The sequence below is a fragment of the Halomonas profundus genome, assembly GCF_020865425.1.
GTDB classification, from domain to species: Bacteria; Pseudomonadota; Gammaproteobacteria; order Pseudomonadales; family Halomonadaceae; genus Vreelandella; species Vreelandella titanicae.
In genome coordinates this window covers 2588265-2644935 of the sequence record NZ_CP086344.1, presented here as the reverse complement: position 1 = coordinate 2644935, position 56671 = coordinate 2588265, and the positions used below count along the sequence as shown (strand labels likewise).

The 56671-nt window shown below is 55.2% G+C and carries 56 protein-coding genes, 1 tRNA gene and 2 pseudogenes (2 of these 59 only partly in view); 28 read left to right on the top strand and 31 right to left on the bottom strand.

Annotated features, from left to right (window positions below):
* From LMS44_RS11965 to LMS44_RS11940, 6 genes are all read left to right on the top strand, one after another.
* A protein-coding gene (locus LMS44_RS11965) for a class I adenylate-forming enzyme family protein (protein ID WP_476488219.1) crosses the window boundary here: on the top strand, positions 1-1140 show its 3' portion. It extends 462 nt beyond the left edge of the window; only the last 1140 of its 1602 coding nucleotides appear in the window; the start codon falls outside the window, past its left edge; the stop codon is at positions 1138-1140.
* Positions 1137-1583, top strand: coding sequence for a PaaI family thioesterase (locus LMS44_RS11960; RefSeq protein ID WP_211596500.1), 447 nt, complete (start codon positions 1137-1139; stop codon positions 1581-1583). Before LMS44_RS11965 ends, LMS44_RS11960 begins: the two co-directional genes overlap by 4 nt.
* On the top strand, positions 1584-2972 hold the full coding sequence (locus LMS44_RS11955; protein WP_414123400.1) for a hypothetical protein: 1389 nt from the start codon (positions 1584-1586) through the stop codon (positions 2970-2972).
* Between the two features lie 132 nt (positions 2973-3104).
* Complete coding sequence (locus LMS44_RS11950) at positions 3105-3854, top strand: electron transfer flavoprotein subunit beta/FixA family protein (protein ID WP_039858181.1); 750 nt, start codon at positions 3105-3107, stop codon at positions 3852-3854.
* A gap of 70 nt (positions 3855-3924) precedes the next feature.
* Complete coding sequence (locus LMS44_RS11945) at positions 3925-4851, top strand: electron transfer flavoprotein subunit alpha/FixB family protein (RefSeq protein WP_141441253.1); 927 nt, start codon at positions 3925-3927, stop codon at positions 4849-4851.
* Between the two features lie 256 nt (positions 4852-5107).
* Positions 5108-6067, top strand: a complete 960-nt coding sequence (locus tag LMS44_RS11940) for an NAD(P)H-dependent flavin oxidoreductase (RefSeq protein WP_027959565.1) — start codon at positions 5108-5110, stop codon at positions 6065-6067.
* On the opposite strand, the gene LMS44_RS11935 is transcribed toward LMS44_RS11940, so the two are convergent.
* The 7 genes from LMS44_RS11935 to LMS44_RS11905 all read right to left on the bottom strand — a co-directional run bounded on the left by LMS44_RS11935 (position 6049) and on the right by LMS44_RS11905 (position 15809).
* A complete protein-coding gene (locus LMS44_RS11935; RefSeq protein WP_414123686.1) occupies positions 6049-6828 on the bottom strand; it encodes an enoyl-CoA hydratase/isomerase family protein in 780 nt (259 codons plus the stop codon). The genes LMS44_RS11940 and LMS44_RS11935 overlap by 19 nt on opposite strands.
* A 35-nt stretch (positions 6829-6863) precedes the next feature.
* Positions 6864-7982: an acyl-CoA dehydrogenase family protein gene (locus tag LMS44_RS11930; RefSeq protein ID WP_414123685.1), complete on the bottom strand. Its 1119-nt coding sequence runs from the start codon at positions 7980-7982 to the stop codon at positions 6864-6866.
* A gap of 7 nt (positions 7983-7989) precedes the next feature.
* Positions 7990-9183 (bottom strand): acyl-CoA dehydrogenase family protein, encoded by a 1194-nt coding sequence (locus tag LMS44_RS11925; protein ID WP_138801548.1) that lies wholly within the window; start codon positions 9181-9183, stop codon positions 7990-7992.
* A 3-nt stretch (positions 9184-9186) separates the two neighbouring features.
* Positions 9187-10599 carry an enoyl-CoA hydratase/isomerase family protein gene (locus LMS44_RS11920; protein WP_414123684.1) on the bottom strand — a complete coding sequence of 471 codons (1413 nt, stop codon included), beginning with the start codon at positions 10597-10599 and terminating at the stop codon, positions 9187-9189.
* A gap of 62 nt (positions 10600-10661) precedes the next feature.
* Positions 10662-12671 carry a TRAP transporter permease gene (locus LMS44_RS11915; protein ID WP_414123683.1) on the bottom strand — a complete coding sequence of 670 codons (2010 nt, stop codon included), beginning with the start codon at positions 12669-12671 and terminating at the stop codon, positions 10662-10664.
* 52 nt (positions 12672-12723) lie between these two features.
* A complete protein-coding gene (locus LMS44_RS11910; protein WP_138801551.1) occupies positions 12724-13884 on the bottom strand; it encodes a TAXI family TRAP transporter solute-binding subunit in 1161 nt (386 codons plus the stop codon).
* 224 nt (positions 13885-14108) lie between these two features.
* On the bottom strand, positions 14109-15809 hold the full coding sequence (locus tag LMS44_RS11905; RefSeq protein WP_138801552.1) for a SulP family inorganic anion transporter: 1701 nt from the start codon (positions 15807-15809) through the stop codon (positions 14109-14111).
* A 265-nt stretch (positions 15810-16074) separates the two neighbouring features.
* Between LMS44_RS11905 and LMS44_RS11900 the strand changes: the two genes are divergently transcribed.
* On the top strand, positions 16075-17736 hold the full coding sequence (locus LMS44_RS11900) for a methyl-accepting chemotaxis protein (RefSeq protein ID WP_414123682.1): 1662 nt from the start codon (positions 16075-16077) through the stop codon (positions 17734-17736).
* Here LMS44_RS11900 and rarD read toward each other — a convergent pair.
* Positions 17707-18615 carry an EamA family transporter RarD gene (gene rarD / locus LMS44_RS11895; RefSeq protein WP_278370541.1) on the bottom strand — a complete coding sequence of 303 codons (909 nt, stop codon included), beginning with the start codon at positions 18613-18615 and terminating at the stop codon, positions 17707-17709. The two genes, LMS44_RS11900 and rarD, sit on opposite strands and share 30 nt — an antisense overlap.
* A gap of 72 nt (positions 18616-18687) precedes the next feature.
* Here rarD and LMS44_RS11890 point away from each other — a divergent pair, with 72 nt between their 5' ends.
* Together LMS44_RS11890 and LMS44_RS11885 are read left to right on the top strand one after the other, a co-directional pair.
* Complete coding sequence (locus LMS44_RS11890) at positions 18688-19500, top strand: amidohydrolase (protein WP_278370542.1); 813 nt, start codon at positions 18688-18690, stop codon at positions 19498-19500.
* A gap of 2 nt (positions 19501-19502) precedes the next feature.
* Entirely contained in the window at positions 19503-20207 is a 705-nt protein-coding gene (locus tag LMS44_RS11885; protein ID WP_278370554.1) for a pseudouridine synthase, read from the top strand.
* Positions 20208-20348: 141 nt separating this feature from the next.
* On the opposite strand, the gene LMS44_RS11880 is transcribed toward LMS44_RS11885, so the two are convergent.
* The 6 genes from LMS44_RS11880 to gloB form a co-directional block, all read right to left on the bottom strand.
* A complete protein-coding gene (locus LMS44_RS11880) occupies positions 20349-21932 on the bottom strand; it encodes an ABC transporter ATP-binding protein (protein WP_278370543.1) in 1584 nt (527 codons plus the stop codon).
* Complete coding sequence (locus tag LMS44_RS11875) at positions 21925-23001, bottom strand: ABC transporter permease (RefSeq protein ID WP_278370544.1); 1077 nt, start codon at positions 22999-23001, stop codon at positions 21925-21927. Before LMS44_RS11875 ends, LMS44_RS11880 begins: the two co-directional genes overlap by 8 nt.
* 2 nt (positions 23002-23003) lie before the next feature.
* Entirely contained in the window at positions 23004-24077 is a 1074-nt protein-coding gene (locus LMS44_RS11870) for a microcin C ABC transporter permease YejB (RefSeq protein WP_007114307.1), read from the bottom strand.
* A gap of 77 nt (positions 24078-24154) precedes the next feature.
* The gene (locus tag LMS44_RS11865; protein WP_278370545.1) at positions 24155-26095 is read right to left on the bottom strand and encodes an extracellular solute-binding protein; all 1941 of its coding nucleotides are present in this window, start codon (positions 26093-26095) and stop codon (positions 24155-24157) included.
* A 42-nt stretch (positions 26096-26137) separates the two neighbouring features.
* Positions 26138-27361, bottom strand: a complete 1224-nt coding sequence (locus LMS44_RS11860; protein WP_027959550.1) for a transglycosylase SLT domain-containing protein — start codon at positions 27359-27361, stop codon at positions 26138-26140.
* A 30-nt stretch (positions 27362-27391) separates the two neighbouring features.
* Positions 27392-28159, bottom strand: a complete 768-nt coding sequence (gene gloB / locus LMS44_RS11855) for a hydroxyacylglutathione hydrolase (protein WP_009287828.1) — start codon at positions 28157-28159, stop codon at positions 27392-27394.
* Between the two features lie 111 nt (positions 28160-28270).
* On the opposite strand from gloB, the gene LMS44_RS11850 reads away from it, so the two are divergent.
* From LMS44_RS11850 to nudC, 4 genes are read left to right on the top strand one after another with little or no spacing between them, the layout of a single operon-like run.
* Entirely contained in the window at positions 28271-29164 is an 894-nt protein-coding gene (locus LMS44_RS11850; RefSeq protein ID WP_159176821.1) for a class I SAM-dependent methyltransferase, read from the top strand.
* Positions 29157-29627, top strand: coding sequence for a ribonuclease HI (gene rnhA, locus LMS44_RS11845; RefSeq protein ID WP_022523349.1), 471 nt, complete (start codon positions 29157-29159; stop codon positions 29625-29627). The genes LMS44_RS11850 and rnhA overlap by 8 nt, the downstream gene beginning before the upstream one ends.
* Positions 29627-30367 (top strand): DNA polymerase III subunit epsilon, encoded by a 741-nt coding sequence (gene dnaQ / locus LMS44_RS11840; protein WP_039859897.1) that lies wholly within the window; start codon positions 29627-29629, stop codon positions 30365-30367. Before rnhA ends, dnaQ begins: the two co-directional genes overlap by 1 nt.
* Entirely contained in the window at positions 30360-31145 is a 786-nt protein-coding gene (gene nudC / locus LMS44_RS11835; protein WP_022523351.1) for an NAD(+) diphosphatase, read from the top strand. The genes dnaQ and nudC overlap by 8 nt, the downstream gene beginning before the upstream one ends.
* Positions 31146-31170: 25 nt before the next feature.
* Here nudC and LMS44_RS11830 read toward each other — a convergent pair whose 3' ends face one another.
* The gene (locus LMS44_RS11830; protein WP_022523352.1) at positions 31171-31482 is read right to left on the bottom strand and encodes an SCP2 sterol-binding domain-containing protein; all 312 of its coding nucleotides are present in this window, start codon (positions 31480-31482) and stop codon (positions 31171-31173) included.
* Positions 31483-31663: 181 nt separating this feature from the next.
* Here LMS44_RS11830 and sohB point away from each other — a divergent pair, with 181 nt between their 5' ends.
* Entirely contained in the window at positions 31664-32707 is a 1044-nt protein-coding gene (sohB, locus tag LMS44_RS11825) for a protease SohB (protein WP_022523353.1), read from the top strand.
* A gap of 17 nt (positions 32708-32724) precedes the next feature.
* Here sohB and LMS44_RS11820 read toward each other — a convergent pair whose 3' ends face one another.
* Positions 32725-33045 (bottom strand): ArsR/SmtB family transcription factor, encoded by a 321-nt coding sequence (locus LMS44_RS11820; RefSeq protein ID WP_022523354.1) that lies wholly within the window; start codon positions 33043-33045, stop codon positions 32725-32727.
* A 278-nt stretch (positions 33046-33323) separates the two neighbouring features.
* On the opposite strand from LMS44_RS11820, the gene LMS44_RS11815 reads away from it, so the two are divergent.
* The 3 genes from LMS44_RS11815 to LMS44_RS11805 all read left to right on the top strand — a co-directional run bounded on the left by LMS44_RS11815 (position 33324) and on the right by LMS44_RS11805 (position 37016).
* Complete coding sequence (locus tag LMS44_RS11815) at positions 33324-35297, top strand: propionyl-CoA synthetase (protein ID WP_278370546.1); 1974 nt, start codon at positions 33324-33326, stop codon at positions 35295-35297.
* A 206-nt stretch (positions 35298-35503) separates the two neighbouring features.
* Positions 35504-36172, top strand: coding sequence for a 7-cyano-7-deazaguanine/7-aminomethyl-7-deazaguanine transporter (locus tag LMS44_RS11810; RefSeq protein WP_009287831.1), 669 nt, complete (start codon positions 35504-35506; stop codon positions 36170-36172).
* A 40-nt stretch (positions 36173-36212) separates the two neighbouring features.
* The gene (locus tag LMS44_RS11805) at positions 36213-37016 is read left to right on the top strand and encodes an alpha/beta fold hydrolase (protein WP_278370547.1); all 804 of its coding nucleotides are present in this window, start codon (positions 36213-36215) and stop codon (positions 37014-37016) included.
* Between the two features lie 34 nt (positions 37017-37050).
* Here the strand turns inward: LMS44_RS11805 and LMS44_RS11800 are convergent, their stop codons facing one another.
* Together LMS44_RS11800 and LMS44_RS11795 are read right to left on the bottom strand one after the other, a co-directional pair.
* Entirely contained in the window at positions 37051-37287 is a 237-nt protein-coding gene (locus LMS44_RS11800; RefSeq protein WP_278370548.1) for a hypothetical protein, read from the bottom strand.
* Between the two features lie 105 nt (positions 37288-37392).
* Positions 37393-38529: an ABC transporter substrate-binding protein gene (locus LMS44_RS11795; protein ID WP_027959544.1), complete on the bottom strand. Its 1137-nt coding sequence runs from the start codon at positions 38527-38529 to the stop codon at positions 37393-37395.
* Positions 38530-38681: 152 nt separating this feature from the next.
* Between LMS44_RS11795 and LMS44_RS11790 the strand changes: the two genes are divergently transcribed.
* On the top strand, positions 38682-40388 hold the full coding sequence (locus tag LMS44_RS11790) for a potassium/proton antiporter (protein WP_009287833.1): 1707 nt from the start codon (positions 38682-38684) through the stop codon (positions 40386-40388).
* A gap of 49 nt (positions 40389-40437) precedes the next feature.
* A tRNA-Ser gene (locus LMS44_RS11785) sits at positions 40438-40528 on the top strand.
* 133 nt (positions 40529-40661) lie between these two features.
* Here LMS44_RS11785 and LMS44_RS11780 read toward each other — a convergent pair.
* Positions 40662-41156: a tyrosine-type recombinase/integrase gene (locus LMS44_RS11780; RefSeq protein ID WP_236557300.1), complete on the bottom strand. Its 495-nt coding sequence runs from the start codon at positions 41154-41156 to the stop codon at positions 40662-40664.
* Here LMS44_RS11780 and LMS44_RS11775 point away from each other — a divergent pair.
* From LMS44_RS11775 to LMS44_RS11745, 7 genes and pseudogenes are all read left to right on the top strand, one after another.
* A complete protein-coding gene (locus tag LMS44_RS11775; RefSeq protein ID WP_278370555.1) occupies positions 41138-41431 on the top strand; it encodes a hypothetical protein in 294 nt (97 codons plus the stop codon). The genes LMS44_RS11780 and LMS44_RS11775 overlap by 19 nt on opposite strands.
* A 341-nt stretch (positions 41432-41772) precedes the next feature.
* Positions 41773-42723, top strand: coding sequence for a DUF2971 domain-containing protein (locus LMS44_RS11770; protein ID WP_138801522.1), 951 nt, complete (start codon positions 41773-41775; stop codon positions 42721-42723).
* Between the two features lie 169 nt (positions 42724-42892).
* Positions 42893-43024, top strand: a complete 132-nt coding sequence (locus tag LMS44_RS11765) for a zinc ribbon-containing protein (RefSeq protein ID WP_138801521.1) — start codon at positions 42893-42895, stop codon at positions 43022-43024.
* A 271-nt stretch (positions 43025-43295) separates the two neighbouring features.
* Positions 43296-43508: a hypothetical protein gene (locus LMS44_RS11760; RefSeq protein ID WP_138801520.1), complete on the top strand. Its 213-nt coding sequence runs from the start codon at positions 43296-43298 to the stop codon at positions 43506-43508.
* Positions 43505-43861 (top strand): IS66 family insertion sequence element accessory protein TnpB, encoded by a 357-nt coding sequence (tnpB, locus tag LMS44_RS11755; protein WP_138801519.1) that lies wholly within the window; start codon positions 43505-43507, stop codon positions 43859-43861. The genes LMS44_RS11760 and tnpB overlap by 4 nt, the downstream gene beginning before the upstream one ends.
* A gap of 35 nt (positions 43862-43896) precedes the next feature.
* Positions 43897-45365 (top strand): annotated as a pseudogene (gene tnpC, locus LMS44_RS11750) (IS66 family transposase); the annotation flags it as partial.
* Positions 45351-45497: a transposase domain-containing protein gene (locus LMS44_RS11745; protein ID WP_476489429.1), complete on the top strand. Its 147-nt coding sequence runs from the start codon at positions 45351-45353 to the stop codon at positions 45495-45497. The pseudogene tnpC and the gene LMS44_RS11745, both read left to right, overlap by 15 nt.
* A 33-nt stretch (positions 45498-45530) precedes the next feature.
* Here the strand turns inward: LMS44_RS11745 and LMS44_RS11740 are convergent, their stop codons facing one another.
* From LMS44_RS11740 to LMS44_RS11725, 4 genes are all read right to left on the bottom strand, one after another.
* Entirely contained in the window at positions 45531-46298 is a 768-nt protein-coding gene (locus LMS44_RS11740) for a DUF2303 family protein (RefSeq protein WP_498947289.1), read from the bottom strand.
* Entirely contained in the window at positions 46298-46657 is a 360-nt protein-coding gene (locus LMS44_RS11735; protein ID WP_498947288.1) for a YfdP family phage-associated protein, read from the bottom strand. Before LMS44_RS11735 ends, LMS44_RS11740 begins: the two co-directional genes overlap by 1 nt.
* Positions 46658-46756: 99 nt before the next feature.
* On the bottom strand, positions 46757-47167 hold the full coding sequence (locus tag LMS44_RS11730) for a DUF3617 domain-containing protein (protein ID WP_190373180.1): 411 nt from the start codon (positions 47165-47167) through the stop codon (positions 46757-46759).
* A gap of 100 nt (positions 47168-47267) precedes the next feature.
* Positions 47268-47504 carry a hypothetical protein gene (locus tag LMS44_RS11725; protein ID WP_498947287.1) on the bottom strand — a complete coding sequence of 79 codons (237 nt, stop codon included), beginning with the start codon at positions 47502-47504 and terminating at the stop codon, positions 47268-47270.
* Positions 47505-47534: 30 nt separating this feature from the next.
* Between LMS44_RS11725 and LMS44_RS11720 the strand changes: the two are divergent.
* Both LMS44_RS11720 and LMS44_RS11715 read left to right on the top strand, forming a co-directional pair.
* Positions 47535-47729 (top strand): annotated as a pseudogene (locus tag LMS44_RS11720) (IS4 family transposase); the annotation flags it as partial.
* Positions 47730-48004: 275 nt separating this feature from the next.
* Positions 48005-49015 (top strand): LacI family DNA-binding transcriptional regulator, encoded by a 1011-nt coding sequence (locus LMS44_RS11715; RefSeq protein WP_498947286.1) that lies wholly within the window; start codon positions 48005-48007, stop codon positions 49013-49015.
* Between the two features lie 121 nt (positions 49016-49136).
* Here LMS44_RS11715 and tal read toward each other — a convergent pair whose 3' ends face one another.
* The 8 genes from tal to LMS44_RS11675 all read right to left on the bottom strand — a co-directional run.
* Positions 49137-50090, bottom strand: a complete 954-nt coding sequence (gene tal, locus LMS44_RS11710; protein ID WP_498947285.1) for a transaldolase — start codon at positions 50088-50090, stop codon at positions 49137-49139.
* A gap of 193 nt (positions 50091-50283) precedes the next feature.
* A complete protein-coding gene (locus LMS44_RS11705; RefSeq protein ID WP_022523411.1) occupies positions 50284-51015 on the bottom strand; it encodes an SDR family oxidoreductase in 732 nt (243 codons plus the stop codon).
* 67 nt (positions 51016-51082) lie between these two features.
* Positions 51083-52063, bottom strand: coding sequence for an ABC transporter permease (locus LMS44_RS11700; RefSeq protein WP_027959478.1), 981 nt, complete (start codon positions 52061-52063; stop codon positions 51083-51085).
* Positions 52060-53562 carry a sugar ABC transporter ATP-binding protein gene (locus tag LMS44_RS11695; protein ID WP_278369099.1) on the bottom strand — a complete coding sequence of 501 codons (1503 nt, stop codon included), beginning with the start codon at positions 53560-53562 and terminating at the stop codon, positions 52060-52062. Before LMS44_RS11695 ends, LMS44_RS11700 begins: the two co-directional genes overlap by 4 nt.
* A gap of 62 nt (positions 53563-53624) precedes the next feature.
* Complete coding sequence (locus LMS44_RS11690; RefSeq protein ID WP_022523414.1) at positions 53625-54563, bottom strand: ABC transporter substrate-binding protein; 939 nt, start codon at positions 54561-54563, stop codon at positions 53625-53627.
* A gap of 262 nt (positions 54564-54825) precedes the next feature.
* Positions 54826-55554: an SDR family oxidoreductase gene (locus tag LMS44_RS11685; RefSeq protein ID WP_022523415.1), complete on the bottom strand. Its 729-nt coding sequence runs from the start codon at positions 55552-55554 to the stop codon at positions 54826-54828.
* Positions 55555-55960: 406 nt separating this feature from the next.
* Positions 55961-56371: a hypothetical protein gene (locus tag LMS44_RS11680; protein ID WP_027959475.1), complete on the bottom strand. Its 411-nt coding sequence runs from the start codon at positions 56369-56371 to the stop codon at positions 55961-55963.
* A 201-nt stretch (positions 56372-56572) separates the two neighbouring features.
* Positions 56573-56671 carry the 3' end of a hypothetical protein gene (locus LMS44_RS11675; RefSeq protein ID WP_141441081.1) on the bottom strand. It continues 405 nt past the right edge of the window, so the window shows 99 of its 504 coding nt (coding positions 406-504); its start codon lies off the right edge, out of view; its stop codon occupies positions 56573-56575.

Genomic DNA, 56671 nt, shown 5'->3' with positions numbered 1-56671 from the left:
CAGTTGGGTGGGCTGGCCATTTCGAAGCTGTATGACAGCGAGCCCGAGCCGGTCTGCGCGAGCGGCGCCGAACAGGTGGCGGCGATGATCTACACCTCAGGCACCACTGGCACACCTAAAGGCGTCATGCTGACCCATCGTGGCATTCTGTATATTGCCTCAATCTCTGGGGGCATGCGTCATTTAAGCGAAGGGCAGCGGGTCTACGGCGTGCTGCCCATGTCTCATGTGTTTGGCCTCTCTTCGGTATGTATGGGGTCGCTCTATAACGGCGCCTGCCTGTATACCGTGCCGCGCTTCGATGCCGCCCATATGTTGGCGACGCTAAAGCAGGAGCACATTACCGTTCTCCAGGGAGTGCCGGCGATGTATGCCCGGGCGTTAGAGTTTTTAAAACGTGAACAGCGCCCGTTAGAAGCGCCTGATCTAATTTATATGTCAGCAGGAGGTTCACCGTTAGATAGCGACACCAAAGTGCGGGTAGAGGCAGCCTTTGGGCTGACGCTGCATAACGGCTACGGTTTAACCGAGGCCAGCCCTACCATCAGCCAGACCCGCATCGATGACCACCATGCAACTAGCACCGTTGGCCGGGTATTGCCTTTACTTGAGTACCGCCTGGAACCGCTTAGCGACAGCGGAACTGCCGAGCAGCCTGGAGATGAAGTGGGTGAACTATGGGTGCGCGGGCCTAATATTATGAAGGGTTACTTCCGCCAGCCGGAAGCTACCCGCGCCACCCTAACCGAAGATGGTTGGCTCAATACCGGTGATATCGCCAAACTCGATCACCATGACCAACTCTATATTGTAGGGCGTAGCAAAGAGCTGATTATCCGCTCCGGCTTCAATATCTACCCACCGGATGTGGAAGCGGTGATTAACGAGCACCCGGCGGTAACGCTTACCGCCGTAGTGGGGCGTCAAATCGCCGGTAATGAAGAAGTCGTGGCGTTTGTGCAGTGCGAGCCGGGCGTTGACGTTGATATGGCGGAGCTCAAGGCGTTTATCGCCGAGCGGTTGGCGCCTTACAAACGGCCTACTCAAATTGTATTGATGGATACGCTACCTTCCACCGCCAGCGGCAAAATTCTTAAAGGGCGGCTGCGGGATTTAGCCCAGCAGGAGAGCGCCTCATGAGCCATTCACCTCAGCAAGCGTTAATGGGCTACCACGAACTGCTGGGCATGCACGTCGTTGAGTGGGAAGAGGGTCGAGTAGTCGTTGAACTGACCATTGAGCCAAAACATCTTAACCGCAGCGGCAATGTACATGGCGGTGTATTAGCTTCCATGTTGGATAGCGCGCTGAGCCTGGCGGGTTTGCACTGTAGCGTACCGGGCAATATTCGCCGGGGCATGACGCTCTCATTAACCACGACCTTTGTGGGCCCCGCCCGGCAAGGTGTGTTGAAGGCAATAGGCACGGTGCGCGGCGGCGGTCAGAAAACCTATATGAGCAGCGGTGAGATCGTTGATGAGAAAGGCAATTTAGTGGCCATGGGTGAAGGTTCATTTCGGCGCCGCAGTGGCAGTGAATCGTCTGAAGGCTTCCCGGAAAAAAATACCCAGGGAGAAGGCTGAGTGAGCCCAGCCCGCCTGCGGGTTTCTCTGTTACTGCTGGTCACCTTGGCAACGCTGTATCATCTGGTGGTTGGCAGCCTGTTTTGGCAAGCCGTCGGCATTGCCGCGCTGGCGCTCTATCTATTAACGCTTGCTGGCAAGCTAACACGTATGGCCAAAGGGTTACTGCTAGTAGCCTTTATAATGTCGCTGCTAGCGCTCTGGCGTTCACCAAACCCAAGCCAACTGCTGTTTGAAGCCAGCGGACGTTTTGCGTTTTTTGCTACCTTTGTGGTGGCGTTGAGCATGCTACGTTTGCCGGCCTACCGTTCACGCCTGGTGCGTCGCTGTGGGCAGAGTATGCTGCTTCAACCGCCTAGCCGCCGCTACCCGATTTTATCGCTCGGCTCTGCGCTGTTTGGGATTATTCTCAATATCGGCGTGCTTAACTTATTTGCCGCCATGATTGAGAAGAGTAACACCCTAGGCGCAGCCCAAGGGCGTGCCTGGGTGCGAGAAGCCCGTCAGCGGCGCATGATGTTGGCGCTGTTGCGCGGGTTTTCCCTGGCGCCGCTGATCTCCCCTATGGGCATTGGGGTGGCGGTAGTGCTGTCGAGCCTTCCTCAGGTTACCTGGCTGGCGCTTGCGCCGTATATTTTGGGTGCCGCAGTGCTAATTTTTCTGGCGGGTTGGGCAGTGGATTTTCTCACCGGCCCACATCCCCCAGCCAATAAAGCCCAGGTAAATGCTCCTTCGTTACGTCCGTTGGCCCAGTTCAGTGTGTTGCTGCTGGGAATTGTGGCGCTGGTGTTTAGCCTTGCCTGGCTATTAACACTGCGCTTACCCATTGCCGCGCTGTTAGGTGCGCCCACGGGGGCGCTGATTTGGCTTGCCTGGCAGCGGCGCAGGCTTGGCTTCGGCGGGCTGCCTGCAGCGGTTAGCGCGGTGCATCGTCAGTTGCCGTGGCTGCTTTCGCCCAGTGCCAATGAGATCGTGGTGCTAGGGGCGGCGGGCTATTTGGGGCATTTATGCGTTGGGCTGGTGGACACTCAGCAGTTGGCGCCGCTACTAACGGTGTTGAACCCGTGGGGCGCCTTCAATGCCGTGCTGGCGATGCTGATGGTAGTGGGGCTAGCCCAGGTAGGCGTTAATCCTATCGTGACGGTAACGCTGCTGGTGGGGCTGCTACCACAGCTAGCCATTGAGGGGCTAACGCCTGCGCTGATAGGTGCATCGCTGATGGTAGGCTGGGCGCTGGCGCTAATGTCGTCGCCGATGACCGCATCAATGCTGATTTTGTCCCGATTTACCGGTGTACCCGCCACGCGTATCGGCTACCGCTGGAACGGCAGATTTCTGGTCGCCTCGATTCCGCTATTGGCAGCGTGGTTTGTATGGGCACCCTTTTAAAGGGGGGTAAGAATGAGGAAGCGCTTGACCTTTGTGCAGTGTTTTTTTATTGTTCTTTTTATAAAGTGAAACATAGTTCTGCTATGCGAAATTATCTAGGTTAAATATTTTTAATCGCCAGGAGCACGCCTTATGAAAGTACTCGTCGCGGTGAAACGCGTCATCGACTATAACGTCAAAATCCGCGTTAAGGCGGATCATTCGGATGTCGATCTTACCAACGTCAAAATGGCCATGAACCCCTTCTGCGAAATTGCCGTGGAAGAGGCGGTACGCTTGAAAGAGAAGGGCGTGGCGACAGAAGTCGTCGCCGTCACGGTAGGGCCCAAAGCCGCCCAAGAGCAGCTGCGTACGGCATTGGCGCTGGGCGCCGACCGCGCCATTCATATCGAAACCGACGAGCGCGCCGAATCCCTGGCCGTGGCCAAGCTGCTGGCCAAAGTGGTCGAAGAGGAGCAGCCGGGGTTGGTGGTGCTGGGCAAGCAGGCCATCGACACCGACAACAATCAGACCGGCCAAATGCTCGCCGCGCTGACCGGTCTGCCCCAAGGCACTTTTGCCTCGGAAGTTGCAGTGGACGGTGACAAGGTGCATGTGACTCGTGAAATTGACGGCGGCCTGCAGACTATTGCGCTGACGCTGCCAGCGATTGTCACCACCGACCTGCGTCTCAACGAGCCGCGCTACGCCAAGCTGCCCGACATCATGAAGGCCAAGAAAAAACCGCTGGATGTGAAAACCCCCGCCGACTACGGCGTCGAGGTCGCCTCCAAGGTCAGTCTGCTCAAAGTCGAGTCGCCCGCCGAGCGCAAAGGCGGCGTCAAAGTCGCCTCGGTAGACGAGCTGATCGACAAACTGAAAAACGAAGCCAAAGTTCTTTGAGATAAGCTCTTTAAGATAAGTGCTTTGAAAACCGTACTTTAAGAAAAGAGCTTTGAAAGGAGTTGATGCCATGAGCATTCTGGTACTTGCGGATCTACACGAAGGCCAGCTGGCCGGCGCCACCGCCCACGTCGTGGCGGCCGCCCAAGCCATCGGTGGCGATATTGACGTGCTGGTGGCCGGTGAAGGCGTTCAAGCCGCCGCCGAAGCCGCCGCCAAACTTGACGGCGTAAGCAAAGTCCGCGTCGCGGATAACGCCGTTTACGCCCACCAGCTCGCCGAGCCCATGGGCGCGCTGCTGGTCGAACTGGCCGATGGCTACACCCACGTGCTGGCCAGCGCCTCCACCACCGGCAAAAACGTCCTGCCGCGTTTAGCGGCGCTAAAAGACGTCAGCCAGCTGTCGGACGTTATCGCCGTGGACAGTGCCGATACCTTCAAGCGTCCTATCTACGCCGGTAACGCCATTGCGACGGTGAAAAGCGACGATGTGCTCAAGGTCATCACCGTGCGTTCCACCGGCTTTGATGCGGTCGGCACCAGCGGCAGCGCGACGGTGGAAGCCGTCGACGTAATGGTGGACAACAACCAGTCCAGCTTTGTCAAAGAGGAGCTGGCGCAGTCAGATCGTCCCGAATTGGGCGGAGCCAAGGTGGTGATCTCCGGTGGCCGCGGTATGGGCAACGGCGAAAACTTCAAGCTGCTCGACGGCATTGCCGACAAGCTGGGGGCTGCCATTGGTGCTTCCCGGGCCGCGGTAGACGCAGGCTTTGTGCCCAACGATATGCAGGTTGGCCAGACCGGCAAGATCGTTGCCCCAGATCTGTATATCGCCGTGGGTATTTCCGGTGCCATTCAGCACCTGGCGGGCATGAAAGACTCCAAGGTGATCGTCGCGATCAATAAAGACGACGAAGCACCGATTTTCCAGGTGGCGGATTACGGCCTGGTGGGGGATCTGTTTGAGATCCTGCCCGAGCTTGAGAGCAAGCTGTAAATGCTTCTGGCATCCACGTATTGGTCGGAACAACCCGTAGCGGGGGTCTTTCGCCATGGCCGGAAAAAAATTCCCGACATTTCCGGCATTTCCGCCATCCATGGCGGTCAGATGGCGAAAGTAGCGCCCATGGATGGGTTCACAGCGCCCCCGCGTAGGGTTGTTCCGACCATGCCATTGTAGTGTGACATCTTCTTGAAAGGCTCAGTGGAGCCTTTTGCAGTATTGCCTCACAATAACAACCAGCGAGTTTCCCATGCTAACGCGTCTAACCGCTTCATTAAACCTGCCGGTGATCGGTTCACCCATGTTTATCGTCTCCGGGCCAGAACTGGTGATTGCCCAGTGCCAAGCGGGCATTCTGGGTGCTTTCCCCGCGCTCAACGCCCGACCTGCTGACGTATTACGTGAGTGGTTACAGCAGATCACTCAAACCCTGGCCGACTATGACGCGCAGCACCCCGAACAACCCTCAGCGCCCTTTGCGGTGAACCAAATTGTGCACCCCACCAATGATCGTCTAGAGCACGATGTCGCGTTATGCGCCGAGTTCAAGGTGCCGCTGGTCATCACTAGTCTGCACGCGCCTAATCAAGTGGTGGAAAAGGTGCATGCCTATGGCGGGCTGGTGTTTCACGATGTGACCACGTTGAGGCACGCCAAGAAAGCGATCGATGCGGGAGTTGATGGGCTGATACTGGTCTGCCACGGCGCGGGCGGCCATGCCGGGCGGTTAAACCCCTTTGCGTTTGTGGCGGAGGTGCGCCGCTTTTACGATGGCCCGTTAGTGCTGGCGGGGGCGATTAGCAAAGGTGAACAGATCGTTGCCGCCCAGGCGCTAGGCGTGGACTTGGTGTATATGGGCACGCGCTTTATCGCCACCCAAGAGGCAAACGCTCAAGCGGCCTATAAACTGATGGTGCTGGACGCAGCGGCAGGCGACATTGTCTATACCAACCTGTTTACCGGCGTGCACGGTAACTATCTGCGGCAAAGTATCGAGCAGGCGGGATTGGATCCTGATGCGCTGCCTGAAGGTGATAAAACCGCTATGCGTTATGGCTCAGGGGGGAGCAGTAAGGCAAAAGCGTGGCGGGATATCTGGGGCGCGGGGCAGGGCGTAGGCGCTATTGCCTCTATGCACAGCGTGGCCGAAGAAGTGGCCACGCTGCGCCAGGATTACCAGAAAGCGTTAGATCATTTACGGCGGCTTTGACGAAACGCCGCCACCCGGGTGTGAAAATCTTCCGACGCCTTGCACTGATCTTGAAGCTCGCCCTCTAATTGCATCGTGTCATTTGGCGGGCGCTGGGCAGCTTCCCGTAAGGCGCGTTTGGTAGCGCTTAACGCCTGGGGCGATTGACTCACCAGTGCTTGCGCCAACGACCGAGCTTCGTCTAGTACTTGGTTATCTTCGACAACCCGATTGGCCAAGCCCAGCATCACGCATCGCTCTGCCGAAATGGGGGTCGCTAAGGCGGCCATCTCGAATGCCTGGGCATGGCCAAGCTTGCGCACCAGATGCCAGCAGGCACCGCCGTCGGGAATGAGCCCAATATTGATAAAAGCAAGCTTCAGGTAAGCGGAGCGGCCCATCACCACCATATCGCTGGCGAGAACATAGGAAACACCGATGCCCGCAGCCGCACCGCTAACCGCTGCAATCACCGGTTTATTCATTGCCATTAAACTGCGCAGAGCGGGCAGAAAGAGCGTTTCCAGCCGTTCGCTCGCAGGCTGAGACGTTGCCTTCTCAAACTCTGCCAGGTCAGCGCCGGCGCAAAACGCACTACCTTCACCTCGCAGAATCACACAGCGAACTTGCTCATTGTTTGCCACCGCCGCCAGCGCCTCATTGAGGGCCAGGGCGGTGGCTTCATTCAGAGCGTTGCGTACTTCTGGACGTGCAATGGCGACTTCGACGATACCGTTTTCAATAGCGCTGACAGTCACTAACTTGCCGACGTAATCTGGCATGTATCGCTCCCTAATTAACTTTTCTGGCAACGTTCTCAGGCAACCTTTAACAGCTCGCTGACCGTTTCGAGATGGTAGTCGCTGTCGCCCAGGTAGTGATCGAACATCACCAGATGCTTGGCGTAGTTAGCGACATAGCACTCTTCGGTCATACCCATCGCCCCATGCAGCTGGATCGCCTGTTCGGCAATAAAGCGAGCTGATTCACCACAGTAGGCTTTGGCCGCGGCAATTTTGTAATCCCGTTCGCTTGCAGGGAGCGCGAGGCTAGTGGCGGCTAAAATCGCCATGGAGCGGGACTGCTCCAGGTGCAAGTGCATATCCACCATGCGGTGCTGCAGGGCCTGAAAGGTCGAAAGCGGTACGCCAAACTGCTTGCGCTCTTTTAAATAAGCGAGCGTTTGGTCGCAGGCCTCCTCCATTGCGCCGATGGCTTGGGCGCAGAGCGCTGCGCGACCAACAGCCAGTACCTCCGCTAGCACATCGCTAACATCTTCACTCAGGCAGTTGGTTAACGGCAGCGTGACGCTGTCCAGGGTCAGATCGCCGGCGGGCTGGTCGTCGATAGTGCGATATAGGTGCGTAGATGTGCCCGGTGCATCCGCTGGCACAATAAATAACCCTAGCTTGCCGCTGGCTAATTGAGCGCTGACCAGCGTAGCCGCAGCGGCTTCAAGGTTAAGTACCACGTGTTTTTTACCATTTAACTGCCATTGGTCGCCTTGCTGGGTAGCTTGGGTAGCTACCGTAAAGGCGTCGTAGCGGGCGCCAATCTCCTGCCAAGCAAGCGCCAACTGATGCTCACCTTCAAGCAGTGGGGCTAGCCACCGGGTTTGCTGTTCGCTGTTGGCGGTAACGGCCAGCAGTTGGCCGGGCAGCACTAGGCCAGCCAGATAGGGTTCGGGCACTAAGCCTCGTCCCAGTGCCTGCATAATAATCATCAGGTCGGTGCCATCGCCCCCTAGCCCGCCCATGTCTTCGCTGAAGGGCATATGCAGCAAACCCAGCTCGGCAAAGGTGCGCCATAGTGCAGAATCGCGGTTTGGAGCAGCGGCCAGCATAGCGCGGCGCTGCTCGGCGGAAACCTGGTCGGCCACCAAACGGGTGAGCGTCTCTTCGAGCATGCGCTGCTCGTCGGTTAAAGCAAAATCCATGGTGACCTCACATATTTAGAATGGTTTTGGCGACGATACTTTTTTGTATTTCATTGGCGCCGCCATAAATCGACAGCTTGCGACGATTGAAATACTGAGCGCTGGCGGCCGCGCTTTGGGCGCGCTCGTCATCCAGGCTGTCGTCGCCATGCAGGAAGTCGGGAAAGAATGGCAGCGCAGCAGGGCCCAGGGCGCGCCGGGTAAGCTCGCTTAGCTCCTGGCGAAGCTCCGAGCCGCGTACTTTTAGCAGCGAGCTCTCTGCGCCGGGTACACCGCCATCTCGGGCAGCGGCAATCACGCGCAGGTTAGTCACTTCCAGCGCCATTAGTTCGAGTTCCGCTTTCACCACCCGCTGACGGAAGCTGGGTAGCTCCAGCAGCGGTTTGTCGCGATGCTGAATCCGGCTCGCCAGCGACTTCAAGTGGCGCAGCGCCTGCTTGGCGTGACCAAGCCCCGCAATCCCCGTACGTTCGTGGGTGAGCAGGAACTTAGCGCAGGTCCAGCCCTGGCCCTCTTCACCGACGCGGTTGTCGACGGGTACGCGCACGTTATCTAAAAAGATTTCGTTAACTTCGTGGGCACCATCAAGGGTAATAATTGGCCGCACGGTGATACCCGGTGTCTGCATATCAATCAACAGAAAGCTGATGCCCGCCTGCTTCTTGGCGTCTGGGTCGGTGCGTACCAGGCAGAACAGCATGTTGGCGTGCTGGCCCAGGGTGGTCCAGGTTTTCTGACCATTGACGATATAGTGGTCGCCATCACGCACGGCGCGGGTATTTAGGCCCGCTAAATCAGAGCCAGCGCCGGGCTCTGAGTAGCCTTGGCACCACCAATCCTGGTTGCTCAAAATGCGCGGCAGATAGTGCTGTTGCTGCTCGACACTGCCGAATTTCATGATGACGGGGGCCACCATATTAACGCCGAAGGGAACGACCGTAGGGGCATGGGCCGCGGCGCACTCTTCGTCGAAAATATGCCGCTGTACTGGCCCCCAGCCTGGGCCGCCAAACTCTTTTGGCCAGTTAGACGCCAACCAACCCTGTTCGCTAAGAATATTCTGCCAGCGCAGGTAGTCATCAGCGCGCAGATGGCGGCCCAAGCGCACGCGCTGGCTAATATCGCTGGGCAGTGCATCGGCTAGAAAGCGGCGTACCTGTTCGCGAAATGCCTGCTCTTCGGGGCTAAAGGTGAGGTTCATGGGCTATACATCCTTAGCAGCAGTTGAGAGCGTGGCCTGGCGGTGTGGCCCTCCTAGGTGACGCGGGTAGCCAAACGCTTCCACCGCGAGTAAATCGATGTCACTTTCCCGGTAGCAGAAGCTCTGTTCCGCTATATTGATACTTGCCTGTTCAAGCGCTGACTGCTTTTCACTGGCTGAAGCTTGCTGAATGGCAGCATGCATCGCGCGAAGTATGCTTTTTTGTTGGCTGACCACGATGTTTAGCCGCAACGCTTTAAGGGTCAGTGCGGCTCGCTGCTGAGTAAGTGGCTCTGCGCTTACATTGACTAACTCACCTATTTGGCCATTTTCAGCAATGATCAGGCTTAGTGCCGTATCGCTGTCGCTGCCAATTTCTTCCAGTGCGACAACAGGGTAATTCGCGAGGGAATCCTGAGTAGTATTTGGCGCCAGTAGGCAAAGTTCGGTGGCCTCGTTGGACGCGCTGGTTAAGCTAATGCCTGCCTTTTGCGCGGCCTTTTGCAGGCGTTCAAAGAGCGGATGCTCACCAATCAGCGCAACGTGTTTAAAAGCACTGGCTTTTTCAACGTCGGGCACTAGGTGCGGGCTGCGTGCGGCAAAAAACAGATGAATAAGCCCGGCGCGCTGGGGGGAGTCCATACAGGCTAGAAACAGTTCTCGCTCGCGGCGTAATCCAGCCTCAAGTGATTCGGCTTCCACGCAGGCCTGAATCGCTTCGACAATGCGAAACGGCGAGAACAGCTCGGGAGATTGTTGGTTAAGCCAATCCAACATCGCAGTGACGGCCTGGGGATTCGCCGCCGGGGCAGGAAGCTGGCCGGTGATGCGGGGCGTTTGGGCGTCTGCCAGCACTTCCTGGGCGGCGGCTAAACCCGCTTCAAGGGGCGTTTGAGCGTTGCTGATAGCATCGATAATACCTGCCTCAAGCGCCTCTTCTGCTTCCACAAAACGCCCGCTGGTGATCATCTCTAAGGCGCGCTCAACGCCTACTAAACGCGGCAAACGCTGGGTGCCACCAGCGCCGGGCAGTAGACCCAGCTTAACCTCCGGAAGACCCACCCGGGTTCCCGCTAGTGCCACTCGATAGTGGCAGCCCAAAGCCACTTCCAATCCACCGCCCAGGGCTGTGCCGTGCAGGGCGGCAATCAGCGGTTTTGGGCAGGCTTCCAGTTGGTTAATCACATCGGGCAGCAGAGGGGCTTGAGGCGGCTTACCAAACTCACGAATATCTGCCCCGGCAATAAAGGTGCGGCCATCGGCGAGCACGACCAGCGCTTTAGCATCTGTGTCAGCAACACCCTCTTTAAGCGCATCGACTAAGCCACTGCGTACCGCGTGACTTAAGGCATTGACCGGCGGATTGGCTATTTGAATAACGCCTACATCGCCGTGACGCTGATAATGAACGGACATAGTTAGGCTCTCGTATTTCGCATGATAGTGAATTGAAAAGAGTACGCTTGGCGCCCCATCTGTTACGCAACAGAGGCGCTTTGCGAACGCCGATGGTGGCGCTGGCTTAAGCGTGCCATCAAAACACCGGGTACCAGCGCGGCTGCGGCCAGACCGATCAATTCCCACTGGCTAAGCGGCACCATCCCACCACCCGGTAGCGCCAGTAGTAGGCCAGCGATCAGTATCAAGGCACGAATCACGATCTCTTGCAGTGCGCCATAGCCCAGTCGACCAACCCCCATCAGGTAACCCTGCATGGCAGAGGCAAACAGGATGATGCCGATGACCGCCTGGATAAAGACAGCCACGATCATCAGCGGCGCGCCCTGCATAATCAGCGCGGGGTTGAGTACGAATAGGAAGGGAATAAAGTAGATCACGCTACCCAGACGCATCGCCTGCAGGCCCGTTTCCATGGGTCGGGCTCCGGCCACGGTAGCCGCGGCAAAGGCACCCAGTGCCACTGGCGGGGTAATAAAGCTCAGCATGCCCCAATAGAGAATGAACATATGTACGGCCATGGGATCCAGCCCTCCGCCTTGAATCAGCGCGGGGGCTAGCGCAACGGCAAGGAAAATATAGGCGGCAGTCACGGTCATGCCAATGCCGAGTACGAAACTGGTCACGGCGCCCATAATCAGTAGCAGCGGCACGCTGCCACCGGCAATATTGATAAAGTCGTTAGCGATGGTGCCGGAAAGGCCGGTCATCGAAAGCGCACCGACCAGCATGCCCACGCCGGCCAAAATAGCGATGAGTTCGGCAAACAGCTTGGCGGCAGATGACAGCGTGTCGGCCACATCCTTCCAACCCCAGCGGTTATGCTTGGAAAGCTGGTTCAGCACTAACAGCAGCGCGGTAGCGTAAAAAGGCGCTACGGCTTCGCGCTGCATAATCAGCAGCATCCAGACTAATAACGCGAAGACAAAAATAAAATACCAACCCTCTTTGAGGGTTTGCCAAAGTGAAGGCAGCTCAACGGCGGGCAAGCCTTTAATGTCGTGGCGGGCCGCGTAGGCATCAATCTGAATAAACAGACCCAGGAAATACAGAATCGAAGGAATCACGGCGGCCAGCGCCACAGCGGAGTAGGGAATGTCCAAAAACATCGCCATGACAAAAGCGGTGGCACCCATAACAGGGGGCATCAATACACCGCCGGTTGAGGCGCAGGCTTCTACACCGCCCGCAAAGGAGCGGCTCATACCGATACGACGCATGGCGGGAATCGATAGCACGCCGGTGGTCAATACATTACTGATCACGCTGCCGCTCATGGAGCCCATCAGGCCACTGGAGAAAATCGACACCTTAGCAGGGCCGCCGCGTACATGACCCAGGAGCGCAAAGGCCAGATTAATAAAAAACTTACCGCCGCCGCTTTTCTGCAGCACGACACCAAAGACCAAAAAGCCGATCACCAGGCCCGCGAACGCCTGCAGCGGCACCCCCATGATGCTTTCGGTGCTCATGGTGTGGTACATGGCGGTTTGTTCAAGGGTGGAAGGAAACGCCTGGATCGGGCCAGGGACGATATCGGCCACCAGCGGATAGAGCGAGAATACCCCGGCAATAATCGCAATGGGTAAACCACCCGCCCGGCGTGCTGCTTCGACAATCAGCAGCCAGTAGGCGTAGCTGGCATAAATGGCGATTTCGGGCGCTGAAAAGGCCCAGCCGCGCTCCAAAATAGGTACTGCGTTGTAAACAAAATAGCCGCCAACGATAAGCGTGATGGCGCTCAATGTGTAGTCGTACCAGGGAATAGGCTGCTCTTGTTGGCGACTGCGCATGGGCCAAAGCAAAAACACCAGCGGTAGCAGCAGCGCCACAACGGCATAGTAGAACTGCGTTTCCAAGCCGGTTACGAACGTCAGTAAGCCAACGTTGAAAAGATAATCCAGCGTCATCGCCATCAAAATGACGGTGACCGTGGCGGGAATCCAGCGCAGTGCAGGAGGAAGCTGACGAATTTGGCTGATCTTTTCTTTAACCTGCTGATTATTGGCAGGCGAGGTATCTGTGGTCATGGGGGGACATCCGTCAATCAGCAGGGGGCGGCAAGTGCCGCCCCGTGGTGTATCACTCGAAGATCGGTTCGAAACCGGCATCGCTCAGCGCGGTGGCACGGGCTTCCATCCAGCCGGTAGTAAATGCCTCATCTTCACTGGGTGCGTCCTGCATAAAGCTTTCCCAGGCGGTTAAAAGCACGTTCTGGCGTTCAACGAGCTTGTCCTGATGAGCCTGCATTTCATCAGTCCATACATCGATTTCTTTGTAGTACTCCACGACCGCATCGTGGAACGGCACTACCCATTGAAGATCTTGTTGCTCTAGTGCATAGCCAAGTGCGCCTGGAGCGTTGTCTTTATAGTCATCAAAGTTTTCCTGCATGGCCTTGATCAGGCCATAAGCCACGTTGTCGTCCAGGTCTTGGTTGGCGACAACAATAGGGTAAGGGTAGCTAGCGCTAGGCACCGGGTTTTCGGCGCTGATGCCGCCTGCCCCGGAAGTGACTTCGTGAGGACGGAAGTAGGGCGCCACCGCAGCCATACGCTCCCAGCCTTCGTCGTCGTTGGGGTCTAGCACCGGCCAGCTAATGCCGCGAGGGCTACTGGCCAACTGCTGGGCGGGCGGGGTGACCGTTGTGGTAAAGGAGGCATCCACATCGCCAGCGATAATGCCGTCGAACGAGCGGCCGTAGCCGGGGTAATCAACCCGCTCTACGTCATCCCAGGTTAAACCGCCAAAGGCGAGGTACGCCTCTGTGCCTTTATTGAGCGCATCGTCGCCACGGATATAGGCGATGCGTTTGCCCGCCAAGTCAGCGGGCGTTTCAACGTCCAGGTCGCCCGCAACCGCAAGGGAAAGACCAAAAGAGGCAGTGGAAGTGGTAATGACGCGTAGTGGCTGAGGACCCCAGTCACGGTCGGCAAACATCATTACCCCTTCAGCGCCGTAGTAGCTGGCGATCCCGCAGGCGCAAAGGTCAACGCGGCCCTGCTTAAGCGGCGTCATCCGTGAAACATCGTTGTCCCCCGGCAGGATACGCACTGATGAATCGTATTTGTTCTGCAGCATATTGCCGATGGCGACGGCTTGGGCATAGCCGCTTGAGTTAGTGCCGTAGGCCGTCCAGGCCATGGTGCCGGGGAGTTCAATGTCACTGGCGTGGCTGACTGCTGCGCCGAGTAGCGATAAAGGTAAGGCGGCGATGAGTAGGCGGTGAGCAAATGGATGCATTGGGATGCTCCTTTATTGTGGTTGTGCTTAAGGTTTTAGTTACGTTTTGCTACATAGTGTTTTGCTATGCGGTACTTGGTTTTGCTAAGTGGTCGGCTGATAGTAGAGAAGCCGCTGGGTGGCTGTCAATGCTGTTGTCAGCAGCGGTGCCCGTTGGTATACAACAGGCATAAAAAAACCAGGCAAAAGCCTGGTTTTTCAGAGCAGTAGCGAGAGCAATGCAGTTAAGAAAATTCACGCCAAGCGGCGTAGGTGCTTAAAAACACCCGCCCGGTAAGCGCATCCAGAAAGTCACTCTTCTTAAGCTGATCCATTACCGGGCCTTTTACCTCGGATAAATGCAGTTTTACATCGGAGTCTTTTAAACGCGCATTGATAGCATCAAGGCTCTCTAGCGCAGAGGCATCGATCAGGTTGACCGCCGAACAGATCAGCACAACGTGCTCAAGCTCGGGTTGGCTCGCCACCAGGTTATAAACGGTGTCTTCCAAATAGCGCGCATTGGCAAAGTAGAGGCTCTCATCGATGCGCAAGAGGGCAACGGTATTGACCGTTTCGACATCGTGGCGGGTAGTGTTTCTAAAATGTTCGGTACCGGGCACACGACCTACCAAGGCGCTATGCGGACGGCTGGTACGGTACAAAAATAGCGCAATAGAAAGTGTCACACCGCTGATGATGCCGGCTTCAACGCCCTCGCACAGCGTGAGTAGAATCGTCACCGCCATGGCGGCAAAATCGCTGCGAGAGTAGCGCCAGGTTTGGCGCAGCATGGGAATGTCTACCAGCGTCAAAATCGAAACGGTGATTGTTGCGGCCAGGGTCGCGATGGGCAGATAGTAGAGCCAGCCGGTAAATGACAGGGTGACCAGCGCAATACCTAGTGCTGCAAAGGCACCGGCGGCAGGTGTTTGCGCCCCTGCATCGTAGTTAATAACGGTGCGGGACAACCCACCGGTTACCGGCATGCCGCTGGAAAACCCGGCGGCTAAATTGCTGGCGCCCAGGCCTATTAACTCCTGATTGGGGGAGATGCGCTGGCGCCGTTTGGCGGCCAACATCTGGCCCATGGAGACCGACTCCACAAAGCCGACCAGGCTAATCAGCAGCGCTGGGATTAGCAGTGCCCGCCATAGCGAGTAGTCTGCCCAAGGAAAGCTTAACGAGGGTAAACCACCGGGAATTTGCCCTACCACGGAGACGCCTTTATCGGCCAACTGCCAATGCCAGGTCACCAGGGTGGTAATCACGACCGCAAAGACTGGCCCCGCTTTGGCGATCAAGTCCGCCAGAGTGCGTGGCAGGCCCAGCGTGAGCAGGGCGGCTTTACCGTGGCGCCGCATGGCAATCAAAAACAGCAGGGTTCCACTGCCAATCAGTAGGGTGGGTAAGTTAAAGGTGGTTAAGTTTGGTACCAGGGTGATAAGACGTTCCACCAGGGTAAAGCCACTGCTCTCAACTCCCAGTAAGCTGCCAAGCTGGCTGGCCGCAATCAAAATACCCGACGCCGTTAAGAAGCCGGAGATAACCGGGTGGCTTAAAAAGTTGCTGAAAAAGCCCATTTTCAGCAGCCCCATCACGACCAGCATGCCACCGGAAAGCAGTGACAGGATCAGCGCTGCCTGTAAGTAGGTCTCCGTACCCGCGGCTGCTACTGAGGAGAGCGCGGCACCGGTCATCAGCGCGATGATTGCCACCGGCCCGACGGCGAGGGTTTTGCTGGTGCCAAACAGGGTATAGATCAGTTGAGGCAGGATGCTGGCGTAGAGACCCACCACCGCAGGTAACCCGGCTAGCAACGCATAGGCCAGCGATTGGGGAATGACCATCACGGTGACGATCAAACCCGCCAAAAGGTCGGCCCCCAATAGGCGTTTATGGTAGTGGGGGAGCCATGTCAGGATCGGCAAGTAGCGCTTTAGCATGGGGTCCGGGTGTTGTAGAAGTGGCAGAACCAAGAGAGTAAGGGATATTCCATTTTATTGCAGTGCTTATATTCATTTTCACTGCGGTAACCCAATGATGACCAAGCGCTTATAGGCTTTCTGTCTCCTTCAAAAGTGCTACTTCCTTCCCCCAAAGTGCTACTTCTTTCATAAGCGTTACACGCTAAGCTTAGTCGCAAAGGGGGTTAAGCCCCCAGAAGTAATATTTTCGATACTCAATAACATCAATAAAAGAGTACAGCTCATGCGCTTACTGCGATTGTGTGTTCCGGTGCTGTTTGTAGTGCTGTCGATAGGGCTTGCCATGCAAGGAGGGCTATGGCGGTATCTGGCGCTTGTGTTCGCCGCGCTAGGCGGTGGCGCTATGCTACTCAGCGTGCTGGAAGGCATCTACCGAGCCGACCAACGTCGCCTGGAGCTGCATCGGCTTGGCTTTAAGCCGCTGCGTGATTACCGTTCACTGCGCGCCATGGCCTACCGCTTAATGAACCGCGCTAGCAGCACCGCGATTGCTTCGGCAGAAGTGTCGCACTATGCCGACCTGATGGATCAGCGTCTCTCAAAGCAAGAAACCATGGCCCGTGAAGCTTCATCGAGCATGACGGCCATTAATGCAGCCATTATGCAGGTGAGTGCCAGCGCCAGCCAAGTGGCAGCGCTGGCAGAGAGCGCCCGGGAGGCCAGTCATCACAACCATGCCGAACTGGACGATATTATTCAGGACATGAGCGATGTTGCCGACCGCTCAAACCAAGCGCTGGAAATGCTGACCGCGCTGAACGATAAAATTGAGCGTGTACGTAACGTTACCTCCATGATTGAGGATATCGCCGAACAAACCCATCTGCTGTCGCTCAATGCGTCAATTGAAGCGGCCCGAGCGGGTGAACACGGGCGAGGGTTTGCAGTCGTCGCCGGTGAAGTGCGCAATCTGGCACTCAAGACCTCTACCGCAACGCAAAGTGTCGATGAGCTGGTTAAGGATATGCATCAGAGCGGCCAGTCGGTCGTCGCCACTATGGGCCAGTTAATGACCCGTATCAGCAAGCGCTCCAAGGGGCTGCAAGTGGTCGGCAACAGTCTGGGTACGATGACTCAAGAATTCGACCAAGTGCAGAGGGAAATTACCCGTGTTGCCGATGCGATGGAAAACACTCGCCAACATAGTCAAACCGTGGCGGACAGCCTGAGCCAGTTGGAAGATGATGTCGATGAAGGCAATCGTAATATGCATGATTTGGCCGAGCAGGCCCGAGCATTGATGGAGGCTGCCGAAGGGGTCGATGGTGAACTGGCTCAACAGCATTTGGAGGGTCGACACCAGCAGGTATTCCACGCTGCACGATTAACCGCCGATAAGTTGGGTAAGCTGCTGGAAAAAGCGATTGCCAGCGGGGAGCTTTCAGACACCCACCTGTTCCAGCCCCATTATGAACAGATTCCGGGTACCCAGCCGCCGCAATATAAAACCGGCTTTGATAGTTTCACTGATAGGTACCTGCCCGATTTGCAAGAGCCTTTGCTCACGCAGCTAAGCTTAAGCTATGCCATTGCCTGTGACCGTAAAGGCTATGTGCCGACCCATAACAAAGCGGTCAGTCTTGCACCAACCGGTAACTACGCGCACGATTTAAAGTTCTGCCGCAACAAGCGCATTTTCGATGACCCGACGGGCAGCCGCTGTGGAGCTCATGAAAAGCCGCTGCTGCTGCAAACCTACAAGCGCGATACCGGCGAAATCATGCACGACCTCTCTGTGCCGGTGTATGTGCAGGGTAAGCACTGGGGCGGATTCCGGGTTGGCTACCAACCTGAGCGTGATATAGCGACTCCCCCTGCGGTGCAGTCAGAGGCCGCCCCAGTACCACCGCTTGCACTAACCAGCCGTAGCGTAGCGCGGGCGTGATTGCCACGCCGACCAGGAGTAGAGCGCGAGCCCGATCCAAATAAGCACAAAAGTGGCCAACTGGATAATGCCCAGGGGCTCGCCGAACACGGTTAAGGCAATCAGAAACTGAATGCTGGGGTTGATGTACATCAAAAAGCCCAGGGTTGCCAAACGCAACCGGCGTGCCGCGCCGGCAAAGGCCATTAACGGCAGCGCGGTCAAAGCCCCACTGGCGATCAGCAGGCCAGTCGATGACGTATCTTGTAGAAAATGCGAGCTGCCGTTCCAGCTTAACCATGTCAAGGCGATCAGGGCGAGGGGAAATAGCAACAGGGTTTCTACAAACAGTCCTGATAAGCCGTCCAGCGGCACCTGCTTACGAAACAGGCCATAACTGCCGAAGCTTAACGCCAGAATCAGGCTAATCCAAGGCAGTTCACCCAGCATCACAAACTGGATGGCAATGGCCACGCTGGCCAGCCCCAAGGCGACCAACTGCAACTTTGCCATCACTTCCCGCAGTACCAGCATGCCCAGGGCGACATTCACTAGCGGCGTTAAGAAGTAGCCCAAACTTGCCTGCAGTACCTGCTTAGACTCCACTGCATAAATATAGATACCCCAGTTAAACGCAATCAATAGCGCACAGGCCAACACCCGACCAAGCCGCTTGGGTTCCCCCAATGCGGTGACAACGGGCGGCCAGCGGCGCAGAAGGGTAATCAAGCCGACCAGAAATAGACACGCCCAAATGATACGGTGAATCAATATTTCAAAGGCGGGAATGCCGTCAAACAGGGCAAAAAATAGCGGAAAGCAGCCCCACATGGTGTAGGCGGTTAGCCCATACATAACGCCTTTGACGGCATCTGGATCGCGTGTTGGAGTAGGAAGCATAGCAGCCTCATTATTTAAAGATGCTAATCTAGCATAAACGTTGTCTTGAGACTGACGAATTGGAGGTGTTAAGTGAGTCAACTTAGGAACACGCTAGTGCAGTGTGATCTGCGCTGGGAAGATCCCCAGGCCAACCACGCTCATCTTGAGAAGTTGCTGGGCGAGCTGGATAGCCGCGACACGGATCTTATTGTATTGCCTGAGATGTTTGCCACTGGCTTTACCATGAATTCCCGCGAAATGGCCCAGCCGATGGCGGAAAGTCAAAGCGTTGCCTGGCTACAGGCCCAGGCGAAGGCGCGCAACTGCGTGATGACCGGCAGCGTGGCGATCGAAGAGGACGGTGAGTTTTATAACCGCTTGATTTGGGCAACGCCGGAGGGGGTGTTAACCCACTACGATAAGCGTCACCTATTCCGTATGGCCGGTGAGCATGAGCGCTACGGTATGGGCAGTGAGCGTAAAGTGGTAGAGCTCAATGGCTTTAAGCTGCTGCTGAGCGTTTGCTACGACCTGCGTTTTCCGGTGTGGATGCGTCAGCAACCAGCAGAAGGGGAGCATTTCGAGTATGATGCGCTGCTGTGTATCGCCAACTGGCCAGCACCGCGTCGTCATCCATGGCGTACGCTGCTACAAGCCCGTGCGGTAGAGAACTTAAGCTATGTGATTGGCGTTAATCGCGTTGGAGAAGATGCCAAAGGGCTTGCCTACAGCGGCGACTCCCTGTTGGTCGACTTCAAAGGTGAAGCGTTAATTGATAAACCTGCCCATACCCCGTTTATAGAGACGGTCACGCTGGATAAAACTGCCCTTGATGCTTTTCGTGAAAAATTTCCTGCCTGGCAAGATGCCGACCATTTTCAACTGCTGCCAGGAGTGGGTTAATGATGCGCCTTGATCGCTTTTTGAGTGAAACCACGCCATTAACCCGTAGTCTGGCTAAGCGGGCACTCAAAAATGGCGAAGTGACCCTAAACGGTGAGCCGATCAAACAGTCGGCAACCCAAATCGATACCGATAACGATGTAGTGGTACTCAACGGCGAGCGGTTGGCGCTGGTAGGGTTGCGCTACATTATGCTGCACAAGCCCGTTGACGTTGAATGCAACGCCCGTCGCGGGCTCTATCAAAGAGCAATCGACCTGGTTGATCTACCCAAAGCTGATCGATTACAGCCGGTAGGGCGGTTAGATGTGGATACCACGGGACTGCTGCTATTAACCGATGATGGCCAGTGGTCGCACCGTGTCACATCACCGCGCCATCGCTGCGCCAAGGTGTATATCGCTGAGCTAGCGGAACCGATGGAAGGTGCGACGGCGGAGTGGGCGATTGGTCAAGTCGCCGATGGCCTGATGCTGGATGGAGAGGAGACCCCGACACAGCCCGCAACACTCAGGCTGCTTTCGCCCACCCAGGCAGAACTCACCATTACCGAAGGGCGCTATCACCAAGTGAAGCGTATGTTTGCCGCCTTGGGCAATCACGTGAACTCACTGCACCGCAGCTCTATCGGTGACTTAGCTCTGGATGCCAACCTGGCGCCCGGCGAGTGGCGCGAATTAACCGCCGAGGAAATCGCGCTTTTCTGAGCAGCCCTTGTTTAAGGTTTCCATTAGCCGCTTCCCAAAAGGGTAAGCGGCTTTATTTTATCTGTAGTTTTATACCGTTATCTTTGATTCTGCAGCCAGCAATGGCCAGTATCGTGGCTTGATAAAGTTAGTCAATCAGAGCTAGTGGGTCAGGTGTGCAGCGGCAATCAACGCTTGAGTGTAAGCGTGCTGTGGCGCTGACAGCACCTCTAGGCAGGGGCCTTGTTCGACCACTTCGCCATCCTTGAGCACCATAATACGGTGTGCCATGGCACGCACAACGGCTAAGTCATGGCTTATGAATAAATAACTTAGCTGACGGCGTGCCTGCAAATCGCGCAACAGGGCGACTAGCTGCTTCTGCACGGTACGGTCTAACGCCGAGGTTGGCTCATCCAGCACCAATAGTTCCGGTTCTAAGATAATCGCTCTTGCCACGGCAATGCGCTGGCGCTGACCGCCGGAGAACTCGTGGGGGTAGCGCGCGGCACAGCTCTCGGGCAAACCTACCTCGTGCAGCGTTTGATTAACCCGCTGGGTGACTTCTTCAGTGGTGAGATGGGGGTAGTGAAAGCGCAGCCCCTCGCTGACGATATCAAACACTGGCATACGCGGTGAAAGCGCGCCATAGGGGTCTTGAAACACCATTTGCAGGCGATGGCGGTGGCGGCGTAACGCATCGCCGGTTAGGGCGCTTAGTTTATCCTTGCCAAGGGTAACATCGCCTTGGCTAGTGACCAGCCGCATGACCGCTGACGCCAGCGTGGTTTTACCTGAGCCGGATTCACCGACAATGCCCAGGGTTTCCCCTGGCGCGATTTGAAAATCTATTGGATGCACCGCCACAAAAGCAGGGGGCTGGCGCTTAAATAAGCCGGTCTTAGGGCGCCTAAAGCTCACGCTTAATTGACGAGCGGTCAGTAGCGGCGCTGTATGCTCTATAGCTTGGGGCCTACCTTCCGGCTCAGCGGCCAGTAGCGCTTTAGTGTAATCGCTTTGAGGGTGCTGAAAGACCTGCTCCACCGGGCCGATTTCCTGAATGCGCCCCTGGTACATCACGCAAATGCGATCGGCATGGCGGCGCACCAGGTTTAAGTCGTGGCTGATAAACAGCATGCCCATGCCATGATGATCGCGTAGTTCACGCAGCAGGGCGAGAATCTCCTGCTGTACCGTGACGTCCAGCGCGGTGGTGGGCTCATCGGCAATCAGCAGTGAGGGATTGTTGGCAATCGCCATGGCAATCATCACCCGCTGGCGCTGCCCACCCGAGAGCTGGTGGGGCCAGGCATCCAACAATTCGTCCGGGCGCGGTAGTTTCACTTGTTCCAACAGTTCTTTGCAGCGTTCCCGGGCCGCCTGGCCCCGCAGTCCTTGATGCAGCCGCAAGGCCTCACCAATCTGCTTGCCCACCCGATGCAGGGGGTTGAGCGAGGTCATCGGCTCCTGGAAGATAAAACCGACGCGATTGCCACGCACCGTGTTCCACTCAGTTTCCGTTAAAGTGGCCAGATTGGTATCACCTAGCCAGCGTTCGCCTTGAACGCTGGCATTACTGGGCAGCAAATTCACCATGCCCAGCGCCGATACCGATTTACCCGAGCCGGACTCACCGACAATGGCCAGGGTTTCACCTGCATGGAGGGTGAGTGAGAGTGAGTGAACCACCGGGGTGCTATCAAAAGTGACATCAAGGTGTTCAATGCGCAGCAGGGGATTAGGCATGCTGAGTCTCCTGAGCTGGGCCTGCTTGGCGCTGTTGTACGTGGCGGGGATCAAAGGCGTCGCGCAAGCCCTCGCCGATAAATACCAGCAGTGACAGCATGATCGCCAAGGTCATAAACGCCGTGATGCCCAGCCAAGGGGCGTGTAGATTATTTTTGCCTTGGGCAGCAAGCTCACCCAGCGAGGGAGCACCCGGCGGCAGGCCGAAGCCGAGAAAATCCAGAGCGGTCAAGGTGCCAATGGCGCCGGTAAACAGAAACGGAATAAACGTCAGCGTGGCGACCATGGCATTGGGTAGCACGTGACGCCACATGATTAAACGTGACGGCAAGCCCATGGCTTTGGCCGCGCGCACATACTCCAAATTGCGTGCACGCAGGAACTCGGCACGCACGATATCGACCAGGCCCAGCCACGAAAAGAGCAGCATAATCCCCAGCAGCCACCAAAATCCCGGCTGAACAAAGCTGGCTAAAATAATCAGCAGGAATAGCACCGGTAAGCCGGACCAAATTTCAGTGAATCGCTGACCGATCAAATCAATTTTGCCGCCAAAGTAGCCCTGCACACCGCCCACTACCACACCGACGACTAGTGATCCTGCGGTGAGTGCCAGTGCAAAGGCTACCGAGAGTCGAAAGCCATAAATCACCCGTGCGCTCACATCCCGCCCTTGGTCATCGGTGCCCAGCCAGTGGCGGCTATCCGGCGGGGCCGGAGAAGGGCGGGTCATATTCATGTCCAGGGTCTGATATGAAAACGGAATAATGGGCCATAGCGCCCAGCCATGATCATCAATTTGTTGCTGAACAAAGGGATCCAGATAGTCCGTTCGGGTCGGTAGAAAGCCGTCAAACTCGGTTTCTGGGTAGTCCACCAGCATGGGAAAGTACCACTGGCCGTCGTACTGCATGATGATCGGTTTGTCGTTGGCAATTAGCTCGGCAAACAGGCTAAGAATAAACAGCGTGGCAAATAACCAAAGTGACACCCGGGCACGGCGATTGGCTTTAAAAGCGGACAGTCGACGGCGAGTGATAGGCGATAACCGTGATGATAAAGAGGCCATTATCACGACTCCCGAGTCGAAAAATCGATACGCGGGTCTACCCACACGTAGGTCAAATCGGAAATCAGCTTGAGGATTAAGCCGATCACGGTATACAGGAATAGGGTGCCGAAAATCACCGGGTAATCCCGCTGCATGACCGCTTCGAAACCGAGCAGGCCCAGCCCATCCAGGGAGAAGATCACTTCGATAAGCAGCGCGCCGGTGAAGAAAATACCGATCATGGCGGCGGGTAGGCCCGCGATAATAATCAGCATGGCATTGCGAAACACATGGCCGTAAAGCACGCGCCGCTCGTCGGCCCCCTTGGCGCGGGCGGTAATTACATACTGCTTGTGAATCTCATCGAGAAAGCTGTTTTTGGTTAGCATCGTCAGCGTGGCAAAGCTGCCAATCGAGGCGGCGATAACCGGCAGTGTGATATGCCAGAAGTAGTCTTTGACCTTGCCCCAGGCTGAAAGCTGGTCGAAGTCGGGTGAGGTCAAACCGCGTAAAGGGAATAAGTCCCAGTAGGTGCCCCCGGCAAACAGGACAATGAGCAGGATGGCAAACAGGAAGCCCGGAATGGCATAGCCGACAATCACTAACCCCGACGACCAGACGTCAAACCGGGAGCCGTGGCGTAGCGCTTTTTTAATGCCTAACGGGATAGAGATTAAATAGACCAGCAGTGTCGTCCAGAGCCCCAGTGATATGGAAACCGGCAGCCGCTCGATCATCAGCTCTGTGACCGGGCGGTCGCGGAAGAAACTGGTGCCAAAATCGAGGGTGAGGTAATCCGCCATCATGCCGATAAAGCGTTCGTGGGCGGGTTTGTCAAAACCAAACTGCTGCTCCAGCTGCTCGATAAAGCGTGGGTCAATACCTCGGGCTCCCCGGGAGTCATCGCTGACCTGGACATCGGCGCCCCCCATATCCAAGCGAGTGCTGGCCATGGCGTCGGCGCCTTCAAAACGCGCCAGCATCTGATCAATTGGCCCACCCGGCGCCGCCTGAACAATAATAAAATTGAGTAGCATGATCCCGAAAAGGGTCGGAATCATTAGCAGCAGTCGGCGTAGGGTATAACGGGCCACAGAGCACTCCGAGGTTTATGACGATGAAACCGTTGAGGACAAGCCGTTGCATTTAAGAAGTTGTAATCGGGCCAAAGTTAACGGCCGCGCTGGCGGCGCTGCAGTTCTGCTTCACGGTCAGTGTCTACCCACCACGCATCCAGATCCATGGCGTATTTGGGGAAGGGTTCGGGGTAACCAAACTTATCCCAAATGGCGATACGGGTCTCCCCAGAGTGGTAGTGGGGAATCACATAGAACCCCCAGCGCAGCACCCGATCCAACGCGCGCGTGGCGGTCTCCAACTCTTCACGGCCCTCAGCACTAATGATCTCCTCCACCAGTGCATCGACCGCCGGATGTGCCAGCGCCATCCGGTTACGGCTTTGCGGTGCTTCGGCGGCGGCACTGGTCCAGAAGTCGCGCTGCTCATTGCCCGGATTGTTCGACTGCGGGAAATGGCTGATCACTATGTCATAGTCGTAATTGCGCTGCCGGTTTAAATATTGATTAATATCAACGATACGCAGCGATGTCTGCACCCCCAAGCGGGCCATGTTGCGAAGCATGGGTTGAACGACCCGTTCAAGGCCTGAGTCATAGAGCAATACTTCGAGGCTTAACGGCCGTCCAGTCTCCTGATTGACTAGCACGCCGTCCTCTACGCGATAACCTGCCTCACGTAGCAGGTCGAGCGCTTTGCGCAGCCTCTCGCGCAAATCAGTGGGCTGCTCAATGGGCAGCGGCTCGGTAAAGAGACGGTCAGAGCCGTGAGAGGCTATTAACGCTTCGTGAAAAGGCTCCAATAGTGCCAGTTCTTCTTCAGAGGGTAAGCCGGTGGCTTCCATTTCAGAGTTTTGGAAAAAACTCTTGGTGCGCTGGTAAGTGCCGTAAAAAATATTGGTGTTGAGCCACGGAAAATCAAAGGTCAGGCTCAGTGCTTCCCGCACCCTCGGATCCTGAAATTTCTCTTTACGCAGGTTGAAGACAAACGCCTGCATCATGGAGGGGTTAACATCAGGCACTGTTAGCCGCTTAACCAAGCCCTCTTCATAGGCTGGAAAATTATAGCCAATCGCCCAGGTGGCGGCGCGTGCATCGGTACGGAAGTCCGTCAGTCCCGCTTTAAAAGCTTCCCAGGCAATATCGCGGTCACGGTAGTAGTCGTAAATGATGCGATCAATATTGTATCGGCCAACGTTGACCGGCAAATCTTTACCCCAATAATCTTCATCGCGCTGATAAACAATTCGCCTACCTGGGTCTACTTCGCTAATGCGATAGGGCCCGGAGCCTGGGTGTGCCGCAAGGGTGGGGGAGGTGAATTCGCGGGGCTCCCAGTAGTGGCGGGGGAGTATGGGTAACTGGGCGACGATTAACGGCAGCTCTCGGGATTGAGTGTCGTTGAAGGTGAACCGTACCTGATGCTCATTGAGGGCGATGGCTTCTTCCACTCCCGCGTAGTAACTGGTGTAAAACGGATTTCCCTCTTCGCGGAGCAGGTTAAGCGAGAACACTACATCGTAGGCCGTGACAGGTTCCCCGTCTTGAAAACGCGCTTCAGGGCGCAGGTCGAACTCAATCCACTCCCTGTCAGGGTCAAGGCGCACGCCTTCGGCCAGCAAGCCGTAGAGGCTAAAGGGCTCATTGGGGTTGCTGGCCATAAGGGTGTCATAAATTTGTGAAATGCCGGTAACTGGCGTGCCGCGAATAATAAACGGATTGGTCGAGTCAAAGCTGCTCCCCACGGCGGTATGGGTAATGGTGCCGCCTTTGGGGGCCTGTGGGTTTACGTGAGGGAAGTAGGGGAAGTCAGCTGGCAGCTCGGGGCTATCGTAAAGCGATAACCCATGAACTGTTTCAATAGGAACCACGTTGTTTGCGTCGGTGTTCAAATCACCCACCACATTAGTGTTGGTGGCGGTGATAGACGTCGACTCTGACGCTATTGTTTCGGCGTCTGAAGCCAGTATTGAAACGTTGGACAGCAGGCCACTGATGAGTAGAAGCGTTTTCGCAAAAAACAAACCACGCGGCATTTGAGACATCCCATGTGAACAAAGCCAACTAGTTAACCCGGTTTAACGCCCTGAAAGTGTCAGCAGTTGGCCTGGTTGCAGAGTGCTGGGGCGGTCAATCGCATTCCAGCGTATAAGGTCTTGCTGGTCAATATTATACCGGGCCGCAATCGCAGAGAGACTGTCACCTCTTTCAACGCGGTGGGTATTGCCACGGCTGTTTTGCGCAAGCGCTTGGTTGCTGTCTTGTGTTTGACTGCCGCCTTGAGAAAGCTGCGCTAGCATCTGGGTATCCACTTCTTCAGGTACCAGCAGTGTCTGAGCACTACGGGGGTCAATGCTGCCATTGAGCAAGCCAGGGTTTAATTCGGCTAACGCGGTTTGGCTGACACCCAGCAGTTGAGAGGCTTCTGAGAGCGTCACTGCTTGGGCCAACTTAACTTTAGCGAAGGCCGGATCAACATGTATTTCCGGCAAGCTGACACCGTACTGCTCAGGGTCGTTAATGATGGTCGCGATGGCTTTCAGTTTGGGCACATACTGCATGGTTTCATAGGGCAGCGAGAGATCCCAGTAATCACCGTTTAGGCCTTGGCTTTGGGCCTGGCGTCGAGCGCGGTTAACGGTGCCTGCGCCGGCGTTATAAGCCGCTAATGAAAGCATCAGATCGCCTTCATACCACTGATCGGCCTGCATTTCCAAGTAGTCCAGCGCCGCTTCGGTGGAGGTTAAAACGTCTAACCGGCCATCGTAGTTTCCGTTGCGTACCAAACCCAATGCATCACCAGTGCCGGGCATAAATTGCCATAGCCCAGCAGCGCCGCGATGACTTCGCGCGCCTGGGTCAAAGGAGCTCTCGACGAAGGGTATTAACGCGACTTCACCAGGCAGGCCACGCTCGCTAACTTGCTGGGTAATCCAGGCAAGCCAGGGAGAGGCGCGTTCGGTGATAGTAGCAATGTTTTCGGGGCTGGAACGGTAGTGCTCAATCCATTCGTCTACCCGTGCTTGGGCCTCGTCTGGCAGTGACTTCTCTTGCCACTGAAAGCTTTTACGCAGCGTTGTCCAAGCGTCCTGAGGTTCCAGCTCCAGCGCCTCCCAAAAATGGATTCGGAACGGCGTGGGGCGTGGTTTTGTAGCGTCTACTGATTTACTGGTTGATGCCGTAGATCCTTCATAGGCTGTCGCAGAGGCTTGTGAGCTTGCCGCAGCGGCTAACATTAGGCCCATTATTACGGTACTGCCAGCGCTCAGCATCAAGCGCTGGCGAATCGTTCGATAGGTCATAGTTGCATTCGTTTGGTTTCGATAGCGTTCTTAAAAACGGTTCTTCCACTCGCGTAGAGTGGTGAACGTAGCGAGATCATCATTATTAACACCCTGGGTGCCTGCCGCTTGGCGCACGCTATCAGTGCCCACACGGAGGTAGGGATTAATTTTCAGCTCGCGTCCTATCGTGCTGGGTAAGGTGGGGCGATCCAATGCCCGCGCCTTTTCACACTCCTGCAAGGCGTGTTTGACGTCTTCGTTTTCAGGATCCGCAGCACGGGCAAACGTTAGGTTTGCCTGAGTGTACTCATGGGCTGCAAAGACCAGTGTATCTTCAGGGAGTTCCGCAAATTTTTTCAGCGCGGTGTACATTTGCTCTGGGGTACCCTCGAATAAACGACCGCAACCCGCGCAAAAAAGGGTATCACCGCAGAACAGTAGTGCAGGGATACCCGCTGTGAAGTAGCTGATATGATCCAGCGTATGGCCGGGGGTCGCCATGACGTCAAACAAGCGACCCATAATGCGGACTTCGTCGCCATCACCCACGGTTTCATCGATGCCTTCAATCTTGGGATTGTCGGGGCCGATAACGTGCGGAGAGTAGCGTTTAATTAATTCTGCTAAACCACCGGTATGATCATGATGATGGTGAGTAATCAGAATGCAGCTTAGGGTGAGCGACTCACGCTCAAGAAACTCGATCACCGGGGCAGCTTCACCGGGATCCACCACACAAACGCTTTGACTGGTATCTTGTCTTAATAGCCAAATATAGTTGTCGCTAAGGGCGGGGATCGGTGTCACGCTCATCATCGGCGAGATCCTTTAAGTTACGAAAAAACACATCAAACATTGCGCTTATTAGCGCTAAATCGGTGCGTAAAAGGCGTTAAAAAGCCGTTACTGTGGAGGGAAGCGCTGTTCATGTCAAATTCGACGATGGCCACGACACTGGCTAAGCGCTTACAAAGTAGCCAGCCTTATTGGCAAACAGAGGCGGGGCGTTCGCTGTGGGAAACACAGCGTGCCTGCTTAGGGCCCGTTGTGGAATCGCGTGTGGGCGGCCACAGCTTGGAAATGAGCATGGGGCCGGCACTGATGACCATGTCGGCCATTGCGCACCCCATACGCTGGTTGCCTACGCGTCAGTTAGCCGAAAACGATAGCACCTTGGTATGCCCACCGGATCAGCTTGCGCTGCCGGATCGCTGTTTAGATGTGATGGTCATCCACCACTGGCTTGAGCACTTAACCGATGCCCACTTTACGCTTCAGGAGGCTGCGCGTGTCACTGCTGACAACGGCATTATGGTGCTGTTTGGTTTTAACCCTGTCGGTGTGAGTGGTCTTACCCGGCAGTTGCGAAAGCGCCAACAGACGTTTCCCTTGAGCGGTACCTGGCGCTCGGCTAGCCGCCTGCGGGACTGGTTGGCGTTTGTCGACTTTGAGGTGGAGCGGGTAGACTATTGCTGTTTCAGGGGGCGGATGAACGCCAAGTGCGGTGAGTATTGGGAGTCGTTAGGGCGGCGGCATAACCTGCCGCTGGGCGAAAGTTATATGATTCAAGCACGCCGACAGCAGCGCCAAGCGCCAGTGCAGCGTTTGAAATTTGGTTTGAAGGCGCCAGTGTCCCCGGCGTCGTTGGGTGTTACCCGCTCAGGCTCATCCGCCCACTATCAAACGCCTCCCGCTAGAACATCGCAAGCCAAAACACGGCAAACGGATAGGCACACAGCTGATTCAAATAAAGCTGATCCACAGAAGCCTGTTTTACATAAATCTGTTCTACATAGACCGGGGGATCAGGAGATTGACTAAAGAGGCGGCGGGAGATCTACCTCGGGTAACGGTGTATACCGATGGGGCTTGTAGGGGTAACCCAGGGCCCGGCGGATGGGGTGTTGTACTGGCGAGTGGCGAGCATGAGAAAACCTTGAAAGGCTATGAAGCAGATACCACTAATAATCGCATGGAGTTAATGGCTGCGATTATGGCGCTACGCACCCTCAATACCCCTTGTGAAGTGGCGCTTTGGACTGACTCCCAATATGTACGCCAGGGGATTACCCAGTGGATTCATAACTGGATCAAGCGCGGCTGGAAAACCGCTGCCAAGCAGCCGGTCAAAAATGCCGAACTGTGGAAGACCCTGCACGAAGAGACCCAGCGCCACCAAGTCGAGTGGCACTGGGTAAAAGGGCATAGCGGCCACCCTGGCAACGAGCGCGCCGATGCGCTGGCCAATGAAGCGATTGATGAGCACCAAAAGAGGAGAGCATGATGCGTCAGGTGATCTTGGATACTGAAACCACGGGTATTGACCCCAAAGATGGCCATCGCCTAGTCGAAATTGGTGCTATTGAGATGGTCAATCGACGCTTCACTGGTCGCACTTATCACCAATACATCAATCCTGAGCGGCATATCGATGCTGAAGTAGTCGCCGTTCACGGGATTGATGATGCCAGAGTCGCTAACGAGCCGGTATTCGCGGCAATTGCCGATGAGTTTTGGGCATTTATCGAAGGCGCGGAGCTGGTGATTCATAACGCCCCCTTCGATGTGGGCTTTATTGACCACGAGCTGGGCATGTTGAATCGGCAGCGTAAATCCCCTGTGTTGGGGCCGGTAAGCGATCATTGCGGCGTATTAGATACGCTGACCATGGCGCGGAAGATGCACCCCGGTCAGCGCAACAGTCTTGATGCATTGTGCAAACGCTACGATATCGACAATGGCCACCGGGTACTGCACGGCGCACTGTTAGACTCTGAAATCCTCGCCGAAGTCTACCTGGCGATGACCGGTGGGCAGACCGCGCTGACCTTGGACGCGGCCTCCGCAGCAGAACAGGAACAGGCGGATACCTCCAATGAGGGGATGTCGATTCAGCGGCTTTCTTTAACGCCGGGCCAGTTGCGCGTGGTGCGGCCAACAGACGAAGAGCGAGCGGCCCATCAGGCCAAGTGCGAGGCGCATCAATTGAACTGGTTTGAGGAGGGTGCGGCCAGCGATGCTTAGGCGAGAAATCCCCCATCACGAACAAGCTGGTCGGGTTATTCGGCTGTCGCGTAGCCTATTGGCGCCCGCACCGTTAAACGGTAGTGAAGAGTTGACCCCGCTGCAGCCCTATCAACCCTGGACAGAGCAGATGCAGCCGCTGTGTTACTGGGATGATGAACCGGTGGCGCTGCTTGTGGAATCCCAAGCTGGAAACGATTGGATTGATGGTCGTCAATGGATGAGCGAGCTTTCAACCGTTTGGTTTAGCCTGCTTTCCACGGCGCTGCAGGTAGGTGCTTGGTTAGAGAATCACCGTTTCTGCGGCCGCTGTGGTGCACCGGCCACCAAGCTAACTGCGGAATTTGCTATGCACTGCCACGCCTGTGGGCACCGCAACTATCCGCGTATCTCACCGTGTATTATCACGCTGGTGACCAGCGGGGAGGCGATGCTGCTTGCCCGCAGTCCGCGCTTTCCACCCGGGCGCTACTCCACCTTGGCGGGTTTTATCGAGCCTGGGGAGTCAGCGGAAGAGGCGGTGCATCGTGAAGTGTTTGAGGAAGTGGGCGTGCATATCGATCAACTGCGTTATCACCAAAGTCAGGCGTGGCCATTCCCGCACTCGTTGATGTTTGGTTACTTCGCCGAAGCCACCACCCGGCGCATTCGCATCGATGGGGTGGAAATTAGCGATGCGGCGTGGTTTTCACCTCGTCAGTTGCCCTCTCTGCCGCCGCCTTACTCGATATCCCGCGAACTAATCGAAACCCATTTGGCACGCTGGCGCGAAGAGTAAGCGGCGCCGCGTGCCGATATGACGATTACTCGCTAGGGAATAAGCTAGTCAGCTTAGTGGCCAGCATGACATTACCAGTCGCTTTTAGCTTACCGGTCATAAAGGCCGTCATACCATTGATCTCACCGCTCATAATGCCTTTTAGCGTGTCAGTGGTTAGGCTTAAGCTGACAGAAGGATCGTCGTGCTCACCTTCTTGTACGTCCAGCGTGCCATCTTGGATATTTAAGTAGTAGCTGCCCGCATCGGTAAAGTGAAACTGGAAAACTTCATCCATGCCCTTTGCCGCTTCCGGATTAAAACGCGCTTTTAACTTCTCAAGGGTGTTGTTTGACATAACATATCTCTCGGTTAAGTAGATCAGGCTAAGGCTAGCGACCAGAGCCAAAAGAAACAATCGTAAAGGCAAGCGAGGTTATTTCATACGGGCGTTCCAATCAAGCGCGCTAGTCACTATCAGCATACGCATATACAACGCACGAGCTATAAAGGAATTAATCCTCTAATGGAGAACGTCAATGAGTGAATGGGTAGCAGAGATAGGCACCTTTGTTGTGCAAACCACCATCGTGATGGCGCTGATAGGCTTTGGCCTGCTGCTGATTGCACGAACCAAGCAGGACAAAGAGAGCGAGCTGAAACTCACGATCGAGCCACTTAACGATCAACGACGCCGCCGTGTCCGGCGTTTGCGGCTGGCTGCCACGCTCCCTGGTGCGCGCAAAAAGCTGCTGAAACTATTTCGCAGTGAAGATAAAAAGCGTCACAAGGAGCACAAAACGGAGCAAGACGGCGCCTCAGCGCCAAGGGTTTGGGTGCTCGACTTCCATGGCGATCTGAAAGCCTCGCAAACCGAGCATTTTGCTCAAGAGGTATCGGCCATCATCGGTGTCGCCGCTAAGGAAGACGAGGTAGTGGTGCGTCTTGAGTCCGCGGGTGGCCTTGTGCATGCCTATGGGTTGGCAGCGGCGCAGTTAGACCGGCTGCGTACGGCGGGGTTAAACACAACCGTCTGTATCGACAAGGTGGCGGCAAGCGGTGGTTACCTGATGGCCTGTACTGCACAGCACATCAAGGCCGCGCCTTTCGCAGTGATTGGTTCCATCGGCGTGGTGGCACAAGTTCCCAATATTCATCGCCTGCTTAAGCGCCATGATGTTGACGTCGAACTGCTTACCGCCGGTAAATACAAACGTACCTTAACCGTGCTGGGTGAAAATACCGAAGAGGGTAAAGCGAAGTTCTTGGAGGATTTAGAGAATACGCACCGCTTGTTTAAAGGCTATGTGGCAGAACGGCGTCCCAGCATGGATATTGACACCCTCGCCACAGGCGAGATTTGGTACGGTAGCGAGGCGCTATCTTTACAACTTGTCGACAGCGTAGGGACTAGCGAAGCCTATCTGGTAGAACGTATGACCGAGGCGCAAGTATTCACAGTGAAGCTAGAAGCCCCTAAAACCGTCAGTCGTAAACTGGGGTTGGCCATTTCAGAAGGTGTTGAAAAAGCAGCGCTGAAAGCGCTTGGTCTAATCGACGCCGCTGGGTGGCAGCGGCGCTGAGATTAAACCCTGAAGCGTTATGCAGCGTAATGGTGTGCCAAGGTGTCAATCACGGCCTTGGCGCTTTCGCTGCTTAACGAATAATAGATGGTTTGTGACTCCCGTCGGGTATCGACGAGCTCATCACGCCGCAAAATAGCCAGATGTTGCGAAAGTGCCGACTGACTTAACGCAAGCTGTTGATTAATTTGCGTCACTGACAGCTCTTTCTCGGCAAGAAGGCAGAGGATTTGCAGCCGTTTTTCATTGGCCAACGCTTTTAGCAGGTTGGTTCCCGCCTCAATAGCGCGACAGTTATGTTCAAGCAGGCGTGTAGCGGCGCTTGTAGAAGCAGACATAATGATCTCCTTGCCTACACTGTTACATCAGCGTTTTATAAGCATTGTTTTAAAGGCGTCGTTTTAAAGGCATTGCTGTACGTTGTCGAGGCATCGTCGCGTCGCGAGGACCATGTTGTTTAATGATCAGTAATTTAGCGAGTTTTGTCCAAACTTCTGTTTAACGGTTAATCAATGGTAGTCATTCGACATCTTGTCGACAATGTTGGTACCTGTCTACCGCTTTGGTCGCTATTTAGCCCATAGTATGAGGGCGAAATATCGGTTTCCTTTATAAAGTGTCAACAATTCTCCTTGATCGTTACTACAAAAAAGATAGGGATACCATGAACCGCTACCAACACACCTTCCAACGCTCCATCGAACACCCTGAATCGTTCTGGGCCGAGCAGGCCAAACGTATTCCCTGGTATACGCCGCCCAAAACCATTCTCAGCTACGATGAGCAGAGCCCTGGGAAAGAGCATGCTCGTTGGTTCAGCGACGGTGAAATGAATCTTAGCTACGCTGCACTGGATTATCATGTCGAAAATGGGCGCGGTGATCAGGCGGCGATTTTCTGGGATTCGCCTGCCGCACAAGCCAAACTCACCCTTAGCTACCGCGAAATGCGCGATAAAGTGGCGTATTTTGCGGGGGCGCTAACGCAACTAGGCGTCACTAAGGGGGATCGTGTGGTGATTTATATGCCAATGATCCCCGAAGCGCTGGTGGCCATGTACGCCTGCGCGCGGCTTGGCGCTATTCACTCGGTGGTATTTGGTGGCTTCGCCCCCCATGAGCTGGCGGCGCGGATTGAAGACGCCGAGCCTAAAGTGGTGGTTGCCGCTTCCTGCGGTATCGAGCTGGGCAAGGTGTTGCCCTATAAGCCAATGGTAGACCAAGCCGTTGAATTAAGCGCCCATAAGCCGGATGCCTGCGTCGTTTATCAGCGTGAAGCGCACCGGGCTGAACTGGAGGAGGGCGATTACGACTGGGAAGAGTTGGTTGCGAAGGCGCCGTTTGCTGAATGTGTGCCGGTGAAGGGAACCGACCCGCTGTATATCCTCTATACCTCAGGCACCACCGGAAAACCCAAAGGTGTTATGCGCGATACGGGTGGCTACGCGGTAGCGCTGGCCTATTCGATGCAGGCGATCTACGCCATGGAGCCCGGTGAAGTGTTCTTTACCGCCTCGGATGTGGGCTGGGTCGTTGGGCATTCCTACATTGTTTACGCCCCCTTGCTACTTGGTTGCACCACGGTGGTATACGAAGGGAAGCCGGTAAAAACCCCCGATGCGGGCAGCTTCTGGCGCTTGATCGAGGAGTACCGGGTGAAGAGTTTCTTCACTGCGCCCACGGCCTTCCGTGCGATTAAGAAAGAGGATCCTGATGCTAAACTGTTACTGAACTACGATATCAGCAGCCTAAAGCACCTCTATGTGGCCGGAGAACGCCTCGATCCACCCACGTTTCACTGGCTGGATGACCTTTTGGACGTGCCGGTGATTGATCACTGGTGGCAAACTGAAACCGGCTGGCCCATCGCCGCCAACTTGCCCGGCATAGAGGCCGTGCCCACCAAAGCGGGATCCGCAACGTTCCCCGTTCCTGGCTTCAATGTGCAGGTGCTCAACCGTGATGGTGAACAGGCCAAACCCATGGAGCAGGGCAGTGTAGTGATCAAACAGCCCATGCCGCCAGGTTGTTTGACCGGCGTTTGGCGCGACGAGAAGCGTTTTCATAGCGCTTATATGGCGGCGTTCCCCGGTTATTATTTGACCGGCGATGGCGGTTATTTTGATGAGCAGGGTTATCTGTTCATTATGGGCCGTACCGATGACGTTATTAACGTGGCAGGGCACAGACTCTCGACCGGTGAAATGGAAGAGGTGGTTGGCGCCCATCCCGCGGTGGCCGAGTGCGCGGTGATTGGGATTCATGACGATCTTAAAGGGCAATTGCCGATTGGCCTGGTGATTCCTAAAGATGGTTTTAATGGCGATGAAGCGACACTGGAGGCCGAGCTCATTGCGCGGGTTCGCGAGCATATTGGCCCAATTGCCTGCTTCAAGCAGGTGTTAGTGGTCGACCGCTTACCCAAAACCCGTTCGGGTAAAATTCTGCGCAAGCTACTGCGCACGATTGCCGATGGCAAAGAGTTTGGTATTCCCTCCACCATTGATGACCCCACCAGCCTGACCGATGTTCACGCCGTCATGCGTGAACGCTCGGTAGGTGCCGCTGATAGAGCCACACCGCTGGATTGATGCGGCTACTTTTTATTAGCCAAGTGCGAGGGCATGCAGATTGCCAAGGGGTGGCGGCTTCCATCCCTTGGCTTTTAATATCATGTATAAGCCGTATAATGCGCTCCCCAGAACAGCGCCAGTTTTATCAACGTTGATTTGGCGATGCGCTTACTACCCCGAGGGTTCCCTAACCCCTCTTATCTATTAAAAAAAGGTCTACCCGCATGTTTGCATTGAGTGAGACTCAACACCGCCGTTGCCTAATGGTGATGGTGGCTTTCCATATCGGCATTATTGCCGCCAGTAACTATCTCGTTCAGCTGCCGTTTACGCTGTTTGGCTTTCATACCACCTGGGGCGCGTTTAGCTTCCCGTTTATTTTTCTAGCCACCGACCTAACGGTACGTCTGTTTGGCAAAGGGCCGGCGCGATCGATTATTCTGCGCGTTATGCTTCCCGCACTGCTGGTCTCCTATGTGGTATCCGTGGTATTTCCCCGCGGCAGCTTTGCCGGGATTGAGGCACTTTCGGAGTGGAACCTGTTTGTCGCCCGTATCGCCCTCGCCAGCTTCCTGGCCTATGTGATTGGCCAGTTGCTGGATGTACAAGTGTTTGACCGTTTGCGCCAGTGGGCATGGTGGGTAGCACCCGTTTGCTCAACGGTGTTGGGTAACCTGGCTGACACCTTTGCATTCTTCTCGGCGGCGTTCTATAACAGCCCAGACCCGTTTATGGCCGCCAATTGGATAGAAATCGCCGCCGTCGACTATGCCATTAAGCTCGCTATCAGCCTGCTGTTTTTCCTTCCGCTGTATGGCTTGCTGCTTGCCTGGCTAACGCGCCGCTTGGTGGTTTGGACAGGCCAGGTGGATGCCGAGCCCCGTACGGCGTAATCGCGTAAACACACAGAGTCCGCAAGGCTGAGGAGCTAGCATGACTGACGTTGCCACCGTTGATCTCCACTTTATCGATATGCCCGCCGACGAAGCCGCCGTAGATACACCTCCGCTGGTGGTGATTCATGGTTTGCTGGGGAGTGCCGATAATTGGCGTTCGCACTTAAAAGTGTGGCAGGGCAGCCGTCGGGTGATTGCGCTGGATCTGCGTAACCATGGCCGCTCACCCCATGCAGAGGGAATGCGTTACGCCACCATGGCGGATGACGTGATAGCGCTATTGGACAAGCTCTCGATCGAGCGCGCTCATGTGCTGGGCCACTCCATGGGTGGCAAAGTGGCGATCAGTTTGGCGCGCTTGGCGCCTGAGCGGGTGGCGTCGTTGATTGTGGCGGATATTGCCCCGGTGGCTTATGAGCACGGCCACGATGATGTGTTTGCCGCGCTCGATAATGTGCGGGAAGGCCAGCCCAAAAATCGTCGTGAAGCCGATAATCTGCTGGGCGAGCATGTTGAGTCACGACCCACACGGCTGTTTTTGGCCACTAATCTGGTGCGCAATGACGATAACGTGATGGCGCTTCGGGTAGGCTTAGATCAGATCAAGCGTGGTTATAGTGACATTATCGGCGTGCCCGATGGCGAGCAGCCTTTTGAAGGCCCGGCGCTGGTGCTACGCGGCGGCGATTCCCACTATGTGGCTGACGATATGATCCCCGCGCTGCGTGAAGTGTTGCCCCGCGCCCGTGTGGTAACGCTCAAAAATGCCGGTCACTGGCTACACGCCGACCAGCCGGAAGCCTTCCAGCAGGCAGTGACGGCGTTTCTAGACGCGCAGTAGATGCGTGTTCAAATACTTAAGAAGCGCTGTTTTATCACAGTGGCGTGACCGTTAAGCCGTGCTGCCCTGGGTAATGCAGGGAACGGTTCAAAATTCGGTAGCTATCCACATCAAAGCGTGCGGGCGCTGCTGTAGCGCCCGCTGACTGCCCCTCAATAGCAATGCTGCCCGGCCACGGCCAAACATTGACCTGAAGCTGGGTGAGCGCTTCCTGCGCCCCCTGGGTATGCGCTGCTATCGACTCCTGACCATTGCACGCGCCACACGGCACTTGCCCACCTGATTGGCAAAACAACGCCCCTTACCTTTTGCAAAAATTAAAGCTGTTTCGCTCATGGGCCGCCATGGTAGTGGATGGAGAGCTATTAATACTTGGCTATAAAGTGTGTGGATCTACTGCTAAACGCGATACGGGCAGCGTCTCGTCAGTAAGGCCCATTTTGTGTAGAAAGGTTTCAAAGTCAGCGTAACGGCGGCTATCTAACGCCGCGGGGCTCAGCGCCATGCGGCGCAGGATGTCCTCCCAGGCGTTGGCGTTAATGTCATTATCGAGCACAGGGTGCGCGCTAATCAGCAGCTCCCAGGCGGCGTCAGGGTTGTCGATAATCCAGTGGCTCGCTTGCTCAACGGCAAGCACAAACCGAGACCAGGTATCAGCGCGGCGCGCAAGCGTATCGCTATTGGCCAATACCACCAGGCCGTCATTACGGGGGATATCTAACTCATCGAAGCGAATGACGTGAGTGTTAATGCCTTCAGTCGCCAACTGCTGAGGAAGGTAGTGGTAAAAGCCATCGGCGACCGCGTCAATCTGCCCCTCCCGCATTGCTCGAATGGGGTCGAAGTGCAGGTTGATGGGCGGGGTGAAATCATCGGTTTGCTGTACCGAGCGGGGGAGTAAACGCGGAATGCTCAGGTCGCGGCCTTCTCCGGTAGTATAACCGTAGTGTAACCCTGCCAAGGTATTTTCGGTTTCCGCCTGCTCCTCGCCCGCCACAATGACTGCCGTCAGCGAGGTTTCGATCAGTGTCGCGATGCGGACGATTGGCGCGCCGTTATGAGCCTGCATATGAAGCAGCGGCTGGCGGGTCAGCGCCAAATCGACTTCACCTGCGGTTAGCAGCTTGATAGCGATGGAGGGGTCGGCCGGTGACTGAATCTCCACTTCAAGTCCTTGGGCAGCGTACAGCCCTCGCTCTTTAGCAATCACCAAGGCTGCGTGCTGCGGGCTCAAGTACCAATCCAGCATTAGCGTGATGTGTTTAACCGGCGGTGGTTCGAGCGGCGGTGCCGGGGTTTGCGCCGTGGTGGGCACTTCCTCGACGCTTTCGCTGTCAATGTTTCGCCAAAATGCTTCCGGCACCTCAACATCTGTATCTAGCGTCAGCGGGGCCGTTTCTGAAGGGCTTTCTTCGCGCTCTTCATTTGCGTAAATAACTGAATTAGAAAACAATAAGGTGACGATAAGACTCAACAGGATAGGGTGCCAACAGCGTAAGAGGCAACGCAACATAGTCAGTAACTCCAGGGGTTGTAACGGCGAAGTGTAGCCGCCTGGGAAAGCTTCTGACCAGCCCCTTGAGCATAAGGGGGCGCTGAGAAGAGACAGTAAATTCAACGGTTACATGCAATAATAGCGCTGTATTGATGTAGAGACGGAGAGTCATGGACACAATTTATACGTTCTTTTTGGTAGGCGGTTCTCTTATGGCCCTCAGCATTTTGGCCAGCCGCTTATCGTCGATGATGGGTGTGCCGCTGCTGCTGATCTTCCTTGGGCTAGGCATGCTAGCAGGTGAAGAGGGCGTACTGGGCGTAGTGTTTGACGATTACTCCATGGCCTTTGCCATCGGCCACCTCGCGCTGGCCATGATTTTGTTAGACGGTGGCTTACGTACTCGCCTCAAAACCTTCCGAGTGGGTTTTAAACCCGCGCTTTCCCTCGCGACCTTCGGCGTCTTTATCACCAGCGCCATTGTTGGCGTTATCGCGATGTGGATTTTTGACCTAACGATAGTACAGGGCTTGCTGGTTGGCGCCATCGTAGGTTCAACCGATGCCGCTGCGGTTTTCTCCATGCTCAGCGGTCGCGGCGTTAATCTCAACGAACGGGTAGGGGCGACGCTGGAGATCGAGTCGGGTACCAACGACCCGATGGCAATTTTCCTGACCCTGATGCTGGTTGAGCTGCTTGTTGGTGATATTGGCGGCCCCGTTGAAACCCTGCTGTTTTTCCTTTCTCAGTTTGGTATTGGTTTGATTGTCGGCCTAGGGGGCGGTTGGCTGAGTGCCAAGCTGCTTCGCTGGCTCGATTTAGCCCCAGGCCTTTATGCCATGCTGGCGCTGGCTCTGGGGTTCAGCGTATTCGGTTTAACCAGTGTGCTGGGCGGTAGCGGATTTTTGGCCATCTACCTTGCTGGTTTGATGATTGGTAACCAGCCTGGGCGCCACCTTAACTTTATTCTGCCGGTGCACGACGGCTTGGCGTGGCTAAGCCAAATCGGCCTGTTCCTGGTGCTTGGCCTGCTGGTTACACCCAGTGAGTTATGGGACGTGGCACTGCCCGCGGGCTTGGTGGCACTGGCGCTCATCTTTATTGCCCGCCCGTTGGCGGTGCTGATCACCATCAAACCGTTCTTCAAATTCCGTTGGCGGGAAACCTTCTTCATTGCCTGGGTGGGCTTGAGAGGGGCGGTGCCTATCGTGCTGGCTATTTTCCCGGTTATCGGTGGGGTAGAAAACGCCTCGCTCTACTTTAATGTGGCCTTCGCCGTGGTATTGATGTCGCTGCTGATTCAGGGTGGCTCACTGACGCTGATGGCCAAGTGGTTGAAGGTGGAAGTGCCGGTAGGCACCGTGCCTAACCGGCGCGGTCCGCTGGGCATCCTGCCGGAAAACGACTTTGAGCTGTTTGTGTACGGGGTCGAAAACCAGGATTTAGAGGACGTGCCCATTCGGCTGCTGCGTTTTCCTTCAGGTGCTTTGATTTCCGCGCTGTTCCGCGACCACGCCATGCTGCACCCCAAGGGCAGCACGCGCTTGAAGCTGGGCGATGTGATTTGTGTGATCGGCCGCTCAGAGGACTTGTACGCGCTTAACCGACTATTCAATGGCGATGCCAAGCTCAAGCAGGAGCGCGCCTTCTTCGGTACCTTTACCCTGGATGGCAGCGCGCAAATGCAGGATATCGCCCAAGCCTATGGCCTAACGCTCAGCCCCGGTGAGCAGGACATGACACTGGCGGAATTTATCGCCCTGCGCGTGGGCGGCCACCCGGTTATCGGGGACGACGTCGATTGGCATGGTATTCATTGGGTGGTCAGCGATATGGAAGGCGGAAAGATTACCCGCGTCGGGTTACGTTTGTACTAAAAGGCGTTGACTTCCAAGGAAAAGCTGTTAGTATACGCACCCATAAGCCGGAGGGATGGCAGAGCGGTTGAATGCACCGGTCTTGAAAACCGGCATAGGTTAATAGCCTATCCAGGGTTCGAATCCCTGTCCCTCCGCCACTATTTGAAGGGAATCAGCTACTTAGCTGGTTCCCTTTTCTCGTTTCTAGGCACGAAAAAAGGTGAAAGTATAACGAGGGGAACACCTACCGTTATACTGCTTCAGCCAGACCAGTGCACAATAGACTAATGTCTAATCTTCTAAGAACTCTCCGGCTCCCAGCGTGCTTACCGTCAACACTCGCTTAGCACGTAGATAAACCTCAGTCGTTCGCCGGTCGCTGTGCTGCAAATTGGTCATGGCGTCATAGCCTTGGTCATCTGCATCGGTTGCGTGCTTTGCGCGTAGGTCATGCTCGGTAAACCGTTCGATGTGGCCCTCATGCATCGCCTTACGCATCCCGTACTGCCAACGGCTGTGAAACTTATCCTTGTTGTAAGGCAGGCCGTCCCGCTTGCAGAACAGCGTTGAGCCTTGCTTGCCACGGCCTAGGTTGTCGGCCTTTATCTCCTGCACTAAACGCCTCAGCTCATCATCCCAGGGGATCACAGCTTGTTTGCCTGCTTTGCTGCTGCGTAAAACGATGCCGTACGGGGTGAGCTGAATAAGGTGAAAAGCGTATGGGATCAAGTCGTTGATGAAAGAAAACGCAACGGTAGGGGGAAGTGATGCGATATATCTCAGCACAACAGATGATCTTTGAGGCGTATCACGAGCAGCGGGGCAGTGTCATGGCATATGCGCAGGAGATAGCGCGGATGGGCACGCAGGTCCAGGCAACTCAGCGCAACAACAATGACTGGCGAATTGTGAATGGGCTGGAAGCGGGCGCGGTTATTAGTGCCGTTGAGAACCAGCCAGCGCACTTGGCAGCGTTGGCCCGTTATTGCTTTGGGCCGTTTACCAAGGTTGAGTGGGCGGGAGACCGTCGAGATAGCGCTGTACCAGCAAATGATTCATAACGGTGTGAAGCTACCAGGGCAGGGCAAGGGCAAGCCAACTGCCCAGCAGCTTGAGACCCTTCGCTACCTATGTATGGCTGCACTTTACCATCATAGTGAGGTGACATGGCCGTACTCACGCCCTGGACTACACTCGCCAAAAATAGTTAAGAAATGGTTTAATGAATACTTGGGTGCTGAGATTAAGGTAAGGTTCTGGACAAGAGATGATCGAGTTACTTGGGGAGATGTTTGGGAAGATATATTGTCAATTTTAGATCATTGGGAATGGCTAGCACTAGCGCCATTATCTGCTATTTTAAATAAAGTTGCATAAAACGTTTAAAGATTGGGGGTAAGGCGTGGTTAATGTTGATTGGAGGGAGGAAGTATTAAAAAGCACTGGAGTTTTTGAGGACGGATGCATATCATTCTATAATTTAGCATCTTTAGTAGTTGCAAATCGTCCTGAATGCATCTATCGCTACAGGTCGGGGCATAAAGGTGATTTGATTGCATTGCAAGAAGGATATGAACACTTATCATATCCAAATGATTATAATGATCCTTTTGATGCGCGGATTTTTTTTGATAAAGATGCTGCAATAATTCCCGGTTTAAATGATTATTTAAATAAGAACATGAACTCCGGCTTCAGAGAGGCGTTGAAAGTTTTAGCTGGAAAAGATAAATTGGATGTGCACGGCGAAAGAGCAGATAAGCAGCTTTTTAGTAGGGCAAAAAGTCAGAAACCTTTTGAAAAATATTTTGACCACATCTCAAAGCAATGTGAGGCTGTGTCTTTAAGGTTAGAAGAGATATTGGAGAATAGTTTAAGGGGGGCTGCTCTGATTTGCTCTTTTGCAACGAATAAAAGGAACTACCTGATGTGGGCGCATTATGCTAAATCACATCAAGGCTTTTGTCTTGAATATGAGTTCCCATATTCATCAATTGATAATGGTCTTTTTCTACCTGTTTCGTATAGGCAAGGCCCAGTTGATGTGACTCATCTGGTGAGAAAATCATGGACAGATAGTAGTCAAGTTTTATTTTCGGCAGCAATGGGCAGTGCTCTAGTTAAAGGGGATGCCTGGGAATATGAGGGTGAGTGGCGCTACGTGAGTTTTGGGAAAAGAGACAGTAGAAAGTTAAACGGTCTTAAGCTCAATAGAGTTCTCGTTGGTTGCAATGCTAGTGATCAGCTCAAAAATGAAGTTTTAAAAAAATGTTATGAAAGAGGAGTCGAAGTAGTTCAGATGAAGCGATCTTCAAATTCTTTTGACGTCGTTGAAGGTGAACGATTGCTGTAATTCTTGAATGCTGCATCAATTCGTACTACTATATTACCACTATCCAATTTTTTGCCCTGGCTTTGAGCAGGGGCGTCTTGCTATGAGTGTGCTGGTTAATTTTCATTAAGTGCTCTACGCTGATAATTCCTCTAAGAGGATTCTCACGCCATAAAACAAAGGAGCATTTATGCCAACTACCGGCGAGAAACCAGGCAAAGGCACTTACACCTGCAAGAGCTGCGGCGAAAGAGTCACGTTAGACGATCACTCGGATACGTTGCCGCCTTGCCCCCGATGCCACAACACTGAATTTAGCTAAAAGCAGTATTCACCTTATAGGCCCTGCCAGACTCTGGCGGGGCCTTTTACTTTCTACTGTCGTGAGACAGCAGGTGTCCCTATGCCCCGTATACTCCCCAAGCCGCAGACGGTAAGAACGTCTGCGCGTTTCTCGATGTGCTGGCGTTTGCCGAGATCGGCAAGCCTATGCTTAAAGACCCACGCACCGATGTAAGCGCGCCATAAAACCCATCTACCCAGGTTAACATTGGCTGATCACACTGGGGGTCTCTTTTGCTTTGGAGATCATCATGAGCCGCGAACTCAATTCCACTCAAGCGTTTTGGTTAGGCCACCTGTCTTATGCTGCCGCGTTACAGATGCCGTTAAGTGCGTATGCCAAAGCGCAAGCCGTGACGTTAGCCGACCTGATGGCGTGGGAAAAACGGTTACTCGTTCAGGGGTTTCCCGTGCCACCGCGTTGTCGTCCCGCCCGGTTTGTCGCGGTGGAGGTTGTTGCATGATTCGTCCAGGCACTGATCTAAAGGTATACCTGTGCCGAGAGCCCGTGGATATGCGTAAGCAAATCGATGGCTTGGCGCTGCTGGTACAGGAAGCCATGGCCTTGAACCCGTTTGATCAAGCGCTGTTCGTGTTCGGTAATCGTCAGCGAGATAAAGTGAAGCTGCTGTTCTGGGAACGTAACGGCTTTGTGGTGTGGTACAAGCGCTTGGAACGTGAGCGATTTAAATGGCCAATGCACCTGAAGGGTGAGACCGTGATGTTAACTGGTCAAGAGCTTAACTGGCTGCTGGATGGCGTTGACTTAAAAGCGATGAAGCCTCACAAAGCGTTGGATTTTCAGCGCGTTGGTTAGCTTTTGGACTACAGTTTGGTCAGCGTTTTGGTAAAATGGAGAGCATGAAAAACGCTGCCGCTCCCTCAAATGCCGTCTCTCAACTACAACGCCAAGTTCAGGCGCAGCAGGAAGAGATCGCGCAGCTTCACCGCTTGATGGTGAAAAAGGAGGCGCAGTGGGAGGCCACCAAGCAATCACTGTTTGAACAGTTCCGGCTTGCCCTGGAGCGTCAGTTCGGCCCCTCCACCGAGAAGTATCGTGTCGACCAGCGGGATCTTCTGATCAATGAAGCGGAAGTGGCGGTGGACGAGGAAGGCAGCGATGCATCGGAGAGCATCACCACCGCTGATGACGCGACGATCGACACCGCGACGCCTGCTAAGCGTCGCGCGCGCGGCGGGCGTGTTGCACTACCGCCAGAACTTCCGCGCGTTGAGGTCATCCATGAACTGCCCGACGATGTGCGGCACTGCCACGATGACGGCACCCCGCTAAAGGTCATCGGTGAAGAGGTCAGCGAAGAGCTGCATGTGGTGCCTGCCCGGATCGAGGTGATCCGTCATGTGCGACGTAAATATGCCTGCCCACTGTGCGAAGAGGGCGTCAAGGTCGCCCCAGCGCTGGCCAAGCTGTTGCCCAAGAGCAATGCCAGCGCCACGCTGCTGGCCTATGTCGCCACCGCCAAGTACCAAGATGCCTTGCCACTGTATCGGCAGAGCCAGATTTTGCCCGCCATGGCGCGGCGATTCCCCGCAACACCTTGGCCCGCTGGATGGTGCAAGCAGGCGAGCGTGTCGCTCCGCTGATCGATACATTACGCAGACACCTGCTCAGCGCCCCCTTGGTTCACATGGATGAAACAACGCTCCAGGTCAATCAAGAAGCCGACCGTAAAGCCAGCGCCCCCTCGTACATGTGGGTACAACGCGGCGGGCCGCCGGGCCAACAGGTGGTCTTGTTCGATTATGATGCCAGCCGCGCCGGACGAGTGCCCGTGCGCTTGCTGGGCGACTATGCGGGTTGTTTGGTCACCGATGGCTATGAAGGCTACGCCGAGGTGGTGCGCCGCAATGGGATCACCCATGTGGGCTGTTGGGCGCATGCACGGCGTAAGTTCGTCGAGGCGCAAAAAGTGCAGCCTAAAGGTAAAACCGGCAAGGCAGACTGGGCGCTGAACCAGATCCGTAAGCTGTACGGCGTGGAAAAACAGGCGAAGGGCCTTGAGCCCGAAGCGCGTCATGCACTGCGTGAGCAGAAGAGCCGACTATTAATCGATCAACTGCGCACCTGGCTCGATAAGTCACTGGCCCAGGTACTGCCCAAAAGTGCTCTGGGGAAAGCCCTGCACTACCTGAACAACCAGTGGCCACGCCTGACTCGGTTCCTGGACGATGGCGTGATACCGTTGGATAACAATCTGGCCGAGAACGCCATCCGTCCGTTCGTGGTGGGGCGTAAAAACTGGCTGTTCAGTCACACACCGAGCGGCGCTCAGGCCAGTGCGGCGATCTACAGCCTGATCGAAACCGCCAAAGCCAATGGCCTCTCGCCCTACGACTACTTACAGCACGTCTTTGAGACGCTACCCTCTCTCAACGACGATGACCTCAACACGCTACTGCCCTGGCAGTGGAAAGAGACCTTACCGGTCTAGGCAATGACTGCCTAGATGGGGTTATTGGAGCGCTTACCTTTCTGGTAAGCCGTCCGTCACCAGCTTGGCGAACTCGGCGGCGATTTCTTCTTTGGCTGCGTCCAGCGCGATAGCGCGTAACCCAAACGATGGCCCGCCTTTGGTCTTGCTCGATACTCGCATTGCCAGCGTGCGCTCTGTTAAGCCCTCGTAGGGTGCTAGCTTCCAGTAGATGACGGCAGGCAAGCGTTCGGCGTTCTTTACGGTGACACTGTTCATAACGCCAACGCGGCTTGAATGCTCCTGCTTTTCGCTCTCAATGTTGGTGAGATCTTCTAGGCTGACTTTCCGGAAAGCGTGAATCACCTTGCTACGCTCCAGCGGTTCGCCTTTGCTGTTTTCAAACGCCAGCAGGTGGCCCCAATCTTCTACCAGCTCGACCATTTCCTCCTGGTCGAAGGTGCTGCCGTCAGCATTTAGGTAGGCAGTGAACTCTGGTGTTTTGGGCAGGTTCAAGGTGGCGGAATGATCGCAGTGGCCAGGGCGTTCAGTAATGCTGATATCCAGATAAGAGCATGCCGCCATGGCGTCGCGGTCGATGAATACAGGGGCTTCACTCTGGCGACCCGCCACGTAGGCAATAAAGTCTTTCAGCCCTTTGGTTCTGAATTGCCCTCGAAAGCGGCGGCGCTGGTCTTGGTACTTCTCCATATCCACCAGCTTGAAGTTATCGCCGACGATCAGCGCGTGACCTTCGGCGGCTTCGGTACCGGTTTTATGGTTGGCTTCAATGTGCTGCAGGGCTTCTTTGGTAAAAGACATTAGTGCTTCTCCTGGTACGGGTCTTTATCGCGGTGGGGGTGGCCGATCATGTCGAACTGGTTCTTAGGCTCTAGCGTCATTTCTCCACCGGTGTTAACGCACATGACCGTTTCGGTGGTGTGTTCTTCCGACTGCGTGCCGTGCTCGGTTGGAATCTTGAAGGCAAGCTTATGGGTAACGCCGACCCGGGCACCTGAGCCAATGTTCTCGACTGTCAGGTCAATCGACACTTTGGCTTTCTTTTTCGGGTTGTCCGTTGCCGACGCTGCTGCATGGCTAAGGACTTTACCCAGGCGTTCAGCCAATACGCCGCCGTCCAAGTCCTCTAGGAACTTGGTCACATCGGTTGGGTGTGACATGGGAGTACTCTTAGAGTGGATGGGTGTGAATTGCAGGCATTAAAAAGGCCACCTCAATGGATGGCCTTTCTTCAGCGCGAATTAAACGATAATGCTGCGTTAGCAGTCTTCTGAAATCCAATGGTTTTCTTGGGTCGTTGTAATTGTTTCGCTACTAATCAGCTCGGTCTTGGAGGTAGTGTGCTCTTCGCTATGCTGCGTAATGGTGATATTAATCTCAACATCTTGATCACCGTATGAGTTAGACGCAGAAGCATGAACTGTGTTGCCGCTCTGCGTGAACTCAATATCAGTAAATCCAGCCTCACTGAAGTCATTGCGAAATGCCGCTTCAGGGTTTTTAGCTTCCTCTTCTGTAATACATTGCTGATCGGTCATTTCCTGCGGCGTCTCACCACCAAGAGCATTGCTTTCAATGGTCTGTTCCCATAGACCTGGCTTCAATTCAAAAGCCCAAGCAGGCAGCGAAGCTGTTACCAGCAGTGTGGCAATTAGGCTCTTCCGTAGCATATTTCTCTCCAGTTATGTAAAAGGGGGAGGGCTAAGAATAGCTTAATTTACTGCTTGCATTCGAATTGCCTCAATAAAGCAGTATTAAACAAGGAAACACTTAAGCGGCCAATTGCTCCATGGCATCGCTATAGCCAGGCCAGTTATCAACGCCCATGGCTTCCAGTGCGCGCAGCTTGGCTTGATCGGCTAGCAGCTGGTCGTATTCAGCGCGGCTTATGGTGATCGTTTTCGGCTCTTGAGCTCGATCCGCGCCTATCCACTCGGGCTCATTTAGCTCGGCAGCGGCTGCTAGGCGTTCTTTCTCCAACGTTTGGCCGTGCGGATGGTGTGTCAAATGGAGTTGACGACAGACCTGATGGCCAGTGCGCCTGACTATTCTCTAACGTTATTTGATCGTGGGGTTTATTCGCTGGGCCTGCTGCATGCGTGGCAGCAAGCAAGCGAGCAGCACCACTGGCTGATCCCATTACGGAAGGGAGCATAGGATGAATAAATCTACGCGTTGGGTCGTCAAGGTCGATTTGTTCGCCTGACGACATCGCCACAAGCGCGAGCGAAATGTGCCTTTTATGCCATTGAGTCACGTTGCACCAAACGGATAAACATTAAATTATCAGTTGGTTAGATTAAGTGGCAGCATAGCCTCGGTGTGTTGAAAACCGGCATAGGTTAATAGCCTATCCAGGGTTCGGATCCCTGTCGGTAGGTTATATCCATAAATCATCTCCATTTTCGTGAGCAGACCTTGCGTAGTATCCTTACGACGCTGGTGCTACTTCGTTGGGTACAGCGAGGGGGCATATCAAAACGACAAAATTCACAACAGAGTAAAGTATGGTAAGTCGCCACAAGGTTACTATCACCGACATCGCCGAACATGTGGGCATGACCAATATGACGGTGTCGCGTGCCTTGAATAATCCTGACAAGGTGAAAGTAGCGACTCGGGAGAAGATCCTAGCCGCTGCGAAGGAGTTGGGGTATGTCCCTAATGCTTTCGCTAGCCATCTTCGGAGTCGTAAGAACCGGCTGATTGGCCTAGTCACAGCAAGCGTGGATAATCCCTTTTATAGCGAGGTGATCAAGGCAGTTTCTCGTGCGGCCGAGGAGCGTGACTACACCATCATTCTGATTGATACAGATGGCTCGCCACAGCGCGAGGAAGTGGCGATCGAAACCCTGCTCAGCTATCAGGTAGCCGGCATCATCCTTTCGCCCGTCTCAGACGCTGCCGCCTATCACCCCGCTTACCTTGATCGCTTGCGTGCTACCCGCTTACCAGTGGTTATGCTGGATCGTACCTTGAACGTATCCGACTTCAGCCGTGTGGTACTGGACAACCGTCTTGCCGGGAGTCTGCTTGGTGAACTGCTTGTGAAGAAGGACATCCGTCGGGTGCTTGCGTTGACGGGGCCGCGTGACTCGCGGATCACCCAAGACCGGCTGATCGGTCTGAAGGCAGCCTTTGACGTGGCGGGCGTCTCCTTAGTGGTGGAACAGCGCCCCGGGGACTACACTTTGCAACCGGCCTATCGCGATATGGCCGATTACCTACGCCAGGGCAAACTCCCCGAAGCCGTGTTTGGGTTCAATCAGCTGATTACTTTGGGCGCCATGCGTGCCCTGCATGATGCACGTGTGTCTCGGGACGATGTGATGGTATTGGGTGTTGACCGTTTGCCTTATGCTGATATCTTCGAGGTGTCAGTGCCTTGTGCTGCGCATGACACCTACCGATTAGGGCACGAGGCATTTCGCATACTCTTTGAACAGATTGAGGATCCCATGGCCGCCAGTCGTGAGGTCGTGATCTCCGCCACACTTATATCCTCCGGCGGTAACTGACTAGTCATCAGCTTTCGTCGTGCATCATACCCTCGGAGAGCACGAAGCGGTCGCGGTTGGCCCATAGCGGGTTGGCCGGACTTGGCGTAAGGATTCCCAATCGGCGGCTAGTGTTACGAGCTTAGAGAGTCGCCAAACGGTCGGCGATCAGTTCCTCCAGGCGTTCCTGATCATCGGCGAAGCGCCGTATCCCCTCGGCCAGTTTGTCATTGGCCATGGCATCCTTGTTGTGATCCCAACGGAAGGCGGACTCTGAGAGTGGGGTAGGACGAGGGCCACCGTTGCGTGTCATTAACACCTTGGGTTCCACCGCGCCCGTTGCGGTAGCGAGTTCCTCAAGCAGCGTAGGTGAGATGGTTAGTCGGGGACAGCCGGCGAGCGCCAGCACCTGGTCGACAGTGCGAAAGCTCGCGCCCATCACCACGGTGTCGAAGCCGCCCTGGCTGACCCGTTCGCAGACGCCGCGTACGAATTGCACCCCAGGGTCGTTCTCGGGGGGGAAATTCTGGCCAGTCTCCTTTTTGTACCAGTCAGTGACATGGCCGACGAACGGTGAGACGAGGAAAACGCCAGCATCGAAACAAGCTTTGGCCTGGGCGTCGCTGAACAGCAGCGTCAGGTTGCAGTTGATGCCCTTTTTCTCCAGCACCTCGGCGGCGCAGATGCCTTCCCAGGTCGACGCCAGCTTGATCAGCACTCGATCCTTGGACACGCCGCGTTGCTCGTAGAGCTCGATCAGCTCGTGGGCCTTGCGTATGCTGGCCTGGGTGTCGAAGGACAGCTTGGCGGCTACCTCGGTGGAAACACGGCCGGGCACCAGCTTGGCGATCTCGCTGCCCATGGCCACAGCAAGGCGATCTACGGCATGCGCTTCTCGCCGGCCGTTGTCCGTGGACTTGACCGCCGCGAGTTCCTGATCGATCAGTGCCTGGTAGCCCGGCAGATCGAAAGCCTTGAGGATTAGCGAGGGATTGGTGGTGGCATCATGGGGTTGATAGCGTTTGATGGCGTCAAGGTCGCCGGTGTCTGCGACCACCATGGAGTGCTGACGAAGGGCGTCGAGTCGTTGGGTCATGAAGTATCTTCCTCGAATAAGTGGTCGGTTATGTAAGGCATAGGGATGGGTGTTCAGCCGTAATGGCCTGACAGTAACGGGCATAGGCCTGGTCATAGGCAGCGACGCGGTCGGGTTCGGGGTTCTCGTCAAGAGGCTCTGCGCACCACAGTCCACACCGATATACATGTCAGGTTCCTTCTAACACAAGGGGCTAGTGAGACGTGAAACCACCATCGACCGGCAGGCAGGCTCCGCTGATCATCGACGCGGCCGGGCTGAGAAGGAAGGCAACCGGAAGGGCGACTTCCCTGGGAGTGGCAAAGCGCCCTAGGGGAATGGCGGCCAGCATCGGGTTGCGCTTGGCGGGATCGGCCCAGGCACGTTCGGCCATGGGGGTCAGGGTCACCGTCGGGTTGACACTGTTGACGCGGATGCCTTTGGAACCCAGCTCGAGGCACAGCACACGAGTCATGGCATCCATGGCTGCTTTAGACGCGCAATAGCCTAGGTGGCCGGGCAGAGCGGCCATGGATGCTTGGCTTGAGACATTGACGATGCTGCCCTGGCGGCCGTGCGCGATCATATGGCGGGCCGCTTCCCGTGCCACCACGGCACTGGCAGTGACGTTCGTGTTCATAATGTTCTCGATATCCTTCGCCTTGAAATCCAAGACGTCGTCGAGGATCGAGATACCGGCACAATTGACCAGGCCATCGAGGACGGGCATCTCGGCGAAGGCCACGACAACCGCGGCCTCATCGGTGATGTCTACGGCCAGGGTGCGTGCCCCCAGCTCTTTCTCGAGTTTGGCTAGCTGATCCCGGTTGCGACCAAACAGCACCAGTTCGGCACCGAGTTCAGCCAGAGACCGCGCGATATCGAGGCCGATGCCGCTGGTCGCTCCCGTAACGAGGATGCGTTGGTTGTGAAGTTCGAAGTTCATGATGTGGCGTCACTCGCTCGATTTGTGATTGGCATTTAGCCGACGCATGATCGGCATGAGCAGGGTCTCAGGGAGTTCGTTTGCGGCTAATGTAGATCGCCAACAGGATAATCAGGCCCTTGATAACGTTTTGAAGGTAGGGCGATACCCCCATCAGGTTAAGGCCGTTGTTGAGCACGCCAAGCAGCATGGCGCCTACCAGTGTGCCTAGAATCATTCCTCGCCCACCGGTGATAGCGGCGCCGCCCAGTACTACGGCGGCGATGGCGTCGAGCTCGAAGCCGATCCCGGCGTTGGGTTGGCCGCTCATCAATCGAGAGGTCAAGATCAACCCGGCAATGGCCGCAGTCGTGCCACTCAGGGTGTAGACCAGCAACTTGTAGCGGGACACTCGGATACCGGATAGCCGAGTCGCTTCCTCATTGCCGCCAATGGCATACAGGTAGCGTCCGGTCGCAGTATGGTGAAGCAGCAAAAAGCCGAGTGCGTAGACGCTGATCATGATCAGTATCGGGGTTTCGATGCCGGCCAAGCTGCCGCGACCGAAGAAGGCAAATTCCGGGGGGAGGCCGGAAATTGGGTAGCCTCCGGTGTATATCAAGCCAAGCCCGCGGGCAATCCCCATGGTGGCCAAAGTGACGATGATGGGTGGCATGCCGGCAAAAGCAACAAAAAAGCCATTGAAAGCTCCGAAGCCTGCACCTACCAATACGCCTAGCAGGATGGCTAGCGACGGAGGAACCCCCGCCACCATCAGCCCAGCCATTACCGTTCCCGACAAGGCCATTACCGGGCCCACGGAGAGGTCGATGCCGCCGGTGAGAATAGCTAGGCTCATCCCCACAGCTATGATGGCGATGATCGAGGTCTGACGCACCAGATTGGCTTGGTTGCTTATGGTTAGAAAGTTGTCGTTGATGGTCGACATGGCAATGAAAACGACGATGAAACCGATCAGCGGGTAGAAGATTGGAGTACGGCGCCAACTGGCCAGCCGCATCTTGAGGGGCTGGTGAGTGTTGCCGGGTATTGAGTCGAGCTGGCTCATGAGCTGAGTCCCCCCGTGGCGTGATGCATGATGGATTGTGAATTGAGATCGTTGCCTTGCAGTTCGGCGGCGATCTGTCCCTGGTAGAAGACCGCTGCGCGATCACATAGGCCAAGAATTTCCGGGAGTTCGGACGAAATCATGATTATCGACACGCCTCGGGCGGTGAGCTCTTTCATTAAGGCGTAGATCTCTGACTTGGCGCCGACGTCAATGCCGCGGGTGGGCTCATCGAAGATCAGCACCTTACACTGGTGGCCCAGCCAGCGGGCGATAACAACCTTCTGCTGGTTGCCGCCGCTGAGATTGCCCACTGGGGTTTCGGGGCTGGGAGCCTTGACGCGAACTGCCTTCATCAGATCGGCGGCAGTACTGGACTCTTGGCGGCGCTTGATCAGTGGCAAGGCACTCTGAAATTGTGTCAGATTGTTCAGGGTGATGTTTTCGCGACACGAGAACGGCAGTATCAATCCCTGGATCTTTCGGCTTTCCGGTAGAAGGCCGATCCCCTGCTTCAGGGCGGTGGCGGGGTGTAGGAGTTTAGTTGGCTTGCCCTCCATAAGGATTTTGGCATGCACGGGGCGCGTCGCACCGATCAGCCCCATAGCCAGTTCTGTGCGGCCCGACCCCACTAAGCCAGCAAAGCCGAGGATCTCGCCGCGGTAGAGCTTCAATGAGTGTTCGGGGCCATTGACATCAAGGCGCAGGGATTCAATGTCTAATACCACATCGTTATAATCGGCATCGCTACGCTGTTCGGGATAAAGATTCTCAACACGGCGGCCGACCATTTTCTCGATTAGGTCGTCGGGGGTAGTCGAGACGACGTCGCAGTCGTCGACCTTCTCACCGTCACGCATCACGGTGACACGATCACAGATGGTGAATATTTCTTCCATGTGGTGTGATATGAATACCATGCCGACCTGTTGCTCGCGCAGTTTTCGCATGATGGTGAACAGGTGATCTGCTTCGCTAGGCGTGAGGGTTGCTGTCGGCTCGTCGAGGATCAGGATGCGCGCTTTCAGTGACAGGGCCTTGGCGATCTCGATGAACTGCTGGTCGGCGACACTCAAGTCGGCGATGGGGCGGTCTAAGGGGATCGAGACCTTGAGGCGGTCTAGCAGGTGCTGCGCCTCGGCGACCATGCTGCGCCGGTCTCGCAGCCCGAATCTGTTACGCAATTCGCGCCCAAGGAAGATATTATCCACGGCGTCCAGGTCGGGGATCAGGCTGAATTCCTGGAAGATGATACCGATGCCCGCGTTGAGGGCGTCTTGGTAGCCATGGAAATTGCATACCTCGCCATTGATGTTGATCTCACCTTCATCTTGTCGGTAGATGCCGCAGAGAATTTTCATCAGAGTCGACTTACCGGCCCCGTTTTCGCCAAGCAGAGCATGCACCTCGCCAGCATGGACATCGAGCGATACATCCGTGAGGGCCCTCACCCCGGGAAATGACTTCGAGATGTGTCTCAGGGAAAGTAATGGAGTCATAGGGATACCCTCGTGCGCTGCCCGTCGGGGGCAGCACACGTCATCATCGTCGGTGGGAGGGGTTACCAGCTAAAGTCAGCGGCCTTGTCGCGGTCGATCAGTTGTACGTCGATGGGAATTTCCGCGGGCGCAGTTTCTGCACCCCAGTGCTTAGCCAGCGCCAGGCCGAGCCCTACACGCACCATGTCTGCGGGATATTGCGCTGAGGTGGCGATGAACGGGGAATCAGCCTTCTGGATCTCTGCAACTGCCTCTGGATGACCATCGACGCTGACCAGCTTGATGTCCTGGCCACTGGCCTCAATGGCTATCAGAGCGCCCAGCGCGCCGATATCGTTGACGCTGAAGAGACCATTTAGATCCGGGTTTGCCTGGATGATGTTCTCGGTGACTGTCATCGCATGGGTACGCTCCTGACGGCCATTCTGTTTGGTTACGATCTCGATGCCATCGTACTCATTAAGCGCGTCGGTGCAGCCTTCAATACGTTGTAGGATCGGCACAACCGGAATGCCATCCAGTAGGGCTACCTGACCTTCACCATCGAGTTGTTGGGCTAGGTATTCGCAGGCTAAGTAGCCGGCGTCGTAGTTCTTGGAACCCACGAAGCCATCCACTGGGCCCTCTGCCTGGGCATCGATCGCGACCGTGGTGACGCCTGCTTCTCGGGCAGACAACACCGCCGTTTCAACCCCGACGGAGTCGGCAGGGTTGAGCAGCAGGATATCGATGCCACGTTGGATCATGTCCTCTACGTCGCTGACCTGCTTGGAGACATCGTGGCGTGCATCGGTGACAATCACCTCAGCCCCCAGGCTCTCTGCGGCGGTCTCGAGTGCCTCCTGCATGGTCACAAAATATTCGTTGTTGAGCTCCTGAAAGGACATGCCGATTGTCAGAGTATGCTCATCGGCTGCTGCGGTTCCTGCTACAAAGGCGGCTGCGCAGGCGGCGACAAGAGCCGTTTTGCGAAAATTTGCGGTGATCTTATTAATTTTCATTGTTAACTCCGTGATTGTTATTGTTTCTCTTAAAGGTTTTTCAATGTTGACAAAGCTCTTAATGTTAACGTCAACAATTTGAAGACTATGTGCCCTTTAGAGGTTGGTCAACGGTCATACGACCAATGTCTATTCCTCTAGGATTTTACAAATGATCAAAGCGTTCATGCGAAGTGTTTATTCAAAACTGTAAGAGGTTGTAAGGCTGGTTGATCTGATTAAGCTAAAGAAACACCTTAATAGTTGCTGGATTGAATACTTCCTACATATCAAAGTTGCTAGGCAAAACAACCATATCTCGGATGGTTACATTTCGGGGGCGAGTAAGCATGAACATAATCGCATCAGATACATCCGTTGGTTCGATAATGCTGCCGGATTCTTTTGCCTTGCGCAGATTTTCTTCTGGCCAATCGGCGAGCAACGCACTATTTACAGGTCCAGGAGAGACTGACGCCATGCGAATACCGTGCTTGTTGATCTGACGACGAGTAGTCTGAACGAAACTGTTGATGGCCCACTTGGAGGAAGCATAGACTGGCTCCCAGGGAACCGGGAAGTGCCCCGCAACGGAGCTTGTCACCATAATATCGCCCGTGCGACGTTCGATCATGTAGGGTAAGACGTTATGGACATTTTTAATCACCACATTAACATTGAGGTTCAACATTCTGTCGATGGCGGCAGGGGAGGTGTCGATCAAGTCGCCGCCAATATAACTACCGGCATTAGCATGAAAGATATCTAACTGTCCTGCCTTCTCTAAGATTTGTGAGAGGAGAGTGTCGCAGTCCTGTGGGTCAAGTAGGTCAATAACTAGGGGAAATGCAGCTTCGCCAAGTTCTTCACAGATGGTTTTCAGCGCAGCCTCATCTCTATCAATCATGACCACTTTGGCACCAGCGTCAATCATGGCCTTGGTAGTGGCAAGCCCGATACCTGATGCTGCGCCAGTAACGGCAGCAACTTTTCCAGTGAGTTCATTGGTCATCTTATAATCTCCTATATTCAGGTTCCTCGATTGACGAGGCCGTTTGGTTTCTGGAGTGGCTTGTGAATGATCCCGAGGTGTCTCTGATGAGCAGGATCAACTTTTGTGCTTACTCGTCCCTGATTCATCTCCAAGGCACATGCCTAGTGGACTGAAACCCTTTATGTTGACGTCAACATTTCTAAAGCTATTCTCTATTTGAAAACGAATCAATGGGATTAAGACCAATGTCTAGGCTTTGGTATTTTGAAGAGGTGGAGCTAATCAATGACCCGAGAGTTGCCGTTGATCAGCATATGTCGATGTTTTTCTATGGGTGGGTGGTGCTGCAATTACCACTGTAACGGGCACTGGCGTGGCTTTCTATTCCCGAGCAAGCGTCCGAGGGACTGATGCAGATCAACTGTCATTCATGCGGTTGAATGAGTGCTTGGTAATCCGCCTTGGGCAGTGCCTGCAGGTTCATATACGACACGTGAACGGCCATTTCTGTCAGTGTGAATGTCGCCAGCTCATCAATGAGAGAAAGGGCAAGGTCGTAGCTGGAGAGGCTGGTGGCAATCCCCGGTGTCCAGTGGTGAGCTTTGATGGCGCGGGCTATTAGTACCTCTCGATCGGAGTCGAGGGGGAACGCAGCGCCCCGGTAGGCGTCACGCCAGTGGTCGCAATAACAAGCAACGACAAACTCTCGGAAAGTGTTAACCAGCATTTTGTGCAGTGCTTCGAGGTTTTCGACGCCCGACTCTGGCAAGTTGCTGTATTCCCGCTGCATCTGCTCGAGCTGATCCCAACGCTTGTGGTAGGCGGCCTTGTCCAACGCTTTCCCCTTATCTCTAGTTTAGAAGCCACCAATATAGCGATATTGGATGGCTTTGCTCAATTCCTCTTTGGCCTGAGGCTGGGCTTTCTATTTCTGGGAATTGCTATGATAAAGGCTCCGCCTATTCACCAATATCACATGGGAAGTAATGCAATGCTCCCCAAGCGATGGAGGGTAATGTTCGTTTTAAATCAAGCTCTAAGTGATCAGCTTCAATAAGCGTTCCCACTTGTTGAGAACAACCACTCCTTTTGTGCGCCCGAGCTGCACACAGGTATCGTTAAAAGCAGGCCTACG

Excerpts from the sequence above, each read along its gene's own strand:
- LMS44_RS11960 (WP_211596500.1), top strand. The coding sequence starts at position 1,137 with ATGAGCCATTCACCTCAGCAAGCGTTAATGGGCTACCACGAACTGCTG.
- LMS44_RS11950 (WP_039858181.1), top strand. The coding sequence starts at position 3,105 with ATGAAAGTACTCGTCGCGGTGAAACGCGTCATCGACTATAACGTCAAA.
- LMS44_RS11945 (WP_141441253.1), top strand. The coding sequence starts at position 3,925 with ATGAGCATTCTGGTACTTGCGGATCTACACGAAGGCCAGCTGGCCGGC.
- LMS44_RS11940 (WP_027959565.1), top strand. The coding sequence starts at position 5,108 with ATGCTAACGCGTCTAACCGCTTCATTAAACCTGCCGGTGATCGGTTCA.
- LMS44_RS11935 (WP_414123686.1), bottom strand. The coding sequence starts at position 6,828 with ATGCCAGATTACGTCGGCAAGTTAGTGACTGTCAGCGCTATTGAAAAC.
- LMS44_RS11930 (WP_414123685.1), bottom strand. The coding sequence starts at position 7,982 with ATGGATTTTGCTTTAACCGACGAGCAGCGCATGCTCGAAGAGACGCTC.
- LMS44_RS11925 (WP_138801548.1), bottom strand. The coding sequence starts at position 9,183 with ATGAACCTCACCTTTAGCCCCGAAGAGCAGGCATTTCGCGAACAGGTA.
- LMS44_RS11920 (WP_414123684.1), bottom strand. The coding sequence starts at position 10,599 with ATGTCCGTTCATTATCAGCGTCACGGCGATGTAGGCGTTATTCAAATA.
- LMS44_RS11915 (WP_414123683.1), bottom strand. The coding sequence starts at position 12,671 with ATGACCACAGATACCTCGCCTGCCAATAATCAGCAGGTTAAAGAAAAG.
- LMS44_RS11910 (WP_138801551.1), bottom strand. The coding sequence starts at position 13,884 with ATGCATCCATTTGCTCACCGCCTACTCATCGCCGCCTTACCTTTATCG.
- LMS44_RS11905 (WP_138801552.1), bottom strand. The coding sequence starts at position 15,809 with ATGCTAAAGCGCTACTTGCCGATCCTGACATGGCTCCCCCACTACCAT.
- LMS44_RS11900 (WP_414123682.1), top strand. The coding sequence starts at position 16,075 with ATGCGCTTACTGCGATTGTGTGTTCCGGTGCTGTTTGTAGTGCTGTCG.
- rarD (WP_278370541.1), bottom strand. The coding sequence starts at position 18,615 with ATGCTTCCTACTCCAACACGCGATCCAGATGCCGTCAAAGGCGTTATG.
- LMS44_RS11885 (WP_278370554.1), top strand. The coding sequence starts at position 19,503 with ATGCGCCTTGATCGCTTTTTGAGTGAAACCACGCCATTAACCCGTAGT.
- LMS44_RS11880 (WP_278370543.1), bottom strand. The coding sequence starts at position 21,932 with ATGCCTAATCCCCTGCTGCGCATTGAACACCTTGATGTCACTTTTGAT.
- LMS44_RS11875 (WP_278370544.1), bottom strand. The coding sequence starts at position 23,001 with ATGGCCTCTTTATCATCACGGTTATCGCCTATCACTCGCCGTCGACTG.
- LMS44_RS11865 (WP_278370545.1), bottom strand. The coding sequence starts at position 26,095 with ATGCCGCGTGGTTTGTTTTTTGCGAAAACGCTTCTACTCATCAGTGGC.
- LMS44_RS11860 (WP_027959550.1), bottom strand. The coding sequence starts at position 27,361 with ATGACCTATCGAACGATTCGCCAGCGCTTGATGCTGAGCGCTGGCAGT.
- gloB (WP_009287828.1), bottom strand. The coding sequence starts at position 28,159 with ATGATGAGCGTGACACCGATCCCCGCCCTTAGCGACAACTATATTTGG.
- LMS44_RS11850 (WP_159176821.1), top strand. The coding sequence starts at position 28,271 with ATGTCAAATTCGACGATGGCCACGACACTGGCTAAGCGCTTACAAAGT.
- dnaQ (WP_039859897.1), top strand. The coding sequence starts at position 29,627 with ATGCGTCAGGTGATCTTGGATACTGAAACCACGGGTATTGACCCCAAA.
- nudC (WP_022523351.1), top strand. The coding sequence starts at position 30,360 with ATGCTTAGGCGAGAAATCCCCCATCACGAACAAGCTGGTCGGGTTATT.
- LMS44_RS11830 (WP_022523352.1), bottom strand. The coding sequence starts at position 31,482 with ATGTCAAACAACACCCTTGAGAAGTTAAAAGCGCGTTTTAATCCGGAA.
- sohB (WP_022523353.1), top strand. The coding sequence starts at position 31,664 with ATGAGTGAATGGGTAGCAGAGATAGGCACCTTTGTTGTGCAAACCACC.
- LMS44_RS11820 (WP_022523354.1), bottom strand. The coding sequence starts at position 33,045 with ATGTCTGCTTCTACAAGCGCCGCTACACGCCTGCTTGAACATAACTGT.
- LMS44_RS11810 (WP_009287831.1), top strand. The coding sequence starts at position 35,504 with ATGTTTGCATTGAGTGAGACTCAACACCGCCGTTGCCTAATGGTGATG.
- LMS44_RS11805 (WP_278370547.1), top strand. The coding sequence starts at position 36,213 with ATGACTGACGTTGCCACCGTTGATCTCCACTTTATCGATATGCCCGCC.
- LMS44_RS11795 (WP_027959544.1), bottom strand. The coding sequence starts at position 38,529 with ATGTTGCGTTGCCTCTTACGCTGTTGGCACCCTATCCTGTTGAGTCTT.
- LMS44_RS11790 (WP_009287833.1), top strand. The coding sequence starts at position 38,682 with ATGGACACAATTTATACGTTCTTTTTGGTAGGCGGTTCTCTTATGGCC.
- LMS44_RS11775 (WP_278370555.1), top strand. The coding sequence starts at position 41,138 with ATGCGATATATCTCAGCACAACAGATGATCTTTGAGGCGTATCACGAG.
- LMS44_RS11765 (WP_138801521.1), top strand. The coding sequence starts at position 42,893 with ATGCCAACTACCGGCGAGAAACCAGGCAAAGGCACTTACACCTGCAAG.
- LMS44_RS11760 (WP_138801520.1), top strand. The coding sequence starts at position 43,296 with ATGAGCCGCGAACTCAATTCCACTCAAGCGTTTTGGTTAGGCCACCTG.
- tnpB (WP_138801519.1), top strand. The coding sequence starts at position 43,505 with ATGATTCGTCCAGGCACTGATCTAAAGGTATACCTGTGCCGAGAGCCC.
- LMS44_RS11740 (WP_498947289.1), bottom strand. The coding sequence starts at position 46,298 with ATGTCTTTTACCAAAGAAGCCCTGCAGCACATTGAAGCCAACCATAAA.
- LMS44_RS11735 (WP_498947288.1), bottom strand. The coding sequence starts at position 46,657 with ATGTCACACCCAACCGATGTGACCAAGTTCCTAGAGGACTTGGACGGC.
- LMS44_RS11730 (WP_190373180.1), bottom strand. The coding sequence starts at position 47,167 with ATGCTACGGAAGAGCCTAATTGCCACACTGCTGGTAACAGCTTCGCTG.
- LMS44_RS11715 (WP_498947286.1), top strand. The coding sequence starts at position 48,005 with ATGGTAAGTCGCCACAAGGTTACTATCACCGACATCGCCGAACATGTG.
- tal (WP_498947285.1), bottom strand. The coding sequence starts at position 50,090 with ATGACCCAACGACTCGACGCCCTTCGTCAGCACTCCATGGTGGTCGCA.
- LMS44_RS11705 (WP_022523411.1), bottom strand. The coding sequence starts at position 51,015 with ATGAACTTCGAACTTCACAACCAACGCATCCTCGTTACGGGAGCGACC.
- LMS44_RS11700 (WP_027959478.1), bottom strand. The coding sequence starts at position 52,063 with ATGAGCCAGCTCGACTCAATACCCGGCAACACTCACCAGCCCCTCAAG.
- LMS44_RS11695 (WP_278369099.1), bottom strand. The coding sequence starts at position 53,562 with ATGACTCCATTACTTTCCCTGAGACACATCTCGAAGTCATTTCCCGGG.
- LMS44_RS11690 (WP_022523414.1), bottom strand. The coding sequence starts at position 54,563 with ATGAAAATTAATAAGATCACCGCAAATTTTCGCAAAACGGCTCTTGTC.
- LMS44_RS11685 (WP_022523415.1), bottom strand. The coding sequence starts at position 55,554 with ATGACCAATGAACTCACTGGAAAAGTTGCTGCCGTTACTGGCGCAGCA.